52 protein-coding genes and 4 pseudogenes (2 of these 56 only partly in view) are annotated in these 56600 nt (G+C 58.4%); 33 read left to right on the top strand and 23 right to left on the bottom strand.

Going from position 1 to position 56600, the window contains the following annotated elements:
* Positions 1–2900, bottom strand: the 5' portion of a protein-coding gene (locus RGR602_RS29100; RefSeq protein WP_040115480.1) for an alpha-2-macroglobulin family protein. 2569 nt of this gene lie to the left of the window's left edge; the window shows 2900 of its 5469 coding nt (coding positions 1–2900); its start codon is at positions 2898–2900; the stop codon falls past the left edge of the window.
* Between the two features lie 307 nt (positions 2901–3207).
* On the opposite strand from RGR602_RS29100, the gene RGR602_RS29095 reads away from it, so the two are divergent.
* On the top strand, positions 3208–3606 hold the full coding sequence (locus tag RGR602_RS29095; RefSeq protein WP_040115479.1) for a response regulator: 399 nt from the start codon (positions 3208–3210) through the stop codon (positions 3604–3606).
* Position 3607: 1 nt separating this feature from the next.
* On the opposite strand, the gene RGR602_RS29090 is transcribed toward RGR602_RS29095, so the two are convergent.
* A complete protein-coding gene (locus tag RGR602_RS29090) occupies positions 3608–4339 on the bottom strand; it encodes a TetR/AcrR family transcriptional regulator (protein ID WP_040115478.1) in 732 nt (243 codons plus the stop codon).
* 176 nt (positions 4340–4515) lie between these two features.
* Here RGR602_RS29090 and RGR602_RS29085 point away from each other — a divergent pair, with 176 nt between their 5' ends.
* Positions 4516–5715, top strand: coding sequence for a multidrug effflux MFS transporter (locus RGR602_RS29085; protein WP_040115477.1), 1200 nt, complete (start codon positions 4516–4518; stop codon positions 5713–5715).
* 36 nt (positions 5716–5751) lie between these two features.
* Here RGR602_RS29085 and RGR602_RS29080 read toward each other — a convergent pair whose 3' ends face one another.
* From RGR602_RS29080 to RGR602_RS29070, 3 genes are all read right to left on the bottom strand, one after another.
* Positions 5752–6789 (bottom strand): substrate-binding domain-containing protein, encoded by a 1038-nt coding sequence (locus RGR602_RS29080; RefSeq protein ID WP_040115476.1) that lies wholly within the window; start codon positions 6787–6789, stop codon positions 5752–5754.
* 235 nt (positions 6790–7024) lie between these two features.
* On the bottom strand, positions 7025–7264 hold the full coding sequence (locus RGR602_RS36565; protein WP_082046722.1) for a DUF1127 domain-containing protein: 240 nt from the start codon (positions 7262–7264) through the stop codon (positions 7025–7027).
* Positions 7265–7722: 458 nt separating this feature from the next.
* Complete coding sequence (locus RGR602_RS29070; RefSeq protein WP_040116578.1) at positions 7723–8766, bottom strand: LacI family DNA-binding transcriptional regulator; 1044 nt, start codon at positions 8764–8766, stop codon at positions 7723–7725.
* A 409-nt stretch (positions 8767–9175) separates the two neighbouring features.
* On the opposite strand from RGR602_RS29070, the gene RGR602_RS29065 reads away from it, so the two are divergent.
* The 6 genes from RGR602_RS29065 (at position 9176) to RGR602_RS29040 (ending at position 15347) form a co-directional block, all read left to right on the top strand.
* A complete protein-coding gene (locus tag RGR602_RS29065; protein WP_040115474.1) occupies positions 9176–10210 on the top strand; it encodes a Gfo/Idh/MocA family protein in 1035 nt (344 codons plus the stop codon).
* 11 nt (positions 10211–10221) lie between these two features.
* The gene (locus tag RGR602_RS29060) at positions 10222–11124 is read left to right on the top strand and encodes a sugar phosphate isomerase/epimerase family protein (RefSeq protein ID WP_040116577.1); all 903 of its coding nucleotides are present in this window, start codon (positions 10222–10224) and stop codon (positions 11122–11124) included.
* A gap of 65 nt (positions 11125–11189) precedes the next feature.
* Entirely contained in the window at positions 11190–12422 is a 1233-nt protein-coding gene (locus RGR602_RS29055) for an ABC transporter substrate-binding protein (RefSeq protein WP_040115473.1), read from the top strand.
* 131 nt (positions 12423–12553) lie between these two features.
* Complete coding sequence (locus tag RGR602_RS29050; RefSeq protein WP_040115472.1) at positions 12554–13456, top strand: carbohydrate ABC transporter permease; 903 nt, start codon at positions 12554–12556, stop codon at positions 13454–13456.
* Entirely contained in the window at positions 13453–14280 is an 828-nt protein-coding gene (locus RGR602_RS29045; protein ID WP_040115471.1) for a carbohydrate ABC transporter permease, read from the top strand. Before RGR602_RS29050 ends, RGR602_RS29045 begins: the two co-directional genes overlap by 4 nt.
* Positions 14277–15347: an ABC transporter ATP-binding protein gene (locus tag RGR602_RS29040; RefSeq protein WP_040115470.1), complete on the top strand. Its 1071-nt coding sequence runs from the start codon at positions 14277–14279 to the stop codon at positions 15345–15347. Before RGR602_RS29045 ends, RGR602_RS29040 begins: the two co-directional genes overlap by 4 nt.
* A gap of 16 nt (positions 15348–15363) precedes the next feature.
* Here the strand turns inward: RGR602_RS29040 and RGR602_RS29035 are convergent, their stop codons facing one another.
* Positions 15364–16395: an aldo/keto reductase gene (locus RGR602_RS29035; RefSeq protein WP_040116576.1), complete on the bottom strand. Its 1032-nt coding sequence runs from the start codon at positions 16393–16395 to the stop codon at positions 15364–15366.
* 272 nt (positions 16396–16667) lie between these two features.
* Between RGR602_RS29035 and RGR602_RS29030 the strand changes: the two genes are divergently transcribed.
* Both RGR602_RS29030 and RGR602_RS38915 read left to right on the top strand, forming a co-directional pair.
* Positions 16668–17579 (top strand): LysR family transcriptional regulator, encoded by a 912-nt coding sequence (locus RGR602_RS29030; protein WP_052451793.1) that lies wholly within the window; start codon positions 16668–16670, stop codon positions 17577–17579.
* A gap of 76 nt (positions 17580–17655) precedes the next feature.
* Positions 17656–17856, top strand: a complete 201-nt coding sequence (locus RGR602_RS38915; protein WP_040116574.1) for a hypothetical protein — start codon at positions 17656–17658, stop codon at positions 17854–17856.
* Between the two features lie 370 nt (positions 17857–18226).
* Here the strand turns inward: RGR602_RS38915 and RGR602_RS29020 are convergent, their stop codons facing one another.
* Positions 18227–18544 carry a hypothetical protein gene (locus RGR602_RS29020; protein WP_040115469.1) on the bottom strand — a complete coding sequence of 106 codons (318 nt, stop codon included), beginning with the start codon at positions 18542–18544 and terminating at the stop codon, positions 18227–18229.
* Between the two features lie 437 nt (positions 18545–18981).
* Between RGR602_RS29020 and RGR602_RS29015 the strand changes: the two genes are divergently transcribed.
* Positions 18982–19461 (top strand): hypothetical protein, encoded by a 480-nt coding sequence (locus RGR602_RS29015; protein ID WP_040115468.1) that lies wholly within the window; start codon positions 18982–18984, stop codon positions 19459–19461.
* Positions 19462–19640: 179 nt separating this feature from the next.
* Here the strand turns inward: RGR602_RS29015 and RGR602_RS29010 are convergent, their stop codons facing one another.
* The gene (locus RGR602_RS29010; RefSeq protein WP_040115467.1) at positions 19641–19862 is read right to left on the bottom strand and encodes a hypothetical protein; all 222 of its coding nucleotides are present in this window, start codon (positions 19860–19862) and stop codon (positions 19641–19643) included.
* 283 nt (positions 19863–20145) lie between these two features.
* Between RGR602_RS29010 and RGR602_RS29005 the strand changes: the two genes are divergently transcribed.
* From RGR602_RS29005 to RGR602_RS28985, 5 genes are read left to right on the top strand one after another with little or no spacing between them, the layout of a single operon-like run.
* On the top strand, positions 20146–21291 hold the full coding sequence (locus RGR602_RS29005; protein ID WP_040115466.1) for an extracellular solute-binding protein: 1146 nt from the start codon (positions 20146–20148) through the stop codon (positions 21289–21291).
* Positions 21291–22184, top strand: coding sequence for an ABC transporter permease (locus RGR602_RS29000; protein WP_040115465.1), 894 nt, complete (start codon positions 21291–21293; stop codon positions 22182–22184). The genes RGR602_RS29005 and RGR602_RS29000 overlap by 1 nt, the downstream gene beginning before the upstream one ends.
* The gene (locus tag RGR602_RS28995; RefSeq protein WP_040115464.1) at positions 22181–23008 is read left to right on the top strand and encodes an ABC transporter permease; all 828 of its coding nucleotides are present in this window, start codon (positions 22181–22183) and stop codon (positions 23006–23008) included. Before RGR602_RS29000 ends, RGR602_RS28995 begins: the two co-directional genes overlap by 4 nt.
* A gap of 36 nt (positions 23009–23044) precedes the next feature.
* Positions 23045–24124 (top strand): ABC transporter ATP-binding protein, encoded by a 1080-nt coding sequence (locus tag RGR602_RS28990; protein ID WP_040115463.1) that lies wholly within the window; start codon positions 23045–23047, stop codon positions 24122–24124.
* Entirely contained in the window at positions 24117–24965 is an 849-nt protein-coding gene (locus RGR602_RS28985) for a glycerophosphodiester phosphodiesterase (protein WP_040115462.1), read from the top strand. Before RGR602_RS28990 ends, RGR602_RS28985 begins: the two co-directional genes overlap by 8 nt.
* Before the next feature lie 9 nt (positions 24966–24974).
* Here the strand turns inward: RGR602_RS28985 and RGR602_RS28980 are convergent, their stop codons facing one another.
* From RGR602_RS28980 to RGR602_RS28970, 3 genes are all read right to left on the bottom strand, one after another.
* Positions 24975–25799, bottom strand: coding sequence for an inositol monophosphatase family protein (locus RGR602_RS28980; protein WP_040115461.1), 825 nt, complete (start codon positions 25797–25799; stop codon positions 24975–24977).
* A 176-nt stretch (positions 25800–25975) separates the two neighbouring features.
* A complete protein-coding gene (locus RGR602_RS28975; protein ID WP_040115460.1) occupies positions 25976–27964 on the bottom strand; it encodes a PhoX family protein in 1989 nt (662 codons plus the stop codon).
* Between the two features lie 126 nt (positions 27965–28090).
* Positions 28091–28366, bottom strand: a complete 276-nt coding sequence (locus RGR602_RS28970) for a hypothetical protein (RefSeq protein ID WP_040115459.1) — start codon at positions 28364–28366, stop codon at positions 28091–28093.
* 482 nt (positions 28367–28848) lie between these two features.
* On the opposite strand from RGR602_RS28970, the gene RGR602_RS28965 reads away from it, so the two are divergent.
* The 5 genes from RGR602_RS28965 to RGR602_RS39940 all read left to right on the top strand — a co-directional run bounded on the left by RGR602_RS28965 (position 28849) and on the right by RGR602_RS39940 (position 35092).
* Complete coding sequence (locus RGR602_RS28965; RefSeq protein WP_040115458.1) at positions 28849–30591, top strand: type I secretion system permease/ATPase; 1743 nt, start codon at positions 28849–28851, stop codon at positions 30589–30591.
* Complete coding sequence (locus tag RGR602_RS28960) at positions 30588–31898, top strand: HlyD family type I secretion periplasmic adaptor subunit (RefSeq protein ID WP_040115457.1); 1311 nt, start codon at positions 30588–30590, stop codon at positions 31896–31898. The genes RGR602_RS28965 and RGR602_RS28960 overlap by 4 nt, the downstream gene beginning before the upstream one ends.
* A gap of 233 nt (positions 31899–32131) precedes the next feature.
* Positions 32132–33565: an endo-1,3-1,4-beta-glycanase EglC gene (gene eglC / locus RGR602_RS28955; RefSeq protein ID WP_040115456.1), complete on the top strand. Its 1434-nt coding sequence runs from the start codon at positions 32132–32134 to the stop codon at positions 33563–33565.
* A 166-nt stretch (positions 33566–33731) separates the two neighbouring features.
* On the top strand, positions 33732–34682 hold the full coding sequence (locus RGR602_RS28950) for a glycoside hydrolase family 25 protein (RefSeq protein ID WP_082046721.1): 951 nt from the start codon (positions 33732–33734) through the stop codon (positions 34680–34682).
* A gap of 164 nt (positions 34683–34846) precedes the next feature.
* A complete protein-coding gene (locus RGR602_RS39940; RefSeq protein WP_052451792.1) occupies positions 34847–35092 on the top strand; it encodes a DUF982 domain-containing protein in 246 nt (81 codons plus the stop codon).
* A 45-nt stretch (positions 35093–35137) separates the two neighbouring features.
* Here RGR602_RS39940 and RGR602_RS28940 read toward each other — a convergent pair whose 3' ends face one another.
* Complete coding sequence (locus RGR602_RS28940; protein WP_040115455.1) at positions 35138–35356, bottom strand: hypothetical protein; 219 nt, start codon at positions 35354–35356, stop codon at positions 35138–35140.
* Positions 35357–35541: 185 nt separating this feature from the next.
* Here RGR602_RS28940 and RGR602_RS37770 point away from each other — a divergent pair.
* Positions 35542–35695, top strand: a pseudogene (locus RGR602_RS37770) (NapC/NirT family cytochrome c); the annotation flags it as partial.
* A gap of 85 nt (positions 35696–35780) precedes the next feature.
* Here RGR602_RS37770 and RGR602_RS28935 read toward each other — a convergent pair.
* On the bottom strand, positions 35781–36134 hold the full coding sequence (locus tag RGR602_RS28935; RefSeq protein WP_052451791.1) for a YbaN family protein: 354 nt from the start codon (positions 36132–36134) through the stop codon (positions 35781–35783).
* Positions 36135–36377: 243 nt separating this feature from the next.
* On the opposite strand from RGR602_RS28935, the gene RGR602_RS28930 reads away from it, so the two are divergent.
* Positions 36378–36668 carry a DUF6522 family protein gene (locus RGR602_RS28930; protein ID WP_040115453.1) on the top strand — a complete coding sequence of 97 codons (291 nt, stop codon included), beginning with the start codon at positions 36378–36380 and terminating at the stop codon, positions 36666–36668.
* Between the two features lie 382 nt (positions 36669–37050).
* On the opposite strand, the gene RGR602_RS28925 is transcribed toward RGR602_RS28930, so the two are convergent.
* A complete protein-coding gene (locus RGR602_RS28925) occupies positions 37051–37380 on the bottom strand; it encodes an ATPase inhibitor subunit zeta (protein ID WP_040116571.1) in 330 nt (109 codons plus the stop codon).
* 757 nt (positions 37381–38137) lie between these two features.
* On the opposite strand from RGR602_RS28925, the gene RGR602_RS28920 reads away from it, so the two are divergent.
* A complete protein-coding gene (locus RGR602_RS28920) occupies positions 38138–39511 on the top strand; it encodes an ISNCY family transposase (RefSeq protein ID WP_039844889.1) in 1374 nt (457 codons plus the stop codon).
* Between the two features lie 6 nt (positions 39512–39517).
* Here RGR602_RS28920 and RGR602_RS28915 read toward each other — a convergent pair whose 3' ends face one another.
* Positions 39518–40255, bottom strand: a complete 738-nt coding sequence (locus tag RGR602_RS28915; protein WP_040115452.1) for a hypothetical protein — start codon at positions 40253–40255, stop codon at positions 39518–39520.
* A 416-nt stretch (positions 40256–40671) separates the two neighbouring features.
* Here RGR602_RS28915 and RGR602_RS28910 point away from each other — a divergent pair.
* A pseudogene (locus RGR602_RS28910) lies at positions 40672–41166 on the top strand (helix-turn-helix domain-containing protein); the annotation flags it as partial.
* Between the two features lie 298 nt (positions 41167–41464).
* Here the strand turns inward: RGR602_RS28910 and RGR602_RS28905 are convergent.
* Positions 41465–42496, bottom strand: coding sequence for an IS110 family RNA-guided transposase (locus RGR602_RS28905; protein WP_040116569.1), 1032 nt, complete (start codon positions 42494–42496; stop codon positions 41465–41467).
* A 109-nt stretch (positions 42497–42605) separates the two neighbouring features.
* Between RGR602_RS28905 and RGR602_RS28900 the strand changes: the two are divergent.
* The 4 genes and pseudogenes from RGR602_RS28900 to RGR602_RS38910 all read left to right on the top strand — a co-directional run.
* Positions 42606–43532: pseudogene (locus tag RGR602_RS28900) on the top strand (ISNCY family transposase); the annotation flags it as partial.
* 246 nt (positions 43533–43778) lie between these two features.
* The gene (locus RGR602_RS28895) at positions 43779–44036 is read left to right on the top strand and encodes a prevent-host-death protein (protein ID WP_040115451.1); all 258 of its coding nucleotides are present in this window, start codon (positions 43779–43781) and stop codon (positions 44034–44036) included.
* Positions 44029–44445 carry a hypothetical protein gene (locus RGR602_RS28890; protein WP_040115450.1) on the top strand — a complete coding sequence of 139 codons (417 nt, stop codon included), beginning with the start codon at positions 44029–44031 and terminating at the stop codon, positions 44443–44445. Before RGR602_RS28895 ends, RGR602_RS28890 begins: the two co-directional genes overlap by 8 nt.
* Before the next feature lie 45 nt (positions 44446–44490).
* A pseudogene (locus RGR602_RS38910) lies at positions 44491–44783 on the top strand (transposase); the annotation flags it as partial.
* Between the two features lie 22 nt (positions 44784–44805).
* Here RGR602_RS38910 and RGR602_RS39320 read toward each other — a convergent pair.
* Positions 44806–44940: a hypothetical protein gene (locus RGR602_RS39320; protein ID WP_267285129.1), complete on the bottom strand. Its 135-nt coding sequence runs from the start codon at positions 44938–44940 to the stop codon at positions 44806–44808.
* 192 nt (positions 44941–45132) lie between these two features.
* Here RGR602_RS39320 and RGR602_RS28885 point away from each other — a divergent pair, with 192 nt between their 5' ends.
* Positions 45133–46257 (top strand): IS256 family transposase, encoded by a 1125-nt coding sequence (locus tag RGR602_RS28885; protein WP_040115449.1) that lies wholly within the window; start codon positions 45133–45135, stop codon positions 46255–46257.
* Positions 46258–46476: 219 nt separating this feature from the next.
* Entirely contained in the window at positions 46477–46704 is a 228-nt protein-coding gene (locus RGR602_RS37765) for a hypothetical protein (protein WP_170250158.1), read from the top strand.
* Positions 46705–46973: 269 nt separating this feature from the next.
* Here RGR602_RS37765 and RGR602_RS28880 read toward each other — a convergent pair whose 3' ends face one another.
* The 5 genes from RGR602_RS28880 to RGR602_RS28860 form a co-directional block, all read right to left on the bottom strand.
* Entirely contained in the window at positions 46974–48254 is a 1281-nt protein-coding gene (locus RGR602_RS28880; RefSeq protein ID WP_040115448.1) for a DUF3422 family protein, read from the bottom strand.
* A 566-nt stretch (positions 48255–48820) separates the two neighbouring features.
* Complete coding sequence (gene minE, locus RGR602_RS28875; protein WP_040115447.1) at positions 48821–49081, bottom strand: cell division topological specificity factor MinE; 261 nt, start codon at positions 49079–49081, stop codon at positions 48821–48823.
* Positions 49078–49893 carry a septum site-determining protein MinD gene (gene minD, locus RGR602_RS28870; protein ID WP_040115446.1) on the bottom strand — a complete coding sequence of 272 codons (816 nt, stop codon included), beginning with the start codon at positions 49891–49893 and terminating at the stop codon, positions 49078–49080. The genes minE and minD overlap by 4 nt, the downstream gene beginning before the upstream one ends.
* Positions 49894–49925: 32 nt before the next feature.
* Positions 49926–50648, bottom strand: a complete 723-nt coding sequence (minC, locus tag RGR602_RS28865; protein WP_040115445.1) for a septum site-determining protein MinC — start codon at positions 50646–50648, stop codon at positions 49926–49928.
* Between the two features lie 93 nt (positions 50649–50741).
* On the bottom strand, positions 50742–52871 hold the full coding sequence (locus RGR602_RS28860; protein ID WP_040115444.1) for a bifunctional diguanylate cyclase/phosphodiesterase: 2130 nt from the start codon (positions 52869–52871) through the stop codon (positions 50742–50744).
* A 274-nt stretch (positions 52872–53145) separates the two neighbouring features.
* Between RGR602_RS28860 and RGR602_RS28855 the strand changes: the two genes are divergently transcribed.
* Positions 53146–55059 (top strand): diguanylate cyclase, encoded by a 1914-nt coding sequence (locus RGR602_RS28855; RefSeq protein ID WP_040115443.1) that lies wholly within the window; start codon positions 53146–53148, stop codon positions 55057–55059.
* Positions 55060–55424: 365 nt separating this feature from the next.
* On the opposite strand, the gene RGR602_RS28850 is transcribed toward RGR602_RS28855, so the two are convergent.
* A complete protein-coding gene (locus tag RGR602_RS28850; protein WP_052451790.1) occupies positions 55425–56186 on the bottom strand; it encodes a hypothetical protein in 762 nt (253 codons plus the stop codon).
* A gap of 277 nt (positions 56187–56463) precedes the next feature.
* Between RGR602_RS28850 and RGR602_RS28845 the strand changes: the two genes are divergently transcribed.
* Positions 56464–56600, top strand: the 5' portion of a protein-coding gene (locus tag RGR602_RS28845) for a sensor histidine kinase (protein WP_040115442.1). 1264 nt of this gene lie beyond the right edge of the window; 137 of the gene's 1401 nt are visible here — the first part of the coding sequence; the start codon lies at positions 56464–56466; its stop codon lies beyond the right edge, outside the window.

Here is a 56600-nt window from a genome sequence, read left to right as displayed (position 1 = left end):
GTCTCGCCAGCCTTGTAGCTCTCTTTGTCGAGCGCGATCTCGAGGCCGTCCGGCGTTTCGGTCGAGACCGCCTCCACCATCCAGCCGGCGTCGAATTCGACACTTGATGTCGGGCCATCCGCGTCCGGGCTTTCGACTTCAACTCGGTAACGGCCCCAGCCAACCTGGGACGCTATCTTGCCGCCGTCCACGCCGACATCCGTCGTGCCGCTGGCAACCTGGCGCGCATTGAAAGCGGTTTCGTATTTCCATGCCGTGCCTTCCCGATACCATTGGTATTCGCGCTCAAGGCGTGAAAGCTTCCAGCGCAGGCCCTTCATCTCCAGCTTCCGGCCGTCGGCCGAGACGCCGATCACGTTGAAGCTGGCGATCGAATTCTCGGCTATATCGCCTGAAAATTCAGGCTTGATGCCGATCATCGGTCCCTGATTTTTGATCGGGATCAGCAGCGTGCGCTCCAGCGCCCGGCCGCCGGTTTCTTGCATGCGGATATAGACCGTCGCGTTCAACAACTGCGTGGTTGCGGGAAGATCACCGACCGCAAGATCGGTCGTTGCTTGGCCGTTCTCGTCCAATTCCGGCAGGCCTTCGATCGCCTGGCGGCTTTCCTCGTTCGCCTCCTCGTCAGAAAGACCGAAGACGTAACCCGGGAAAGCTTGGCTTTCGCGCGTCGGCTTGATAACGACATCACCTTCAAGCGTCAGGCCGGCTGCCGGTGCGCCATAGAGATATTTGCCGGTGATATCGATCGTTGCCGGCGTATCGGGACCGATTTCCTTGGCTTCCGTCTTCAGCTCCAGGTCGGTGCGATCGGGGACGAAATCGTCGACGAGGAATGTTCTGGTACCGATCGGCGACCCCTTGGGGTCGGTATGGACGTTCATTGTCCAACTGCCGCGCATGGCATTTTCCTGGATCGGGAGATCGATCACATAACCGCCGACGTCGCTGCTTTGCCGCACGATGCGCCGGTCCTCGACGCCATCGGGACGCATGAAGATGAAGGTCAGCGGCAGCTTTTCGATCGCCCTGCCATCCGTATCGCGAGCAAGGGCGGTGGCATGGACGGTTTCGCCCACCCGATAGATCCCGCGCTCGGTCCAGGTCATGACATCGATGGCCCCGGGCGAGGCTCGTCCCGTCACGCCGCGATCGGACAAGTCGAAGCCTGCCCGCGTCATATCGAGGAAGACGTAGTCGGACGCCCCGTTGCGGGCAGCCAGGACGGCTGGCGTGAGTGCTGCCGTGCCGCGCAGCAGCCCGGCAGTGAAGGTGGCTCGGCCGTTTTCATCCGTCGTCGCGGTGCCCAGAACTTCGTTGTTCTTGGCAAGCAGTTGCAGCTCGACACCGGCGATCGGCTTGGCGGAAGAGAGCGAGCGCGTCAAGACGTTGAGCCCGTCGGTTCCGGCGTAGGTAGTAACGCCGATATCTGACACGACGAACCATTGTGTCGCCTTGGAATCCCACTCGTTTTCCGGCTTGTCGGCAGGCGAGGCGATCAGCACATAGATGCCCGCCTTGCGCGCGGGCAAGGCTTCATCAACGGGGAAGCTGGTAACGACGTCCTTGTTAAGATCGTTGGCGATCTCGATCGAACCCTGCCATACGAGCTCGCCGCTTTCATCTTGAATGCGTTGCGCGCTATAGCCATCGAGCTGCGTCAGGAACTGCGAACTGGTGAGAAGCGGAGCAATAGCGCGATCGCCAATGCGGTAGAGCTTGAGGTTGGCAGTTTCGATATTGACGCTGACGAGCGGAATGCCGCGGCGCGCCGTCGAAGGCAGCACGAAGCTATCGCCGGTAAAGCGCACCATTTGACTGCGGTCCTTGACGTAGACATCGAGGCTGACGGGCGCATCCAGGACCTCGTCGACGGCAGAGGGAAGGCCGGTGCGGAAACTGATCTTGTAGGTTTCGCCGTGACCCAGGCCCTCGACGCAGATCTGCCTGTCCTTGGCTTCGAGCGCCTTGGGGGCTTGTCCGTTCAGCGTCACAAACGGTGCATAGTCGACCGTCTTGACGAGGGGTTCCGAGAACGTCACGCAGGCACGCGGCGTTGCGCTGTCGGCATCGACATTGTGTTCGGTGATGCGGAAGCCTTGTTCCGACTTGAGCTTGAGATAGGCCGCCTGCACTTCCCTGGAGCTTGCCAGCGCAAGGCTTGCCTTATAGGCACTGAGGGCTGCGCGGAAATTCGAATTCTTGGCGAGTGAGCTCGCAAGCACGGCAAGAGCATCGGCCCGCTTTGAGGCTGTGCGTGTCAGTTGGTAGCCGTTCAAGCCATCGAGAAGTGCCTGGCCGAAGGCCTGGCTGCCAGTGCCGCCGAGCGAATTTGCGGCGCGCGCCGTCTCCAGCCACAGATCGGCATCATCGGGCGTCAGCGCCAGCGCGCGATGAAAAGCGTCGATCGCGCCTGCAAGGTTGTTGGCGGTAAGATCAAGGCGCGCCGTTGCCGTCAGGCTGTCGACGGTCTGGCCCGGCTGAGCGTCGGTGAGCGCCAGATTGGCCTTGAAATCGCGGGCTTGTTGGATGATGTCTTCCGAAAGAAAGGTGAGGCGAGGAGGCGCACCGATATCGGGCTCGCGCGGTCCCGCAGTCGTTTCGACGATCCGACCGGCAATTGCACCTGGAAAAGCGTTCATCGTCTTGAAGTCGGACTTCAGGAAACACCATTTCACCTTCGGGTTATAGGTGAAAGCCCTGCAGCTTTTGTCGCCAATGCATGAGGTTTTGCATTGTTCGAGGGAAACGTTCTGCTCCGTCCGCAGATCGAAGCCGAAGAAGTCGGCATCCTTGATCGTCTGGATATCGCGCTTGGTCTCCGCAGCTGTCGCGGGAAGGCTGGCCGCGATGACTAAAAGAGCAATGGCGGCGGATGCGAAAAACGAGCGTACAGACATAGGTTCCCCCCCGGGCGCTGGCGCTGGATTGGGGCACTCTCCTGCGGCCGAAAAGACTTGTCAATACAACTTCAAATTTAGAGCTGGTTTTTATCAAAGACTTACGCCGATCTTAATGTTTTATTAGTATTAACAATGACTTAATCCAAAAATAATGCGTATCGGCTCGGAACATATGCCGCCGTTGCCCGTTATCCGGCCAAGTTCCGCCGGCCACGGCCGACTGGTGCGAAGTCTTTCGCCTACCCGGGCCGGCAAGGGCGTCTGGCCACCAATCTTTTGCGTAAGCTGGCTACAGGATAACCTCATGAACCAGAGAGTATTGATCGTAGAGGACGAGTTCTTGATCGCCCTCGATCTTGAAGCAACCGTTCAAGCCATGGGCATGGAAGTGACGGGGCTTGCCGCGAATAAGGAACAGGCGTTGCGTTTTGCGCCGACGGCGGACGTCGCTTTTGTAGACGTCAACCTGTCGGATGGTGCGACTGGGCCGGAAATCGGCCGGCGGCTGGCGGAAGACCATGGTGTTGCCGTCGTGTTCATGACAGGCAACCCGGAGATGGTGGCAGGAGGCGTCAAGGGGACGCTCGGCGTCGTCAAAAAGCCGGTCAAGCCGTCCGTCGTCGAGCAGTCGCTGAAATATGCCGTCGCACGCCGCAATGGCGCGCTCGCTGCCGTTCCGTCGCAGATGCTCGTCTTTGCCTGACTCAGCCGCTGACGGCCGCAAGCTCTGATCGCTCGGCGGACGCCTCCATGCCGTAGGCGCGAAGGAACGTCCTGACCGCGTTGCGCGCGGCACTTTCGAGCTGCTCATCGCTCGGCGTTTGCCCGAACAGCATCATGATCTGCAGATCCGCATTCCCGAGAGCGAGGAATTGGCGTGCCGCCACATCGAAGTCTTCGATCTTTAGAGCACCACTGGCGCTCAACCGCGCAAACAGAGCGCCGAGCGCGGAAATGATCCGGCCCGGGCCTTGCTGGCGCCAGGTCTCGAAAAGATGCGGATAGCGCTCACCCTCGTTCTGGACGAGACGGCGCAGGAACTTTCCGTCCTGGTTGCAGATGCAGTTTTTGTTGATCCGGATCGCAAAGGCGACAAGGTCTTCTTCCAAATTGTCGGCATTGACCGGAAACGTTGCCAGCATCGCAAAAATCATCGAATTGGCGCGCTTCAGCACGTCGTCCACGACGGCGACGAACAAAGTCTCTTTCTCGCAATAGTGATTATAGATCGTCTGGCGCGAGACATTGGCCTCTACCGCAATCTCGTCGATGCTTGCCCCTGCAAAGCCCTGGCGGCAGAATACATCCGCGGCCGCTTCCAGTATGGAAGCGCGCTTCTTGAACTGGCCGCGCTGGGTCGGCCCATCCGCTCTCTTTTCGGGTGGCGCGGGATTTTTCATCGCTCTCATGATAATGCGTCTTGACGTTTTAGACAACGCTGTCTAATTTTACACTTGTGTCCAAAATACTTGACACGTCGGTTCGCAGTCACTGGCGCTTCCCCCGAGCGCGTCGCGGGTTGCAGCCGCCCCTCATTTGAACCCTTCGAGAGCAACGCGGCGGAGAGACATAGTCCGCTTCCTTCGCTGCGCATTTATGAAAGATCATCAAAATGACCGCTTCATTCTTTCGCATTGCGCTCATCCTTGGGCTTTTATCAGCCATTGGTCCCTTTGCCATCGACATGTACCTTCCGGCACTGCCTTCGATTGGCGTCGATCTGGGGTCGGATAACCACGTCACCCAGTTGAGCCTTCTGACGTTCTTCATTTCTTTTGCACTGGCCCAGCTGCTTTACGGTCCGCTGTCCGACATGTGGGGCCGCAAGCTGCCACTTTATTTGGGTATCGGCATCTTCACCGTTGCCAGCATCGGCTGCGCGCTGGCGCAAGACATAGAAACGCTGATTGCCTTCCGCTTCATCCAGGGCGTCGGCGGTGCGGCCGGCATGGTCATACCACGCGCTGTTGTTCGTGACATGCACACCGGCATTCAGGCAGCTCGTCTAATGTCGCTTCTCATGCTCGTCTTCTCAATTTCCCCCATTCTTGCTCCGCTGGCCGGCAGTGCGGTCATCGAGTTCTACGGCTGGCGCGGTGTCTTCTGGGCGGTGACTATCGCGGCCCTCATCGGGCTCGTGCTGCTTGCCACACAGCTTGACGAGACTCGCCCGACGAAGGATCGCAAGGGCAGCAGCCTTAGCAGCGCGATGTCTGCCTATGGCTACCTTTTGCGCGACAGGAACTTCCTGACGCTCACCTTCATCGGTGGCCTCGGGATCTCGAGCTTCCTCGTCTATCTCGCCAACTCGCCCTTCGTGCTCATCCAGCACTACGGCCTGACGCCGACGCAGTACAGCTTCGCATTCTCCGTCAACGCCGTGTCCTTCTTCGCCGTATCGCAGGCGACCGGCTGGCTGGGCGAGCGTTTCGGCCTCGTTCGCGTCATGCGCTCAGCCGTCACCTTCTATTGCCTCGTCATGGTCGTGATGGCCGTTGTAATGGCGGCGGGCATCAACCAGCTTCCGGTGATGGCCGTCTTCCTTTTCATCGGATATGGCTTTCTCGGACTTGTCATTCCAACGAGCGCGGTTCTTGCTCTGGAGGATCACGGCCAGATCGCAGGTACGGCCTCGTCATTGATGGGAACCTTGCACTTCGTCATTGCGGCTGTCGCAATGGTGGTCTCCGGCCTGTTTGCCGATGGCACGGCCGTTCCGATGGCGGCAGGCATTGCCGCCTGCGCGCTGCTTGCCTTCGTCCTGACGCAAGCAACGCTCGGCCGCCGCGCCGCCACAGCACCGGCTGAATGACAATTGCGGCCGCGTCCGCAAACGGCGCGGCCAGTTTCATGGATTGAGGAAAAAGGCGTCGCTTTCGCCTGGGACGAGTTCCAGCGGCCAGATCGTGTTGCGCGCGCCCTTCGGATAAAATTTCGCATAAGCGGGCATGGTCGCAAGCAGCGTTTCGGCCAGTTCGACACCGAGATCGCGCAGCGACATACGGAAGCAGGTGAGGGCAGGCTGCAGGAATTTGGCGCGCGGCTCCTCACGGAAGCCGATCACTGCCAGATCGCGCCCCGGAACGACGCCTGCCTCGACCAAGCGTCTGTAAAGGCCAATCGCCATCAACTCGTAGATCAGGATGATCGCTGTCGGTTTGTTGTCCAGGAGTAGCAATTCGTGTCCGGCCTGGTAACCACCTTGTTCGCTCGATTTGACGCGGATGACCAGCTTCGGATCATAAGGGATGCAGTGGCGCTCAAGCGACTGCTTGTAGGCATCGACGAAGACATAGCCGAGATTGATATCGCTCGAGGGTGCTGCGATCGCGATCCTGCGATGTCCCTTGGCCACCAGCCGGTCGACCGCTGATGCCGCCACGCCCTCGAAATCAAGATCTATCCAGGTGTAGTTGCCGCCCGATGAGCTTCGTCCGAGCGCGACGAAAGGAATCTTGGCTTTCACCAGAAGATCGATGCGCCTGTCGATCCGCTGCGTCGCTGAAATGATCATCGCATCGACGACGCGCCGCGCCACCATGCGCTTCAGATATTCATAGGGATCCTCGTCGCTGGGGCAGGGCAGCATCACGAGGTCGAGCTTGTGCCGCGCAAGCACACTCTGCAGACCGCCGGTGAGGCCGAGAAAAAAGTTGTCGCTATTTTCGACGGTTTCCTTGCTGGATTCGATCATCAACCCGATAACGTTGGTCGTGCCCTGCCTCAGGCTGCGGCCGGACTGATTTGCCACATAGCCGAGCTCTTCGGCAGCCGCCATCACGCGCTTGCGCGTTTCCTCGTTGACGTCCGGTTTGTCGTTTAGCGCGCGGGAAACCGTCCCGATCGAAATATCGAGATGCTTGGCAAGCTGTCGGATTCCCTTCATCGGCTGCGTTCTTCCTCCCCGATCAAAACGCGTGATCTCCTCTTATTGCCACAGGAATGCGTTTGCGCAAAGCGGCCGCGGTCCCGCTCGTGGGCGGCAAGTGCAGCACAGACGTCGGATCGGCACGAGGTGAAGATGCCGCATCGCTTTCGCGCTGGCAGCCGACGCCGATGCTCCTCATGACCATGGTCCAGGCAGACGACAGCCCCGGCAGCCAGGCCGCCGGGGCTGGAAGTCATCTTGTGTCGGGCCAGATACTCCAAAATCTCGCCGTCCCGTACGCATCCTCGGCCTCCGGAAGGCCGATATCACGGCGCATACGATCTGACAGCTGGGAGACCTGGTTCACCGTTTGGTGACGCCTCCACGCGGCCAGGGCCAGCGCGCGCGCCGTCCTCCAGACGCCAAATTTCTGGTACAGTTCATCGACCGTCGCCGATAGGGTTTCAGCAACTTCTACTTGTGCTTCACGCATGATTTATCCGTCCCGGCGCGCTCAAGCGGCCAGGTCCTCTCGAAAGTTAAAAAGACACATCGAGGCGGACGTGGAACACACGTCGTCGTTCGGCGTCCGGCTCAATTCAGGTCAAGTTGGGAAATGCCAAAATGGCAGTGATCCGGGGTTTATACAGCCTCGGAGGAATGTCGGCTCGGATTGGATGCACAACGCATCGAGGTCTTGCGAGCCATCCCGCCAGCGGGGCGTATAAACACGAGAATGGGATTCATTTCACGCCTCCTCTGATTAAATTTGCGAGATCGGCTTATATTTGCACAACGGCGGATGTTCAGCAATATTAAATCTTGAATTGTAGCTATCATCGAGAAGTTTGTTGCATAACGGCAACAGGCCATCATGCAACACCTCTAGTTGGTCAGCATCAAGAATGACCTCCGGCGAGCGGCAAAAGTGACGTGTATCGAGCGATGAGGTCAGGGGGTGAAGCTGTCGCGGAAGATAAGTTCCGGAATGACCCTCTCGTAGGCAGGGGGCAATTCCGGGCTGGCAAGCCGACGCTCGACAAGTTCGACGGCGCGCTGTGCCATGACGACCGGATCCTGGCGGAAAGTCGTAAGCCGGTAGCTGAGCCAGGCTGCCTCCGGCACATCATCAAAACCGATCACGGCGACGTCTTGCGGTATCCGCAAGCCGAGCGTCTTTCGGACATGATCCATCAATCCGAAGGCAATCAAATCGTTGGCGCAATAGACAGCATCGGGTCTTTCAGCCCGGGAGAAGAGTTGACGCGCGGCATCGATGCCGCTGTCATAGTCGGAATCCATGCCGCGTCCGACCGAGACCGAAGCGCCGAACTCCTCGGCTGCCGCCAAGAAGGCATGCTCGCGCTCTGCAATGCTGGACGTTGCCGAATGCGACGCTGCAACGGCAAGCCGCCGGCATCCCTTGTCGAAGAAGGCCATCGCTGCGTTGCGGGATGCTTCGGCGTTTCCGGCACTGACATGGTCCGCATCCGGTTCGGTGCGGCCGATGACCACCAGCGGCTGGCCGTTGCGATGCGCGATATCTACGAAGCTCGCGGGTGGGGATCCCGAAAGAATGATGGTTGCTTCGGCGCGATGGCCGATCAACATCTTCTGCGCTGCAAGCAGTTCATCCTCGGTCTGGCCGGTGTTGATCAGGATCGGGATGCTGCCCCGCTTTATCAGCGCCTTTGCGAGTGCTGCGGCCAGATGGGCGCGAAAGCCGATTTCTGGCCGCGTCGCAACGATGCCGACCAGGCGGCTTTGATTTGCAAGGACGCCGCGTGCGAGATCGTTGACATGATAGCCGAGCTCTTCGGCAGCCTTCTGCACCCGCTCGCGGGTGGCCGGCGCAACGCTTGCGCCTGGCGTGAAAGTCCGTGAAACGGCGGAGCGTGAAACGCCAGCAAGCTGTGCGACCTGATCTGCGCTGACAAATCGCATTCGCTCCTTGCGCCTGGTCTCCTTTCCGTCGATCGTCGGGCCGTCCTTCATTGGCATTCCTTTATCCACCGGCGAAGGTGCGTCGGCCGTTAGGAACCGCTTCATCATTAGCATAAAACCTCAAGCATGAGCACGGTCATCACTGCAACCTGAGTGGCCACTGGCGCTTGCCATGCAAACAGTAGTAGGTCGCCGGGTCTGTCCCTTGCGTTTCATCGCTGTGCAATCTGGTTTGGGGTTTGGTAAAATGTCTGTTTGACAGCCAGATGACATGCCCGGCATGACCGTGCTGCATTGCAATATGAATCCGGCTGAGATCGTGCGTTTAAAGCTGTTTTCCGCAGCATTTCGCCCCCGTTTCGCCCTCTATTGACAGCAAGAAACGTTTCCGCTTATTATCGTAAACGTTTACGGGACAGGCAAACGGAGAATTGCCGGACGCGCGCCGCGGGAGGAAATCGTGACATTGAATGCAGTTCTGTGCGGTTGCGGAGCCATGTCCAAAGGCTGGTTGCGCGCCTTAAAGCAAACCCCGGCTCTAGCCGAATCGATCGAGGTCACCGGCCTCGTCGATGTGAACCTGGCTGCGGCCGAAGCGCTCACCTCGGAGTTCGGCCTGAATAAGGCCGCCATCGGCACCGATCTTTCCAGCGTTATTGCAAAGGCGAGGGCGGATATCGTCTTTGACGTCGTCATCCCCGCTGCCCGTTTCAATGTCGTCTCTACGGCACTTAAGGCGGGATGCCATGTGCTGAGCGAAAAGCCGATGGCTACTTCGCTGGCGGAAGGAGCTGCCCTGATCGATCTTGCGGCAGAGACCGGCAAGATCCATGCGATCATCCAGAACCGACGCTTCATTTCCGGTGTTCGCCGCATGCGCCGTTTTGTCGAAAGCGGTGCCATCGGCGATGTGACCGCGATCCATTGCGACTTCTTCATAGCCCCGCATTTCGGCGGCTTCCGCGAGGACATGGACAATGTTCTGCTTCTCGACATGGCGATCCATACCTTCGATGCCGCACGTTTTGTCGCCGGCAAGAAGCCACTCGCCGTCTATTGCGTCGAGCGCAATCCAAAAGGGTCGTGGTATCGTCACGGCGCCTCTGCCAACGCCACCTTTGAATTCACCGACGATGTGGTTTTCACCTATCGCGGCTCCTGGTGCGCAGAAGGCGAGCGTACGAGCTGGGAAAGCCAGTGGCGTCTCGTCGGCTCCAAGGGAATGCTAACCTGGGACGGGGATCAAACATTCCGCGCCGCAGTTGCCGGCGAAGAGACGGGCCTGCTTCGCGGCGTTACGCCCGTCGACGTTCCCGGTGCGGAGCGGGACGAGGAGACGCACGGCCATGCCAGCGTGATTGCCGGTTTCGTGGACGCCATCCGGACCGGCAAGCGGCCGGAGACGGCCAGCAGCGACAACATCACAAGCCTTGCCATGGTCTTCGGCGCGATCGAGAGCGCCAGAACCGGCAAGCGCGTTGAAATTTCAGCATGAGGAATGAGATCGTGAGCAATCCTGCAAAATCCATCCGTGTCGGAACTATGGTCAGCGCGTCCAAGGGTGGCGCCGACAAGCGTATCGGCCAGATCGCCGATATGGGGTTCGAGAGCTTTGAGCCCTTTTTCTGGCAGACGACCAACGGACAGGATCTCGCCGAGCTCGGCAAGCGCTCACTCGACGCGATCGGCGATCGCGACATTACAATTTCGACGCTCGGCATGTTTGGCAATCCGCTGGAAGAAACCGATATCGACTTGCAGACGCTGCAGGGCTGGAAGGACTGCATCGACAATGCCCATCATTTTGGCGCCACCTGCGTTGCCGGCTTTACCGGCCGCATCCGCGGTACACCGCTGACCGAGAGCCTGCCGCGTTACAAGCAGATCTGGAGCGAGCTTGCCAAGCGGGCTGCCGACAAGGGCATCAAGATCGCCTTCGAAAACTGCGCGATGGACGGCAACTGGGCAACCGGTGACTGGAACATCGCGCACAATCCGGATGCCTGGGAGCTGATCTTCAATGAGACGCCGGACGACAATATCGGCCTTGAGTGGGAACCCTGCCACCAGATGGTTTACCTGATCGAGCCGCTGCCGCAGATTCGAAAGTGGGCAAAGAAAATCTTCCATGTCCATGGCAAGGATGCGACGATCCGCTGGGATGTCATCAAGGAGCATGGCATCTTCGGCAAGGAAAAGTTCGTCTTCATGCGCACGCCGGGTTTCGGCGACAGCAACTGGACGGACATCATTTCGGAGCTGCGTCTGGCCGGCTGGTCGGGCTCGATCGATATCGAAGGCTGGCACGATCCGGTTTACCGCGACGTGTTGGAGATGACGGGCCAGGTCTACGCACTGAATTATCTGAAGCATGCCCGGGGCGGCGATTTCGTCGCCGATCCGGTTTGATGATACCGCGCCCGGCAAGGAGGATTTTGCCGGGCAGTCGGGGGTAACCACAAAGGAGGAGAACCATGGCTATCCGCAAATTCGCAGTTCTGGGCGCTTTGGCACTTGCCGGCGTCTCGCTCTTCGGCCTTTCAGCCAAGGCCGAAGACGTTACCATCAGCGTCTGGTCGCTTGATCGCGACATTCAACCGGCGCCCAATCTCGTCAAGGAATTCAACGCGCAGAACAACGGCATCAAGATCGAGTACCGCCTGATCCAGTTCGATGACGTCGTTACCGAAGCGATGCGCGCCTATGCCTCCGGCCAGGCGCCTGACATCATTGCCGTCGATAATCCGGAACACGCGATGTTCGCTTCGCGTGGCGCCTTCCTCGATCTGACCGACATGATCTCGAGGTCGACCGTGATCAAGCCACAGAATTATTTTCCCGGGCCGCTGAAGTCGGTCGAATGGGAGGGGAAATATTATGGAGTGCCGAAAGCAACCAACACGATCGCCCTCTACTACAACAAGGATATGTTCAAGGCGAAGGGCCTCGACCCGAACAAGCCGCCGCAGACCTGGGATGAGCTCGTTGAAGACGCGCGCAAATTGACCGATCCGGCTAAGAACGTCTATGGCCTGGCCTTCTCTGCAAAAGCCAACGAGGAGGGTACCTTCCAGTTCCTTCCCTGGGCCCAAATGGGCGGTGGCGGCTACGAGAACATCAATGCCGACGGCGCTGTCAAGGCGCTTGAGACCTGGAAGACCATTATGGACGAGAAGCTTGCCTCGCCAGATACACTGACGCGCGGTCAGTGGGATTCGACCGGCACTTTCAATTCCGGCAATGCAGCAATGGCGATCTCCGGTCCGTGGGAACTCGACCGCATGGTGAAGGAAGCCAAGTTCGATTGGGGTGTAACGCTGCTTCCGGTTCCGAAGCCAGGCGCGGACCGATCGTCGGCCATGGGCGACTTCAACTGGGCGATCTTCGCAAGTTCCAAGCACCCGGCCGAGGCCTTCAAGGCGCTTGAATATTTCGCCTCTCAGGACGACAAGTTGTTCAAGAACTACGGCCAGCTTCCGGCCCGTTCCGACATCACCATCCCGGTGACCGGCGAAAAGCTGAAGGATGACGCTCTCAAGGTCTTCCTCGAGCAGATGAAATTTGCCAAGCCCCGCGGCCCGCACCCGCAGTGGCCGAAGATCTCCAAGGCGATCCAGGACGCAATACAGGCAGCATTGACTGGCCAGATGAGCGCCAAGGAAGCACTCGACCAGGCCGCCGACAAGATCAAGGCCGTTCTTGGATAATTGGCACCCAGTTAATCGCTTCGTCTTCTCCCCCGCTCCGGGGAGAAGGAGAAACTCAACCATTTCCTCCCGGCAGGGGCTGTCTTCCGCGAGAGCGCCAGGCAGCCCCGTTCGGAGTTATCGGAGGCCCGATGAAGAGGATCCTGATGAGCGTTAAGGACGGCCGCGGTTTCGATATCGTGCTTGTCGCCTTTCCACTCGGCTTTCTGTTCCTGATGGCGGGGCTACCGCTCATCTACAATGTTGTGATGAGCTTCCAAGAGGTTGACATGTTCAGCCTCGGGACCTTCTCGCGCCCCTTCGTCGGCTTCAAGAATTACACGGATATCTTTGCGCAGCCCGAGACGCTGGGGATCCTTTACAACACGCTGATCTTCGTCACCGGCTCGATCGCAGGTCAGTTCCTGATCGGTTTCGGGCTTGCGTTGTTCTTCTGGGTGAACTTTCCCGGTGCGTCGTGGCTGCGCGGTCTCTTTCTCGTGTCCTGGGTCATGCCGGGCCTCGTTGTCGGCGCCATCTGGAACTGGATTTTGTCAGGCGACTTCGGCGTGCTCAATTTCATCCTGCGGGAAAGCGGCATCATCTCGGGAAACATCTTCTGGCGTTCCGATCCGCACTATTCGCTCTTTGCCGTCATCATTGCCAATATCTGGCTTGGCACTTCCTTCAACATGATCCTTCTATCCGTCGGCCTATCGGCCATCCCCGGCGATCTCTATGAAGCTGCAGAACTCGATGGTGCGAATGCCTGGCAGCGCTTCTGGACCATCACTTTGCCGATGATGCGCTCGACGATCGGCGCCATCATCGCCCTTGGCCTGATCTTCACGCTGCAACAGTTCGACCTCTTCGCCGCGATCACCTCTGGCGGGCCGAACAATTCCTCAAATGTAACGCAATACTGGGCCTGGGACTTGTCTTTCCGCCAATATGATTTCGCCAAGGGTGCCACAATCTCAGTCATCATGATCGTCTTCGTCATGATCGCCTCTGTCGTCTATGTCCGCTCGACACGCCATGAGGTGCGCGGATGAGTGATACAAACCGCAACCGGCTGATGTTCGCAATCGCCGTCGCCATGGCGGCGATCTATCTCTTTCCGCTCTACTGGATGTACGTCACGGCGCTGAAAAGCGGCTCGGAGATGTTCGCCACGCCGCCGAGCTTCTGGCCGTCTTCTCCGCAATGGAGCACCTATGCCTATGTCTGGGAGAGCCGGAACATGGGCCGCTATCTCTGGAATTCGCTGGTGATCGCGCTCGGTTCCGTTGCACTCATCACCATTCTCGGCGTTGGCTGCGCTTACGTGCTGGCGCGATATCGCAGCATCTGGGTGGATATTGGCCTGTTCCTGATCCTCATGCTGCAGGTTCTTCCGGCCTCGCTGATGGTTACACCGATCTTCGTCGGTTTCTCGCAGCTCGGCATGCTCAACTATCCGCGCCTTGCCGTTATCATCGCCATTGCAGCAAAAAGCATGCCCTTCTTCGTCGTCCTCGTCCGCGCCACCTTCATGGCCGTGCCGCAGGAATTGGAAGAGGCCGCTCTTGTCGACGGCAATTCCCGCATCGGCGCCTTCTTCAACATCGTCTTGCCGCTGGCGCGCAACGGTATCCTCGTCAGCGCGATCCTCATCTTCATGCAGGCCTTCGGCGAATTCGTCTATGCGAAATCAATAATCCAAGCCGCCGAGCTTCAGCCGGCGAGTGTCGGTCTCAATTCCTTCATGGGACCGAACACGAACGAGTGGAACAACATCATGGCCTACGCCACGATGTATGTAACGCCGATCCTCGCCATTTTCGTTCTCTTGCAGCGCCGCATCGTATCCGGCCTCACCTCGGGAGCCCTCAAATGACCACTCAGATCGAGCTTGCCGGCGTCAACAAGCATTACGGCGCCTTCCACGCTCTCAAGAACATCAACCTGTCGATTGCCAAAGGGACGTTCGTGGCGCTCGTCGGCCCTTCCGGCTGCGGCAAGTCCACGCTTCTGCGGTCTCTCGCGGGCCTTGAAAGCATCTCTGAGGGCGACCTCAAGATCGCTGGGGAGCTGATGAACAACGTGCCGCCGCGCAAGCGCGACGTGGCAATGGTCTTCCAGTCCTACGCGCTTTATCCGCATATGACAGTCGAGCAGAATCTCACATATAGTCTGCGCATCCGCGGCGTCGCCAAAGCCGAGGCGAAGAAAGCCGCCGAGGAAGTCGCCGCCACCACCGGCCTGTCGCATCTCCTGAAACGCTATCCGCGCGAACTTTCAGGCGGCCAGCGCCAGCGCGTCGCCATGAGCCGCGCCATCATCCGTCATCCTAAGGCATTCCTCTTTGACGAACCGCTTTCCAATCTGGACGCAGCGCTGCGCGTCCATATGCGCAAGGAAATCCGTGCGTTGCACGACCGACTTCACGCGACTTCCGTTTACGTTACCCACGACCAGATCGAGGCTATGACTATGGCCGATCATGTCGTGGTCATGCGCGAGGGCGTCATCGAGCAGCAGGGAAGGCCGCTTGATCTATACGACACGCCAGCCAACAAATTCGTCGCCGGCTTCATCGGCTCGCCCGCAATGAACTTTATCCCGGCGATCGTCGGCGAAGATGGCACAAGCCTGACGCTCGACCTCGGCCCGTTGAAGCACAAGCTGACGATCTCCAGCAAACTGCTACCCGGCCGCAGAATAACCGCCGGCATTCGCCCCGAGCATATCGGCATCACCGGCCAGGGGCAGGGCACCTTCGACGTTCCGGTCGCAGTCGTGGAATCCACAGGCTCTTCGACCTTCATCACTGCGGCAACCGGACCAGAACTTACCATTGTCGAAACCGGTCGCGGAAATGCTCGGGCAGGCGATACTATCGGCGTGATTGTCGATCCGGAGAAACTTCACCTCTTTGATGAGACAAGCGGCGTCAGGATCTGACGCCGCCTTTCAAGATTCAGCGTCCGCCTTCCATCTTGCGGTGGCGCTGGTTAATGCCATGCTCACCATAGGGATATTGCCCGGGCGTCGGCGCGCTGACTTCGTTGAGCCTGGTGGTTTCCTCAAGCGAAAGCGCAAAGCTGGCGGCATTGAGATTGTCGGCGAGCTGCTCAGGATTTCGCGCGCCGAGAATGACGGAGGTTACTGCCGGGCGCGCCGCCGTCCAGGCAAGCGCCACTTGCGCCATGCTGACGCCGCGGGCTCTGGCAATCTCCTCGACCGCCCCGATAACTGCCCAGGTGCGCTCCTGCGCATTGCGGGCTTCGAAGGCTTCGCCGCCGCGCGTTGGATTTTCGCCCAGACGGGTTGCGCCGGTCGGCATCTGATCACGCTTGTATTTTCCAGTCAGCCAGCCGCCGCCAAGCGGTGACCAAGGAAGCAACCCCAGGCCGGCATCCTGGCAGGCCGCGACGATTTCAAGCTCGATATCGCGCATCAGCAAATTGTATTGCGGCTGAAGCGTGACCGGCCGTGTGTAGCCGCGCGCCTTGGCAATTTCGGAAGCCTTGGCAATTTGCCAGGCGACATAGTTGGAAAAACCGTAGTAGCCGATCTTGCCCGCTGAAACGGCGTCGTCGAGAAAGCGCAGAGTCTCCTCGATCGGCGTCAGCGCGTCCCAAGCATGCATCTGGTAAAGATCGATATGCTCGATGCCCAAGCGACGGAGCGAGTCGTTAAGCGCCTGGTTAAGATGTCTGCGTGAGAGACCGATATCGTTGGGACCCGGGCCCATCGGGAAGCGGCCTTTGGTTGCGATCACCGCCTGCTTTGCCTCGGTCGGCCGCGTCTTCAGCCAGCGGCCGATGATCTCTTCAGACTTGCCAGCGCTATATACGTCGGCGGTATCAATGAAATTGCCGCCCCAGGCGAAATAATCGTCGAGCAGCTTATAAGAGGCGGGCTCGTCCGCCTCCGCACCAAAGGTCATCGTGCCGAGACAATAGGCGCTCACGATTGTGCCGCTCTGACCGAGTTTACGATAGTCCATGTCAACCTCCTGATACATCAAAGCCGCGACACCAAGGGCGGCCACTGTCTGCGCATCATCGGCACCGATCGTGGCCGTGTGCAGCCTACGCTTCCTCTCCTGCGCAGCTGTCGGGAAGGACAGCGTCGAGAAGACCGTCATGAACGAATAGGTTGATCACGTGAGGTAGAAGCAATGCCGAAAACGCCGCCAGAGAATGCGTCAGGCGCTTCCATCTTTCAAACGGAAGATTTAGATGAGATTGATCAATATGTGTGAAAAATGAGGTTCCAGTGGAACTACGCCAGCTCCAGTATTTTGTTGCTGCGGCAAAAGCCGAGCATTTCACGAAAGCCGCGCAGCGGTTGAACATTGTTCAGTCCGCTCTTTCGAGTTCAGTCCGGGCGTTGGAACAAGAGCTCAATGCGCAGCTTTTCGTCCGCACTACTCGAAAGGTGCGACTGACGGCCGCCGGCAGGGCGCTGCTCGAAAAGGCGGAGATTGTCCTTGAGGCAGCGAAGGACGCACGGGAAGCGGTAGACGCTGTTGCGCAGGCGAAATCGGGCAAGTTGAACCTCGGAACAGTTCAGGGACTGCCGGCATTTGTCGATCTGCCGCTTCTACTTGCCCGTTTTCATAAGCGTCATCCGCATATCGACGTGCGGCTGATACAGGGAGGCGCGGTCCATCTTCTGGAGAAGGTCAGGAACGGCAAACTCGACCTTGCATTCCTGCCCATGTTTGATCCGCCGGCCGACATTGTAACCGTCACCATCGCCTGCGAAGAACTGGTTGTCGTCTGCAACAAATCGCATTCACTTGCCTCAAGCCAGGTTGTTTCACTTGATGAAATTGCAACGCATGCCTTTGTCGAATTCGAGCACGATTTAGGTACGCGCAAAATCATCGATGATCTATTTTTGACGGCGAACATTGATCGCAAGATCGCATTTGAGGTGAGCGATCTCGGCACGTTGATGGAACTCGTCGGACACGGGCTCGGCATCGCCCTCGTGCCGGAATCGGTCGCCTGCAGCCGGGCACAGACATTGAGTGTTTGCCGTCTGAAAGAAGCAGATGCATGCTGGGAGGTTGTATTGGCTTCATCGGCGACATCGGGCGACGCTCTGCCGAGGCGCTTCGAGGAGATCATCGGAAGTGATGCCACCGGCATCGAAGTTTGCCCCGCGCCGGGTGGTGCGTGAATTGCGGATACTGTCGAGGCTGGGCGGCCTATGATCGTCTCGTCATCATGGCCGGAAGTGAGAGAGGGGGATGAACATGAGACGGAAATTCGGTTATGCATTCGGGGCGAGCTTGATCCTGCTCGGATTGCTCTGGATCGGACAAGGTAGCGGGCTCTTCCCGTACCCTTCCTCGAGTTTCATGGTCAATCAAAGTGTATGGGTTTTATGGGGTGTCATAGTCCTGGGGATCGGTGGCATAGCTGTCTTCATCACCCGTAAATTGCGCGGGGACTGATAGGCTGGCTGGCCTAAATTGAGCCCGCCGTCGCAGCAGACAGTTCGTGTGCTCTGTTTTAGCCGATCTGCCGGTGAGGCAATTTGGCAAGGTCAACAAGGACGCAGTTGCCGCTGACAAAATGGCCAACAGAAGGGCCCCAAGCTTTTAGAAATCCGCCCAGTGTTGGACGCAGCAAGTGCCCATCCCGTCAGGAAGCTGAATCCCGTTATATCCATGACTTAAGATCGCTTACCTAAAGTGTCGGTTGAAATATAATCTGAGATGACAGCAACGTTCGTAGGCTTTGACCATGCTTCACACTGCTGCGATTTCGTTTCGCAGGTCGGAGAATCCGGGTACAACTCTCATTTCGAGCGCCTGGGCTTCCTTATTCGGCGACAATGTTGCCCTGATAGTCGAGGGCGATCAAAACAGCCTTGCCGTCCTTCATGCCCGAGGCCATCCAGACGCCTTTGTCGTTGAGTTTTAGGTCTTTAACCTCCGTGTAGCCTGCATTTTCGATGCGATCCTTTGCCTGGGCTTCGGTGAAGCTGTTGGCACCTGCGACGGGGGCAGTCGGGTTCTTCGTGCCTGGTGTTGCGATCGCAGGCGTGTTTCCGGACGGGGAGGGCGCAAATGTCGCCTGGGCCAGCACAGAGAAGGCGGATGTCCCGAGGGCGGTAGCGGCTAGGATGAACGCGCGCATTGTTGTGTTCCTTTTTGGGATCGCCGAGATCCGTGCAAGGAACACCCGGTCGAACTTTAAAGTTCCGGATATTTTTTAGGCGTAAGCGGCATCTTAAGATCCCAATGCATCCCTATGATTTAACGCGCCTTCTTCTGCAGCTGTAACGCAATGCAAACGCATACCTGCCTGTTGTTGAAGCGATTAGGGCCACTCCCCGCAGCCACGAAAAATCAAGCGTCGGCAAGATCATCAACGAAAACAGCACTGATGGAAATTTTTTTGCTGAAATACGCAGAACTGCAAGTGGCCAGCCACTATTCGCGGTGAAGTTCCGGCAAGGATACTCGCCGTAATGACTTTCGACTTTGACATGCTGGTCGGTGGCAGTTGGAACACAAATCCGGAACTTCCCGGCACCTGCGGGATTACTGCGATCAAGCAAGGAGGAACTCGACATGCCAAATCCAGACGAATCCCCAGCAGTTCAGTCCATGAAGCGGGAGCAGGCCCAGCAGCGCAAGCGATCGGGAAAGGGCGAACTCGAGAAAGGGCTTGAGGACACCTTTCCGGCCTCGGATCCCGTTTCGGCCACCCACACCACGGCACCATCTGGAAGAGTGGACGCCGAGGCGGCCGAGCGCGTCCAGCGGCAGCGCGACCCCCAAATGCCCGACGAAAAATCTTCCTTGGTCGATGAAGCGCTCGCTGCAAGTCGAAAGCGGAGCGAGGTCAACCGCGGCGAGATCAAGGCTCTGCGAGCAGAAGTAAGCCGCGTCTCGGAGTCCGCAACAGAGCTCGCCTCCGATACTGCGCGGATCGCGAAAGTTCAGGCGAGAAGCTTTGTTTATGAAATCGAGGAGCATGTGAGGGCAAGACCCCTGACGGCCGTCGGCATAGTTGCGGCGGTCGCCTACCTCTGGGGCGCTACCCGCTGACGCCGTCTTTGGATCTTCGCTTTCTCTTGAAGTTGTAGACCATATCGCGGCTTGGCAGATCGCTGTTACGGGACCGATCAAGCCCCGTCCGGTGCCCATGAGATCATTCTCGGGCTGGAAGAACCGCATGCTCGTAAGTCAGAAAGCACCGCCGGGCGACAAACATTGGGGCATGCATTTTATACGGCTTCCGTTTGCATGATCGTCCCGTGCAACTGTGCTGAAGCCTCGTTATCGTCTGACCGCACACCGGCGCTCGTGCCATTCATTGCCCGTGCATCGACGCGCGCTGCAGCTTCGCGAAGCAATGTTGCAAAAGCGTCAAGCGATACCCTGTCGGCGCGCATAAGCTGCCGGATCAGTGGATCGGTCAATACCTCTGACATGGTCATATCGCGCATAGTTGCCTCCTGATGATGAAAACAATCTAGCCGCGATTGATTACAATCTAATGTAAGCGCGACGGCGAAAAGATGACCACAGACCGGCCGTCAATCATCGGCCGCATTCAACAACGTCGGACTCGCCTATTCTTTTGTCGATGTTGTTGTTGCATAGATATGAATGCACGGCTGTGCAAAAAACCCTTCGTCCGGACCCTTTTGTCATCCCGATGTCACGCGTCAGCGTTAGCTAGCTCCAACAGGCACGCGGTGTGCGACCGCGAAACGAATGGAGTGGGTAATGAACAGACGCGAGTTTCTTATCACGTCGTCGGCCGCAGCAGCTGTTCTGGCTGCGCCGCGTTTTGCCACCGCAGCAGCGAGGACGATCGATCTCTACAGCGGCTCCGATGCCAATATCGTCGACTTCTGGAACAACATCGTCCGTCCGGCTTTCGAAGCGGCCCATCCAGACGTTGCCTTGAAGGTCACTGATGCCGGCGACAATACTGGCCTGCGCGCCATTGCCGATCGAGCCCTGGCCGCCCTCCAGACCAAGACCGATCCGCAGGCAGACATCTTCGAAACATTCGATCCACGCCTGCCGACGGGTGGGATCGACGCCGGTCTTTGGGTCAAGTTCTCCGCAGAGAACGTCGAAGGCTTCGACCGCGTCAATCCGCTGAGCGTCGACAGCGAATATTCGCTTCCCTACCGCGGCTCGCAGGTTCTTCTCGCCTATGACAAGGCCAAGCTCGACCCAAAGGATGCGCCCAAAACCTGGGAACAGCTGATTTCATGGATCAAGGCCAATCCCGGCCAGTTTATCTACAATCGTCCCGACAAAGGTGGTTCAGGCGGCAACTTCGTTCGCCGCGCCATCCATGAGGCCAACGGCCGCGATCCGAAGAAATTCACGATCGACAACTTCTCGGCCGATTACGCCAACCAGACCCTGACGCCTGCCTGGGCGATCCTCAACGACCTTGCGCCGTCGCTCTATGAAAAGGGCGCGTATACGGCCGGCAACACGCAGTCGATCCAGCTTCTGGCGCAGGGCGTCGTCACCATGACGCCGGTCTGGTCCGACCAGGTCCTGCAAGCGATCTCGCAGGGCGTTCTGCCGGAAACGACCGGCCTCGTTCAGCTCGGCGACCTTGCGCTTTGCGGCAATTTCTCGCGCATGACGGTGTTTTCGAACGGCGCACACAAGGACGCGGCCTTGAAGCTCGCCGCCTTCCTGCTGACAAAGGAGATGCAGGAAGCAATCATCACCGAGATCGGTGGTTTTCCGGGCATCTCCTGGGAGCATATCTCCGAGCAACTCCGCCAGAAATATACCGATGTCGTCCCGGCGACGATCCCGACCTTTCCGAGCGGCGATTGGGAGCCTGCCATCAATGACGGCTGGTACCGCAGCGTCGCGCCGGGCATCAGCCGTACCTGATGCGCAGGGAGTTTGCGCTACGATCGCTGGCGCGCTGGCGCGCACCAGCCGCCACGAACGCTTCGGCAGGGCTTCTTCTCGTCGCCGTGCCGGTGCTTCTGCTGGGCTGGCTGATCGTGTATCCGATCATCGCCGCAGTCATCGGCACGGTTTTCGTGCGCCAACCGGACGGCGCTACTGTCTTTTCGCTTGCCTCCTATCGCTTTTTCTTCAGCGATACCTATAGCCTGGCCAATCTCTGGCTTACGCTTTGGACGACACTGGTTTGCGGCCTGCTGCTTCTCGCGACAGGCCTACCGATCGCGCTGTATCTGCGCTTTTCGCGGGGACGGCTCGCAGCCTATGTCCAAGGCCTTGCAATCTTTCCGATGTTCGTCCCGTCGATCATCCTCTCCTACGCGCTTATCCGCACGATCGGTCCGAACGGCACCGTCGACATCCTCCTGAACGCGACCGGCCTGCCAAAGCTGCCGTCTCCATATCTGACGCCCTGGGGACCAGTGATCGGCCTCGTCTGGGACAATCTTCCCCTGACGGTGCTGATGCTGGCGGCCGGATTGGGCAATATCGCCAAAAGCTCGATCGAAGCTGCGCGCGATGTCGGTGCTTCTCCGTTGCGGGTCTTCGCTTCAATTATCCTGCCGCGAATGGGCAATTCGTTTCTGGTCACGGCCTCCTTCGCCATCCTCGGCATCTTTTCGTCCTTCACGCTGCCTTACGTGCTTGGTCCAGCTTCGCCCGAGATGATGGGGCCGTTCATGCAACGCACGTTCTCCGACCTCAACGACCCGCTGAATGCTCTGACGCAAGCGGTGATCACCTTCGGCTTCTGCCTGGTGTTCGGGATCTTCTATGTTCGCTCGATCGCGAAAAACCGGGAGGGCGGTCGATGATCCATGGTACAACTGCCAGTGCGGCAAGGATTGATTGGGTTGGCATCCTGTTTGCGGCGCTGCTGACCCTGTTCATCGCGCTTCCGCTGATTGTTGTCGGAACCTGGGCCTTTACCGAGGTTTGGCGCTATCCCTCTGTCATTCCGCAGCAGTTCGGGTTGCGCTTCTGGTCACAGACGCTATCGCGCTCCGACGTCTGGGAATCGCTTTTTCTCAGCCTTCGGCTGACGGCGACCGTGACGCTGCTGTCGGCCGTCATCTGCCTGCCGGCGGCTTACGCATTTGCGCGCATGACCTTTCCGGGCAGGAACATCCTCTTCCTGTCCTTTCTTGCTTCGCACGCCTTCCCGAAGTTCGGACTGCTTGTCGCGATCGCCGGCATCTTCCTGCAGCTCGGCCTGATCAGCACGTTCTGGGGTGTCGTCCTGATCCAGCTCGTCGGCACCCTCATGCTGATGATCTGGATCCCTGTCGCGGCGTTCCAGAACGTTGACCGGCGCATGGAGGAAGCGGCCCGGGATGCAGGTGCCGCACCACTGCGGGTGTTCTGGTCGATCACCCTTCCGCAGGCTGCACCGACAATTGCGGCTGCGCTTCTGCTCACCTTTGTTGGTACCTTCTACGAAACGGAGGGAGCGTGGCTGATCGGTGCTCCTGAAGTCCGAACCATGCCGGTATTGATGATCACCTTCATCAACAATCAGATCGTCGTGCAGTACGGCGCAGTCCTCTCGGTCCTGTTGTGGGTGCCGTCCTTCATCGCGCTGATGTTTGCCCGCCGTGTCGTTGGAACGGGTGCCTTTGCCCGCGGCTTTGGCGCGTGACGTGCGGATGGGGCATGACCCGAAGAAAGGCTTGAGATGGCACGCTTGACGATCAAAGGGATTTCAAAGGCCTTCGGCGCTTCGTTCGCGGTGCGCGATTTCTCGCTCGATGTCGATGATGGCGAGCTCGTCTGCCTGCTCGGACCATCGGGGTCCGGAAAGTCGACGCTTCTTCGCATGATCGGCGGTTTCGAGCGACCGAGCGCAGGTTCAATTCTCATCGACGCCAAGGATGTTACGACACTTGCGCCGGAGAAGCGCCCGACAGGGATGGTGTTTCAAAGCCATGCGCTCTGGACGCATATGGACGTCTTCAACAATATTGCATTCGGGTTGAGGATACGCAGGCTGCCGAAACCCGAGATCACCGAGCGGGTTGAAAGCGCGCTCGCACTTGTCGGCCTTTCCAACTACGGAAAGCGGATGACGACACAACTTTCGGGCGGGCAGCAGCAGCGCGTGGCGCTGGCGCGCTCGCTCGTGCTCGAGCCGAAGATCCTGCTGCTCGACGAGCCTTTTGCCAGTCTCGACCAGCATTTGCGCGAGCGCCTGCGGGAAGAGGTGCGCGACATCCAGCAGCGCCTGGGCATCACGACCCTGTTTGTCACTCATGGGCAGGACGAGGCACTGGCGCTTGCCGACCGGGTCGTCGTCATGCGGGATGGCGGCACGGAACAGACCGCATCGCCGGACCTCATTTACCGCGAACCGAAGACCGAATTCGTGGCAGGTTTTATCGGCTCCATGAATTTCGTTCGCGTGAAGGTCCGCAACGGGATCAGCGAACATCCGGACTTTTCGCTTACAGTTCCGGTCGAAGACGGCGATCTCGTGCTCGCCTTCCGACCGGAAGCGCTCTCGCTCAGCCGGACAAAGAAGTCAGGCGCCGGAATCGTGCATCGCAGCATCGATTTCGGCACTCACAGGATCGTCGATATCGACCTTGCAGACGGCACGCGGCTCAAGGCCATGACGGCACCGGATGTCGATTGGACAAGGGGCTCCCTTGTGGAACCGGCAGCCACCGCCTATTTCGCCTTTCGTGACAACAAGCTCGTCCATCGGTCGGCCGCCGCCGGCGAGCTGCAAACCGATCGGATGCTCGGACATGTCTGACCGCAGAGGGATTGCCGTCGATACAGGTGCGCACCGGACATGGCTGAAATGGCATCGTGGCCATCGCTTCGCCGGTGACATCTCATTCACGCGCCAGCGGATCGCCGAAGGCATGTTGCTCGGCGCCAGCGTCGAGATAGATCTCATTCGTTTTTGCGGCGAAGGTTTTGCGGTTCTTCACGATGAAACACTCGATCGGGCCACGACGGGCACGGGCCGTGTCGTGAATGCTTCGCAGGAGTATCTGCGTGGCTTGCAACTTCGCGATGATGCCGGCGTGCCGGCAGATCACCCGGTGATGCTGATCGACGATCTCGGGCAGCTTCTTCTTGCGGGCGAATGCGATGAAAATGCCGTCCTGCAGTTGGATCTCAAGGAGGCGTCGGCGAGTATTCGCGACGTGGATATTACCGCCTTTGCCGCAGCAATGTCGCCGGTCGCGCGATCGGTCATTCTGTCTGGAGGCGACGCTGCAGCCGTCGAACGGCTTTCCGGCGCGGTTCCCGACATGCCGATCGGCTATGACCCTTGCTACGACGGGGCGATTGAGCGCTTGATCGAAAGCCGCGACTTCGCAGGCTTCGTGGAAACAGCGCTGAAGGCATCGCCGCGCGCGCGAATGTTCTATCTCAATTACGAACTGGTACTCTTCGCCGACGCTGCAGGTTATGATCTCATTGACGCCTTCCATCGCGCTGGCCGCCGCGTCGATGCCTATACCGTCACGGCAGCCGTTCCCGAAGTCTTGCCGAAGGTTCGCCGGCTTCTTGACCTGAAAGCGGATCAAATCACGACCGACGATCCGGTCGGGCTGGAAGCGCTGCTGGTCAAGCACCTGTAAGTCCCCAGCTCAGTTAAACCCCTGGACAAGCCACGGATGGATCGCCCTATTTGCGGCGAGGATATCGCCGTTTGCCGTGACCGGCCCGCCGGAAAAGGCCGAAACCTGTCCGCCAGCCTCTTCGACCAGAAGGACCGACGCGCCATAATCATGCAACGACAGGCCGTCTTCGAAAAAGCCGTCCAGCCGTCCGCATGCCACATAGGCAATCGAAAGTGCTGCTGAGCCCAGCCGCCGCACACCAGCCGTATTGACCATCAGCCGCTTGAGCGCGGTGAAGTAAGTGTCCTCGCTGACGGCTTTCACTTGTCCTGGAACGGGCAGTCCAGCGCCGATTAGGACGCTTTCGATTTCGGCGTTCTCGATGCAGCGGATCGGTTCGCCGTTGAGATAAGCGCCGCCGCCGGCCTCCGCGCTGAACAGTTCATCCTGCATCGCATCATAGATGACACCAGCCACGATGCGGTCACCTTCGGCGATCGAAATCGTCATGCCGAAATGCGGAATGCCCCATGCGTAGTTTGTCGTGCCGTCGATCGGGTCGATATAGATGACAGGTGTGCTGGCCTCGGCATCACGATTGCCGACGGCTTCCTCTCCTTTGATCGCGTAAGTGGGAAAGGCTTTCGCCACCTCATCGACGATGATCCGCTCGACCGCCACGTCGATTTCCGTCTGGTAGTCACGCGGAGCCTTCGAGACGATCTCGCTCACCAGCCGCCGCTTTAGCGATCTGCGGGCGGTTTGCCCCGCTTTCAGTGCCGTATTTGCCAGGAGCAAAAGCCGTTGCGAGGCCGCCGGTGACAGGCGGGTGGAGACTGAGGACGAGGTCATGAAGAATTCTTATCGAAAGGATGCGCAAATCGTTTGGCCAAAGCTTTCGCAGAAGTGCATGAAGTTTTTGTGACGCGAGAGGGCATGGGATGCAGACAAAATTGTGTTCCGGCGGCCAACAATAGCCGGGACGACGGACTCGTCCCGGCTAACAAAGGCTGTGTCAACGCGCCGTCTCAGATGCCGATCTTGCCGCCGCCGATCTTAGTGATGGCAAGTACAGACGGACGCACTGGCATGTCATCCTTGAAGTCTGGCCACCTGGTGGAAAGATCTTCGTAATAGGATGGGCGGCCATGGCCCGCCCAGTCATCACCGCCGTCCCCGGGATGCTGCACGGCGACGAAAGCCGTTTCGTCATCCGGGGCAAAGAGCGGACCACAGAGCTCGGCACCGACCGGGACGCGGAAGAACAGGCGAGAGGTGGCGCGGGCGTCACCCTCGGTGTCGACAGCCCAAAGGCCGTCAGTGCGGCCGGTGGCCTTGTTGTTATTGCCGTCCGTTGCGACCCAAAGACGGCCGGCCGAATCGACGGCGCAGTTGTCCGGCATGCCGAACCAGCCGTTCTTGGAAGTTTCGGTCGAGAACGTCGCGCCGACTTCGGCAACCGCAGGATCGCCGCACTTTAAGAGAACTTCCCATTTGCCTGAAGTTGCGGAGTAATCGCCGCCATCCTCGGTGATCTCGATGATGTGACCGAAGGCGTTGTCGGGTCGGGGATTTGCGGCGTCCACCTGATCGGCCTTGCGCTTGCTGTTGTTGGTCAGCATGACATAAACCTTGCCGTTGACGGCGTTCGGTTCGATGTCTTCCGGCCGGTCCATTTTCGTTGCGCCGATAATGTCGGCGGCGCGACGCGTCTCGATGAGAACGTCGGCCTGGCTGGCAAAACCGTTTTCGGCTGTCAGCGGTCCCTGGCCGAAGATGAGCGGTAGCCACTGCAACGTACCGTCCTCGGCAAATTTGGCCACGTAAAGCGTGCCCTCATCGAGGAGATCAAGATTGGCGGCACGGTCGTTCGCATTGAACGTTCCCGACGACACGAACTTATAGACATAGTCGAAGCGTTCATCGTCGCCGAGATAGAAGACAACACGGCCGTCCTTGCTGACGATCGATGCCGCTCCCTCATGCTTGGTACGGCCAAGAGCGGTGCGCTTCTTCGGGATCGCGGTCGGATCCATGACGTCGACTTCGACGATCCAGCCAAAGCGATTCGGTTCGTTCGGTTCCTTGGAGAGGTCGAAGCGGTCGTAATAATTGGCCCAGTCGTATCCGCCTTCCGGCACGCCGTAGCGCTTGTAATTGGCGGCTTCCTTATGGCCTTCCGGCAGTTCGCCGGAGAAATAGCCGTGGAAATTCTCTTCAGCCATGATGTAGGTTCCCCAGGGGGTCACACCGCCAGCACAGTTGTTGAGCGTGCCGATGACGCGCGTGCCGGTGGCGTCGGCTGAGGTCTTGACCCGATCATGACCGGCGGCCGGGCCGGTAAGCTGCATTTCCGTGGTAGAGGTGATGCGGCGGTTGTAGCGGCCTTCCGGGACGACCTGCCACTTTCCGTCGACCTTGCGGATCTCGACGATCGTGCCGCCATGCGCGGCCATTTCGACGTCGACCTGTTCCTTGCTGAGCTTGCTCTGGGAGATCTTCCCGTCGACGATCTTGACGATACCGGGAAACATCAGGTGCGGGTTCGTATATTCGTGATTTACGACAAGCAGCCCGTGGGTCGAAGAACCTTCAAGCGGGATGAAGCCGACATAGTCGTTGTTGTACCCGAATTGCCGGCGCTGCGCTTCTGCCGTCTGCTTGGTCGGGTCGAAGGCCGGTGCGTCCGGGAAGAGCGCGTCACCCCAACGCAAAAGGACGTCGGCGTTGTACCCTTCGGCGACGTGATGATTGGCATCCACGCCGGCCTCGACTTCCGGGAAGGAGAAGGCCGAAGCGCCATTCGCGCGCGCCTTTTCCGCTGTCATCAACGCCACAGGGCTGACGGTCGCGGTAATGGCGGCAACTGCAAGCGAACCCTGGAGGAAACTACGGCGCGAAAAGCGCTTGCTGATGATTTCGCCCATGGTCGGATTGAGGCTTGAATTGTGGCCTTCGCCATCTGCGTCTTCAAGTTGCGTCGTGGGGAATATCTTTTGAGAAAGATGTTCGTTCATGGGACTGGCTCCAAAGTTGAGAACGGCCCCCTAGTTTTGGAGCCATTCTAAACTTAGGGCTGGGATATTACGGAAATGCGACAGTTGTCTTACCGCTCGCTCGTAACCGGTCGCGGTCGGTTGGATTTAGTGCCGCGTCATTTTATGCCAGTTCTGGACATCCTTCGCCGTGATCCAGATGCGGCCATCGAAGGCGATCTCGCCATGATCGAATTTCCGGCTTGCAATAAGTTCGAGTACGCTCAGATCCTGCGGCAGCCACCGTGGGTCAGGCGCAGCCTGAACGCCAGCAAGCGCATCTTTCGTCACACACACGGCTTGATGCGTGTCTTCGGCCTTCATGACGATAAGCGCATCGTTGCCGATCAGATTGAACGTATCCGGTAAAGCGATAAGCTGCATTTGCAAACTCCTTGGAGAAGATATCCAGCCCAAGCGCCGCGTGCCTGAAGCTTCAAAGCCTACGCGACATGCTGCCTTGCTATCGCGGAAAAGCAGCGCCCTATTAATAGGCCGGCATGGTTAACGAAAGGTTGCCGGCTCGAAGCCCGTAGGCTGCCAACAGGGCCAAATTTCGTCGGCAATCTCCCTTATCCACAGCAGGATTTGCAGGCCGGGGCTTGATTTTCTCGAACGCCGAGACTGAGATAGTGGGTGAAAATATCGTCCGCAAGGCATGCGCGGCCACGTCCCGTTCCTGCACATCGGCCATTCAGATGCGTCCGCTGTAAAGCGGTCCTTAATTTAGACCGAAAGAAAGTTTTTTAACGGGAACACGCCGATCGCATGGGATGATAACAATAGCATCGAACTGAGAATCAAATGTTGAATGGCCTGCACGAAGGCTCCCGCTTCGTGTCGGTGATACAACCGCGGAGCGCTGCATGACGAACGAAAAATCCGGCCCACCACGGGCTTTCCTTGTGGCGGTGCTTTTTTCCCTCAAGCGCGCTTTCCTGGGTGTCGGAGCCACGAGCTGCATTGTCAACATATTAGCGCTCACTGGCTCATTCTTCATGTTGCAAGTCTATGACCGGGTGATTCCGGGCCGAAGCCTGCCGACACTTGCCGGGCTTGCGATCATCGCAGCAACGCTCTTCATCTTCCAGGGATTGCTCGATTTTATCCGCTCGATGCTCTTGATGCGCGCCGGAGCCGCTGTCGACGAGCGTTTGGGCGGCGACGTCTACAACTCCCTGATCCTATTGCCCTCGCGGATGCGAATGCCGGGTGACGGTCTGCAGTCGATCCGCGATCTCGATACCGTACGCGGTTTTCTCTCAGGCCCCGGGCCAACGGCGCTGTTCGATATGCCGTGGATGCTTTTTTACATCGGTCTGTGCTTTCTCTTTCACTTCTGGATCGGTGTCACGGCGCTCGCCGGTGCGGTGATGTTGATAGGCCTTACAGCACTCGCCGAATTCAAGTCCCGCAAACCGGCAAAAATTGCCGCAGAGCTTTCCGCGCGGCGACTGAATCTTGCCGAAGCGACACGGCGGAACTCCGAAGCCGTGTTGGCCATGGGGTTCGGGTCGTTGCTGGCCACCAAATGGACCGAGGTTAACAACCGGTATCTTGCCAATCATATCTCGGCGACGACCGTCACGACCGGTCTGATGTCGATCTCAAAAGTCCTTCGGATGATGCTGCAATCCGGTGTGCTTGCGGTCGGCGCCATCCTGGTCGTCAGGCAAGAGGCGACGCCCGGCATCATGATCGCAAGTTCCATCCTCGTCAGCAGGGCGTTGGCACCTGTGGAGCTTGCAATCGGACAATGGAAGGGCTTTGTCGCCGCCCGGCAAAGCTGGAGCAGACTGACGAAGCATCTGGAATTGCTGCCGGCCGAGGAGCGGCACGTCGATCTGCCTGCACCGACCGCGAATCTGTCCGTGGAAGCGCTTCATATTGCCGTTCCTGGTACCCGGACGATGGTACTGCGCGGTATCTCGTTCAAGGCAGAGGCCGGAGACGCCGTCGGCGTCATCGGGCCGAGCGCATCTGGAAAATCGTCGCTTGCCCGCGGACTCGTCGGTCTTTGGAAACCTATCGGCGGCGCGGTGCGTCTCGACAAGGCGTCCCTTGATCAGTGGGACCCGTCATCGCTCGGCCGGTCGATCGGCTATCTGCCGCAGGAAGTGTCGCTTTTCGAAGGCTCCATTGCCGAAAATATCGCGCGTTTCGACAGAAGTGCCCCGTCCGAGAAAATCATTGCAGCGGCAAGAGCTGCGGGCGTCTATGAGATGATCGTGCAGTTTCCCGAGGGCTTCGATACCCAGATCGGCGAGAACGGATCGATGCTTTCGGCCGGGCAGCGTCAGCGCATTGGCCTGGCGCGCGCGCTCTATGGCGATCCTTTTCTTGTCGTCCTGGATGAGCCGAACTCGAACCTTGACAGCGATGGCGAGGCAGCGCTCGCTCAGGCGATCGCAGGCATCCGGGCACGCAAGGGCATTGCCATCGTTATTGCTCACCGGCCAAGTGCTTTGGCGGCCGCCAATCTTGTTCTGGTACTCGCCAATGGACAGCTTCAGGCCTTCGGGGCGAAAGACGAGGTTCTCAATAAGGCGACTGTTTCGACGGCTCCGCGCAGTAGCACGCTGACCGTGATCGCGGGAGGCGACAGTTGATCGACAAGCGAGCTCCTATATCCGAAGCTGCAATCAGCCGCCTTACGACAATCGCACTTGCGATGGTCCTGCTTTTGGTCGGCGTGGTTGGAGGTCTCGGAGCCACGACCTATCTCTCCGGCGCGGTGATTGCGAACGGCACGCTTGTCGTCGACAGCTATGTGAAGCCCGTTCAGCATCAAAAGGGGGGCACTGTCGGGAAAATCTTCGTCAAAAACGGCGGGATGGTGGAGGCTGGGCAAATCCTCGTGCATCTGGACGACACGCAATTGCGGGCAAACCTCGCAATCATCTCCCGGCGACTGAACGAGCTGTCGGCGGCCTCTGCCAGGCTGGGCGCCGAACGGGACGGCGTTGAGGAGATCGGGTTTCCCGATAGCCTGTTAGAACAGGCAGGCGAAGCTGGAGACGGCGGCATCATCGAAGGCGAGCGCCGATTGTTCGAAGATCGCCGGACATCGCGTGCCAGCAGAAAAGCCCAGTTGCGCGAACGCATCCAGCAATTGCGGCAGGAAGCGGAGGGACTTGTCGCCCAGCAGACCGGCAAGAAGGCAGAGATGGCGCTGATCGACAAGGAGCTTGTGAGCGTCAGGCGCCTGTTCGACCAAGGTATCGTGCCCGTCAACCGTCTCTATGCCCTTGAACGCGAGTCCGCGCGCCTGACGGGGGAACTCGGCAGCCTTGTGGCAAGCCTTGCGCAGACGAACGGTAAGGTCACCGAGACGGAATTGCAGATCATTCAGATCGATGACGATCACCGCAGCGAAGTATCGGACGAACTGCGCAAGACGCAGAGCGACATCGGAGAATTCTCCGAACGAATGGTCGCCGCAAGAGACGAATTGCGGCGCGTTGACATCCGGGCGCCTCAGACAGGTATCGTCCATCAGCTTACGGTCCACTCCGCCGGCGCCGTCGTTCCGCCCGGTGAGCCGATCATGCAGATCGTGCCCGCCCGCGATACGCTGACGCCCGAAGTCCGCGTCTTGCCCCAAGACATCGATCAGCTATCCATTGGCCAAGAGGTCAGGCTGCGATTTTCAGCCTTCAACCAAAGGAATACGCCCGAAATCAACGGTATCGTCCAGCAGATTGCCGCCGATCTGACCACGGATCGGGAGAGCGGCACGACCTACTATGCCGTACGGATCTCGGTTGAGCAGAGCGAATGGAGCCGATTGGGCGGTCTTGTGCCCGTCCCCGGCATGCCGGTGGAAGCATTCGTGCAAACAGGTGCGCGTACTGCTCTTGCCTATTTGACGAAGCCTCTGACCGACCAGGTGGCACGCGCGTTCCGGGAGGACTGAGTGATCTGGCGGACGCCCGAGCGGCGAGGGCAAGCGCATGTCTTTTCCGTGTCACCATGGATCAATATGGTCCGAACGTCAGACGGTGGCACAGTCGCAAACGCGCGGCGATATTTCCATTAGGTCTGTTGCAGGCTTTCCGTGGAGGTTGAAGCTAAAATCAATCGACAGGTGTCAAAACCGCCTAAATCGTCGTCTACTATCGCAAGGCAGAAAACAAAGGAGAATCATATATGGCAAGCTCGGTTACGAACGCCGTTGGTAAATCACTCTTTTATAGCGGTGCATCGAGCGCCTGGTTTTCGGCCAAAGGTTCAGGCCCTGTACTGAATGGGACGAGCGGCAACGATTCGATCTGGGGCGACGCCTCCGTAAACGTTACCATGCAGGGCGGAACAGGTGACGACATCTATTACCTCTATTCCAGCATCAATCGCGCGGTGGAGGCCGCGAACGCCGGGGTCGATACCATCAGCACCTGGATGAGCTATACGCTTCCTGAAAACTTCGAAAATCTGACCGTCACCGGCAGCGGCCGCTACGCCTTTGGCAATGGGGCGGACAATATCATCACCGGCGGATCCGGCAGTCAGACGATAGATGGTCGCGCGGGCAACGATGTCCTCATCGGCGCCGGCGGTTCCGACACGTTCATCTTCACGCGCGGCAACGGCAGCGACCTTGTCGTCGATTTTGGCACCGACGATATCGTCCGATTGAACAGCTATGGGCTGTCGAGCTTTGATCAGGTCGTAAGCCACCTCACACAGGAGGGAGCAAACCTGCGACTCGATCTCGGTGGCGGAGAAAGTATCGTTTTTGCGAACAAAACCGTCGCCGACCTCAGGGCGGATCAGTTCCAGCTGACGCTCGACCGGTCCGCACTTACGCTCACATTTGCCGATGAATTCAACAGCCTGTCGCTGCGCAACGGTGACCAGGGCATCTGGGATGCCAAATTCTGGTGGGCGCCGGAAAAGGGCAGCACGCTCCCCGGCAATGGCGAACTCCAGTGGTACATCAATCCGTCCTATTCTGCGACCTCGGCCGTCAATCCCTTTTCCGTTCAGAATGGGGTGCTGACCATAACAGCGGCGCCGGCCTCCGACGCAATCCAATCGCAGATCAACGGCTACGATTATACGTCGGGCCTCTTGAATACGCATTCCTCCTTCGCTCAGACCTATGGCTACTTCGAAATGCGCGCCGACATGCCGACCGAGCAGGGTGCCTGGCCGGCTTTCTGGCTGCTGCCTGAAGATGGTTCGTGGCCGCCGGAACTCGACGTCGTCGAGATGCGCGGGCAGGATCCAAACACTGTCAACGTGACAGTCCACAGCAACGAGACCGGCTCACGCACCTCGGACTGGACGCCGGTCAAGGTCCCAAGCACCGATGGCTTCCACACCTATGGGGTCTTGTGGAACGAAGATCAGATCGTCTGGTATTTCGACGATGTCGCCGTTGCCCATGCCGATACGCCAGCCGACATGCATGATCCAATGTACATGCTGGTAAACCTCGCCGTCGGCGGCACGGCCGGAGCGCCGGGTGCGGGGTTCGCCGATGGGGCACAGATGAAGATAGACTACATCCATGCCTATTCGCTCGATGATGCCCCGGCCACGGCCAGCGCCCAATCCGCTGCAACGGACTGGCACATATGATCGTCGCGAGTCTCAAGGGACAGACTTGGTTCCGAGCGCTTCGCCGGTGAGCGGATGGTGCACTTGAGCGCCATGGCCATGGCGCTCAATCTGCCGCTTGGACGCGGCGCGTAAGGCTGACTTATTCTTAATATATTATAAACTCAGGATATTTTACCTTGGATCGATGAAGGGTCTCCGAACATCGATTCTTTCTTGCCTTTGTCTGCTTGTTTTCATCGCTGAAGCAGGGGGGCTGCTTGCGGCGGATGTGTCGCCCTGGAAGAGTTCAAACAACGCGCTGGTTGTCGACGCCTATGAAATGAATGCGATCGATTGGCAGGCATTGCTCAAGGACCAGCGCGTCGCGGCCTTTATTTCCAAGGCGTCGGATGGTCTACCTGAGAGCTTCAGCTGCGAGGGCGCGCACCGTGGAGACACGTTTGCGCATTGCAAGACGATGTGGCGGAAATACGCGGTAAGCCGCGAGCTTTACACGAGCCGCCGGATGATTGCCCGACAGAACGGCTTGCTCTGGGGTGCCTACCATGTCGGCCGGCCCGGCAATCCCATCGACCAGGCCAATCACTTCCTCGACTATGCGACGCCGGATGCGGACGATCTGATGATCCTCGACATCGAAGGCATCGACCACGATCGGTTCATGTCGCTCGAGGATGCGCAGATTTTTGTCGGGCACATCAGGGCAAGAACTGGACGCTATCCGATCCTTTATACGAACCATGATACGGCACGCTATATTGCCGCATATCGGCGCGACTACAGTGTACTGGCCAGGCTGCCCCTTTGGTATGCGCGTTACAAGCCGGACATCCGCAAGGTCTTTCCGCTTGGGAACTGGCAGAACTATTTTCTCTGGCAGTTTTCTTCCGCCAGCAACTGTTCAAAACGGCGTTGTCCTTATCGCGTGCCGGGCACGCTGACCGATATCGACGTGAACGTCGCAGCAATGTCCAAGGAGGAATTGCGGCGTGCCTGGCCCCAAGGCGGTCTCCTGCGTGCTGCCGAGCCCGATCCTCCGCTAATCCTTGCAAAGATCGAATTCGGCTCCGTGCCGCTTGAAGCGCCACAAACTGACCCGATCGTAACGTCTTCGATCTCGCCGGACCGCCGCTGACGAGCCCTTGATCGACCCGTCGCCAGTGGCGTCCAATCGAACCGGTTCTTCAGGGCATGCCGGATGGTAAAGAGAAACACCCCGTTAACCAATGCAGCCGGAAGTGGGGCAGGCCCGGAACGGTTCTGGGATGAAACCGTTCCCGCTGCGGGAGGTGCTGCGTCATGAAAAGGGCTATCTGGGATACCCCAATCACTCTTGAGGATCCGGTAACGGGCATTATGCGAACGGTCAAGACCGTGCGGCAAGCCAGGTCGATGCTTGATCGTTCCTGGCCGGCTTATCATGGAAGCCAGTACCGACGAGCAGAGCAGATATGTGACGACGCTCTTAAGGGCGGGTGCGACGGGACCAAAGCCCGACAAGCATTCATTGCTGCAGCGGTCGAAGCGCACTTCCGTTTGAGCTGACAGAACGTTCCGCCGCCGTATGGGCAACCGGCAAACCAGCGCGGGCTAACGTCCGACAAAGACGTGTATGCTGCCGTGCGCAGGCAGTCCGCGATAGATCAGCGGCTGGTGCTTGCGGCAGTACCATCGTGTGGCGCCGGTGCTCTCCTCGAAGCCGTAACAGCCCCATTGCGTGCAACGGATGCCACTTGCATCTTCATGGTCGCAGTAATGGTTCTCATGGACGTTTGCACCCGGCGCTGTCGTGTGTCCTTCGAGACTCATCCTGGCAATCCCTCCAAGTGCGGTATTAAGCGCGTCCATGTTCGTTTGGGCAATCTCTGGAAATGCACGTCCAATCCTCTAGTTCCTTCCAGGGATCGAATACCCATGACTTCGCGACCGAACCGTGAACTCTAGGTGATCATGCCTCCGATAGGTTTTGTTTTCGGCGCATTTTGATTGCTTGGTTTGCAATTGCGCTGGAGCTGACCAACACTGAAAAGTTTGCACATCCTGTCACGAGATGAATGACAATGTCAGGAGCTCTCCCGCACCATTCATTTGTCCAAGCGTCAGGTGCCGCACCAATGGACAGACAAGATCGCCCGCAAGATGCCAGCCCTCCAAGGAGGTGTAAGGTAAGATCTGGACGAAATTCGTGCGGGGGCGCTAAGCCAAGGGCCGCGTGGTAGTCTTCAGACGATTTTCAGTATCGTGGTTCGGGCCTGGACGCGACATAGATCGCAGCAACCGCCATCAGAACTCCAGCGCCAACCATCGCAATTGCTGAAGGTGTGAAAAAAACGACCAGAATGAGAAAGCTGCAAATCATCGAGATACAGGCGACAAGCTTATGACGTCGCCGGATCGCCCCTTGGCGGCGCCAATTTCGCAGTGGCTCGCCGAAGCGCGGATGGGCAAGCAGCCAGCGCTCAAAGCGCGGGGAGGAGCGGGAGAATAGAGCAGCGGCAAGGATCAGGAACGGTGTCGTCGGAAGCAGCGGCACGAAGATACCGATAACGCCGATTGCAACGAAACCAAAGCCAAGGGCAGCAAACATCAACCGCACGGAATTCCTTTCATCAAGCGGCTCCAGCCGTTCAACCGCTCCAAAGCGCCGTTGGCCCTGCCGTTTCTCCTATCAGCATACCATAGGGATGCGCGGAGAATAGGATTGTAGTGCGCGCCGTTCAACCTTGTGCAAATCCGCTTTTCCACCAAACCGAATATCTCGGTAAAAGCGACCAGGCATACAACGCACGCCTAGAGACGCGATCAGGGCAAGACCGGAAAGAGATCCAGAATGCAGATAACGCGCGACGACAATGGTGACTTTATCCTCAATCCCGCAGAGCTTTCCTCGCGCTTCGGCCTCTCCGGAACCGAGTTCAGGCGAAAACTGCAGATGGGATTGGTTGCAAGTACCGTGGAAATTGGTGAAGGCGAGGATCTCGGCCTGCAGCGGCTGAGCCTCAGGATCGGCAATCGCATTTGGCGCGCGATCCTCGACAACTCCGATAAGGTCATTTCCGAAGAAATGACCTTCGCTCGGGCTGGCACGATGAAAAGGACCAGCCGCCGGAAGCTTGCATAAGAGCGGCTATTCGCCACCTATTTCCGTTCGTTCTTCTATGTTGCCGTGGGCTATCTCATCAGGGGGCAGGGACCTTGTCTCGTCTGCAATACCTTTGTTAAGGCCTTATCCCCTGGGAGACGTCGCCGTCAACGTCGGGATCCTGCCGCGATCTCCGGCCTCAATGACAATCCGGCGTTGCTCGCTCCAAGGGCATCAAGGAACCGGCGAGCGACAGAGGCGGTCAGCTTCTTCGACACCGGCACGGGCTTCCTCGGCAGCGACACTACGCTATGGCAAAATCTTAAGCGGGCGCCTGCACGGCAGGTGGACCGGGGGCTGCGAAAGCTTGGCCGCGCTCCGCTCTCAGGGGATGGACCTCCATATGGTCACTGTCGTCCCGCTAGCTTTGCGTTGCATCCTCCCTCTCCATGGCTTCGGCAGCCAAATACATCAGGTCGTGCATCTTCTCGCGGAGAAGTGCTTCATCGGCAGCGCGGCCAGCGGCACTGAAGTCCGCGCGAATCTTCTGCAGCAGATTTGCATCTCCCGGAGACGTGATGGCTGTTGCCACAACCTCGTTCACATAAGCGTCGACGTCGTTGCGGCCGATAGCAGCGGCAACCCATTCCGCCAGCAGGCGGTTTCGGCGGGCACGAACCTTCAGCGACCGCTCAAAGTCGAGAATGTATTTGTCTTCAAGCGCCCGTCTTCTATCGTCCAAGGATGTCATGCGAAAACTCCTTTCCTTGCCGCGGCGCAAAAGGGGCGTGAGCATCGAGCGCCATTCGGGCCGAAACAGGACTTTGCTTGTGCGTCATGACGTAACCTCGGTTTTGAGGCGACGATGTGCGCGAGGCAAGGCGCGTTGATAGCGATCAAACCCGACCATCTGAAAACGCTGTGAGAGGGTTAGCCGTTCCCAAATTGGTGCAGGACTTCAAATCTATTCCTCACTTCGCCCGCCACTAGGACCGCGTTATGGCGGCCAGATAGATGGCATCCGCTGTCATCTGAAATGACTTATATCAAGAATGACCGTCGCCATTGCGATGCAAGCGCACATTCGGGATGCCCCTGGCCGATCGCGATCCCAATGTCCAACTTCCTCGAAAAACGAAGCTTGGAGCATCGGTGATGTCAGATTTCTCGGCGGAACGATGTGGACGGACTTCCGATTACGCGATCACGATACTGCGCATGCGATGGTATATGCCGAGTGCAGGATGAACGACTTCAGATCAAGTTCTCGAAGCTTCCGTTTGGGAAGTTCAAACCGCCATGCGTATCGAAAGCTTGGAGAAACACGTGATTCTAATGCGTCCGAGCTTCGGGGCGGCGAGGGATGGAGAACGGCGGTGTGCGTCGATCTCAGGAGTTCCATAAGATAGATTATGCGATGTTTGTGTGTAGCCGCAAAGTTAAAGTGTCCTGTTTCTGCAAAGTAAGAATGTCACACTCCCCGCGTTTGATGACGTGGGAGATTGCCGATGGGACTGATTGCGATGAGCGAGCGTGACCTGCAGCGGATCGAGGTTTTGTCGAAAGTCATCGACGGTCGAATGACGTTGATGTCGGCGGCGCATGTTCTGGCGCTGAGCGAGCGCCAGGTGCGCCGGCTGCTGGAGCGGATCAGAACGGGTGGCGCGGCGTCGATCCGGCACAAGGCGATCGGCCGGCCGTCGAACAACCGGATCAACGATGGGCTTCGCGATTATGCTTTGACGCTCATTCGCGAGCGCTATTGGGATTTCGGGCCGACGCTGGCGGCCGAGAAGCTTGCAGAGCTCGATGGGCTGACGGTGTCGCGCGAGACGCTGCGGCAATGGATGACGGCGGCCGGTATCTGGCGATCGCGCCAGCAGCGTCGCAGCTTCCATCAGCCACGATTGCGGCGCGAGGCTTATGGTGAGCTGGTGCAGATCGACGGCTCCGAGCATCGCTGGTTCGAAGATCGTGGGCCACCATGTACGCTTTTGGTGTTCATCGACGATGCGACGGGCAAGCTGATGCAGTTGCGCTTTGTGGGCTCGGAAAGCGCCTTCAGTTATTTCGCGGCGCTGGAACTCTATCTGCAGGATCACGGGGCGCCGGTGGCGTTTTATTCCGACAAGCATTCGGTGTTCCGGGTGGCGAAGAAGGACGCCAAGGGCGGTCAGGGCATGACCCAGTTCGGCCGGGCGCTTTGCGAGCTAAACATCGAGATTCTTTGCGCAAATTCAAGCCAGGCCAAGGGCCGCGTCGAGCGCATGAACCAGACATTGCAGGACCGATTGATCAAGGATATGCGATTGGCAGGGATCTGCGACATGCAGGCGGGCAATGCCTTTCTGCCCAATTTCATGGAAGGCTACAACGCGCGGTTTGCAGTTGCCCCTGCCCGATCTGACAATCTGCATCGGCCGGTGAACCTGGCGTTGGACCGGCTCAAGGACATTCTGTGCAAGCGTGAGCAGCGGTATGTCGGGGCGCAGCTGACGTTCTCGTTCGAGCGCCAGCGGATCATGCTGGAAGAGACCGATATCACGCGTGGGCTGGTCGGTCGCTATGTCGAGACCTATGCCTTTGCCGATGGCCGGTTGGACGTGCGCTGGAAAGGCCATTCGCTGCCGTATCGGGTGTTCGACAAGGACCAGCGGGTGACGCATGCGGCGATCACCGAGAACAAGCGGCTTTCCGACGTGCTGGCCTACATCAAGGAACAGCAGGATCAGCGATTGCCGCCGAAGGTGAAGACCAACAGCGAGAAGAACGGTTACACACCGCGGGGCCGCAGGCCGGGCAAGCAGACGGATTTCATGAACGATCCGGCGGTGATTGCGCGGCGTGAGAAAGCACTGTTGAGACAGCCAGCTGCGGAATAAAGATCGTCAATGCACGCCGATGTCACTTTGCGCATCCGACTCCAACTGCAGGCAAGCGGGCCAAAGTGGCGTCTTGTGGAAGGTTCCATCCTGAAGGAGCGTGAGCCCCTCTCGTGCTTCATAGAGCAAGCCGAGCCAGCATAAGCGCCGAAAGACGCCATATTGGAGATCGGATCTCAACTTCCAGGCTTCCAGGGTCATTTCGGTGTCCGACAGAGGCGCCAGGTCTGGATAGAGGATCTTCACAACGTCCATTGGCGTGCACCCTTCTCTGGCCTTGATATTGAGAAGATTGAGGAACATGCGCCACCAGCGTAACCGCGCCCGCACCTCCTGTTCTCGCTCGGTGGCGTGGACATACGAATAGAGATAATCCGTGGCGACCAGATCGAAGAAGGCTTGCGGGTTCACCAGGAACTCCCGGCCGCGTCTGGTTGGCAGCAGCACATCTTTGTTTTTGCGAAGAAGCTTCAGATGACGGGTCATGTCGCGCACGACCCAAAGCGGTGGCATGTCGCTTTCATTGAGTACCTTGTTCATGCTGTAGAGATCTTCGGCTGTGAATCCTGGCCAGAGGAAGTGCACCGCCGCCCAATGCACGAACTTGCGGTTCATGGCGCCGGTTGCTGTCAATCCTATGCCACCCTCACCGTCAGCATAGGCAACCGAAAGAAGCATGCCGCGCAGAAGTGGTGACAGCGCGGCGACATCGACGTCACCCTGCAGTTTGATTTCCGGAAGCATCGTGCGGCTTTGATCCCTACCCTGCGCCATGCAGATGACAGAGAGTATCGAGCGGCAAAAGAACAATTGCCAGTGAGAAAGCTAAAGCCGAAGGGGTTTGCCTCACCCGCCCCCTCCCTTCCCTTGCAACCCGGCCCAGCCGGTCCGGTCGGGGGCTTGCCACAGTGCAAGTGGACATGTCGCGTGTCGCATTTCTAACTGGCTGGCGACGCGCCCAAAGTGACATTTCTACTTTGCGCCAGAACGGACATTTCAACCTAGCCGCCACATTGTGTGTAGCGGCATTTTAGAGATGCGACACATAGGCCAGTTAGAGATGCGACAGTCTCGCCTCTCGACGCACTGGTCAAAGCCAACGTTGGGAGCAAGGATGACGATCTTCAGCCTGGTCGAGACCATGAGCGGTCGGAGTCGTCATGTCCTTTATGATCACCATGTCGCAGAAAGAGTTGCATCGCCTCGAAGTCATCCAGAAGATCCGTGACGAACGCCTGAGCGTTGTCCAGGCTGCCGAACTGCTCGACCTCAGTCGAAGTCAGGTCCATCGGCTGCTGCAGGCTTATGACCGGAATGGTCCAGCCGGCCTTGTTTCCAAGAAGCGATCACAACCGAGCAACCGGCGCCACAGCGAGGAGCTTCGCAATGCGGCGCTGGATCTGATCCGGGAGCGCTATCTGGATTTCGGTCCGACGCTGGCGCGCGAGAAGCTGATCGAGCTGCACCGGATCTCGGTGGCCAAGGAGACGCTGCGGCAATGGATGACCGAGGCCGGCATCTGGATCTCGCGTCGCGAGCGCAAGAAGCGGGTTTTCCAGCCACGCGGCCGGCGCGACTGCTTTGGCGAACTGGTGCAGATCGATGGTTCGCATCACTGGTGGTTGTCTAATCGCATTCCGTCCGTCAAGCTGATTTGAGCAGCGACCTCTCCGGCTTGCGAGATATGCAACACGGCGGAATTGATTGGGTGAATCTGCCCTCACCGCCGGTGCAGTGCCGTCAAAGCTGTCCAGTGCTGGGAGCAGGGTTGTCTCCGCGGTCGACAAATGTCGCCGCACAATGGTCTTCGCAGGTGGGATCTTCCTAATGTTCGAGGCGCAGTCTCAACGAACTGCAGCCACCAGAAGCGGAATGATCCTGCCCACGTCCGCAGCAGGGACGCTCAGCACCCAAAGTTAGATGGCGCGCTGAGGGACGAAGGCTGAGCGTCTCCTATATGGTCGCGCCAGCCGATGCGTTGAACACTTCTCCCGTTTTGAGCATGCTGTGCATTATGACCGCGAGTTTCCGGGCGACTGCCACAGCGGCCCGCTTGAAGCCAAGTCGCTCCCGCAGCTTAAGTCCCCAACGCTTGAGACTGCTCTCGGTCCTGGCACTAGTTCTCGTCAGAAGCGCTGTCGCGGCTTCATAAAGCAGCCCACGTAAACGATTGTCACCCCTTCGCGAGATATGGCCGTCATAATCGACCTCCCCTGACTGATAACGCCGCGTTGTCAGCCCAAGCCAGGCGCCCACCGAGCGCGACGTTCGAAAGTTTTCTGGATTTTCAATTGCCGTAACGTAGGACACCGCCGTGACCGCGCCGATTCCCGGAATTGTCATCAATAGCTTCGTGGCTTCGCTCCGACGTGCCACTATGAGCAACTGGCGACCAAGATCGGCTGCGCGCTTGCGGATATCGTGCCAGGCCTCCAGAAGAGGCAAGATAATCTTCGCAAGCTCGTTGTTGCCATCTAAAAGTTTCCGCACATCGCCATCAAAGACCCGACCCTTTCCTTTCGGGATGATCAGACCGAAGGTCTTCATCAGGCCCCGGATTTGATTGCCAAGTTGTGTTGAGATGTAAAGGAGTTGTTCGCGGGCAGCCACCAATGTGCGGGCCATCATAGCGTCAAACGACTTGACGCGAACCGCTTTGTAAAAGCCTGCTTCAGCGAGTTGCGCCAAGCCATCCGCATCATTGGCGTCGGTCTTGTTGAGCGTCTCGTTCAATACCTTTTGCGCGTGCCGCGCTTCAATGCAGATCGCCGGCACCCCCTCGGCCGTCAGGGCATGATAGAACCACGTCGACAACGGCCCTGTTTCAAAGACGACGCCCCTGGCCTGCGGGGCGTGTTTGCGGATCACCTCAGCCAGGAGCTTTGGATCCGAAGGACACTTTCCCCGCCAGATCCGCTTTCCATCCTGTCGAATCGAAATCGCGGTATCTTTCAACGACACATCAAGCCCAATATATTGGTTCACGGTTGCCTCCATCCGATGTTTGGGCCCGGTTCCAATCGAGAGCCCGTATTTCCATCCTATCGGGGGCAACCACCCTCGCCAGCCAAAAAGCCGCAGACGGTTGCGCCGCGATTACTCCATGTTCGAGGATCGCGGCGATCCGTGTTCGCTGCTGGTGTTCGTCGACGATGCGACGGGCAAGCTGATGCAGTTGCGCTTCGTGCGCTCGGAAAGCGCCTTCAGCTACTTCGAGGCGCTGGAGCTTTATTTGAAGGATCACGGTGCTCCCGTTGCCTTCTATTCCGACAAGCATTCGGTGTTCCGGGTGGCCAAGACGGACGCCAAGAGTGGCCAGGGCATGACCCAGTTCGGGCGTGCACTCTCGGAACTAAACATCGAGATTCTTTGCGCAAATTCGAGCCAGGCGAAGGGCCGGGTTGAACGAATGAACCGGACATTGCAGGATCGGCTGATCAAGGAACTGCGGTTAGCGGGCATCGGCAGCATGGACGATGGCAATGCTTTTCTGCCGCGGTTCATGGCGCGGTATAACCAGCGGTTTGCCATCGCCCCTACCCGTCCTGACAATCTGCATCGGCCGATCAACATGCCATCGGATCGGCTGCAGGAGATCCTGTGCAAGCGTGAGCAGCGTTATGTCGGGGCGCAGTTGGCGTTTTCGTTCGAGCGCCAGCGGATCATGCTGGAAGAGAGTGATGTGACGCGTGGCCTGGTTGGTCGCTATATCGAGACCTATGCCTATGCCGATGGCCGGCTCGACGTGCGCTGGAAAGGCCATTCCCTGTCCTATCGGGTGTTCGACAAGGACCAGCGGGTGACGCATGCGGCGATCACCGAGAACAAGCGGCTTTCCGATGTGCTGGCCTATATCAAGGAGCGGCAGGATCAGCGACCAACGCCGAAGGTGAAGACCAACAGCGAGAAGAACGGCTACAAACCACGTGGCCGCAAGCCCGGTCGGCGGACGGATTTCATGAACGATCCCGCCGTCATTGCCCGACGGCGACAAGCGCTCTCAGACCTCGATGCGGCGGAATGGCTGGCTGCTCCAACTGTCAAAGCTAAAGCCAATAGGTGCCCTCCACCCGCCCCCTCCCTTCCCTTGCAACCCGGCCCAGCCGGTCGGATCGGGGGCTGACCGCCAGAGCCAGTGTCGCATCTCTAACTGGCTGACCAAGTCGCAGCCCTAATCAGCTTTGACAATTGTATTTGTGTCCGAGCCTTACCGTTGTAAAATAGTCAAATAATTCGTATAATTCGCATAATTTGAAGGAGCGTCACGATGGAAAAATTCTCAACCGTAGACCTGCTGCGCGATATTAAGACCGTGACTATGGCGGCAGATCGCCAGCCGGTCGCCATTACTCAACATCGCAAGGCCCGCTATGTCCTCATGACTTACGACGATTTCGAGGCCATGAAACAAAAAGGCGATCCGCGCAGAGCTTATGGCCCCAATGAAGCCCCCCCTGAACTGGCAGCAATGATCGGCCCCGAACTGGACCGGCTGATACAGGAAGGAAGCGAGAACAATGGCTGATTCTCCGGCCAATGGTTCGATCATCCGCTACCCTTATCTCTGGACATGGCAGCGCGACAAGGGAGAAACCGAGGGACGGAAGGCACGCCCGGTTTGCATGGTTCTGGCAATCCCGAAAGGCAATCAGACAAACCTGATCCTACTGGCTATCTCAGGCACCCCGCCCCACTCCGATCAAACCGCATTGGAGATTCCGCAGCTCGAATGCCGCCGCGCTGGAATCCGTGAGTGGAAAGATGCATGGATTACCGTCTCTGAATTCAATCACGACATAGCCGAACAGTCCTTCTACTATGATCCGAATGCAGAGGTGTTAGGATCGTTCAGCAAGGGATTTCTTGCGAAGATCGCCGCAGCCTTCAAGCCTTTCCTGGCTCAGCCGAGCGCGAGAGTCAGCCGAACCGATTGAGGGGAGGCCCGCACGCGGGCCTCGAGCTCTCCTTCCCGCCTCCAACTCGCCCGCCGTTCAATCACATCCGACCGTGGCACCGAGTTCACTGATAGCCCTACCTTCAAGCCAGCATCGGAACCCCAACACGGCTCTGCGATCCACAGTCGCCTTGGCAAAAGGGCACCGTCGAAAACATCAACAGGCGGGCCAGGAAATGGGTTTCGAGAGAGATGTATCCGCAGTCGATCACCGACCGCGACTTGAAGGAGATTTGCAACCAGTTCAACGCAGCGCCGCGCAAATGCGATGGCTGCGGCTATCGAACACCCGCCGAAATTCTGGCCTCTCGCCGCTTGCAAATCGCGGTTCGCCATGAACTCACATGGCGCCGGTCGCCGTCAATCCTATACCACCCTCACCGTCAGCATAAGCAACCGAAAGAAGCGTGCCGCGAAGCAGTGATGACAGCGCGGCGACATCGGCGTCCCCCTGCAGTTTGATTTCCGGAAGCATCGTGCGGCTTTGATCCCTACCCCGCCCCATGCAGGTGCAAGCGAGTATCAACCGCCGACGGAACAATTGCTACTGCGAAAGCTAAAGCCGAACGGGGTAGTGTGCTGAAGGTTCTGCAAATTCACTGAGAGAGGCGGTCATGGCAGGCTGGTGATGTTCAACGTCACCTGATTCCCTGGAAGGAACGCCACCATGACCAAGACTGAAGGTAAGACAGCCAGCGCCGCCGTCAAAGACATTTTGCTTTCGAACCCCGATGGGCTGCGCGAGGTGATCCGCAAGCGGCTCGGCTACCGCTCGGGCCACTATGGCCGCACGCTGATCACGCGGGTGGGCAAGCTCGAGCTGCGGGTGCCGCAGGATCGCTCGGGGCACTTCTCCACCGAACTGTTCGAACGCTATCAGCGCTCCGAGCGGGCGCTGGTGGCAACCTTGGCGGAGATGTATGTGCAAGGAGTGTCGACGCGGAAGGTCAAGGCGATCACCGAGGAGCTGTGCGGCCATGCCTTCTCGGCGTCGTCGATCTCGGCGATCAACAAGCGGCTGGACGAGAGCCTGAAGGCCTTTGCCGAGCGCCCGCTTCAAGAGCCGTTTGCCTACCTGATCCTCGATGCCCGTTATGAGAAGGTGCGCGAGGCCGGTGTGGTGATGAGCCAGGCGGTGTTGATCGCTGTCGGCATCGACTGGGACGGGCGGCGGCAGATCCTGTCGGTCGAGATGGCCGGCCGTGAAAGCCGTTCCGCCTGGAAGGACTTCCTCGTCAGGCTGAAAGGGCGCGGTTTGAAGGGCGTCGAACTGGTGGTCTCCGACGACCATGCCGGTCTCGTCGCGGCAATTGGCGAGGTGATCCCGGAAGCTGCCTGGCAGCGCTGTTACGTGCATTTCCTCAGGAACGCCCTCGATCATCTGCCGCGCAAGCATGGCGACGATTGCCTGCAGGAGCTTCGATGGCTTTATGATCGCCGCGATCTCGACGAGGCGAAGGCCGATCTCGCCGCCTGGCTGGGAAAATGGTCGGTCCGCTATCCGCGCCTGACCTCCTGGGTCGAGGAAACCATCGAGCAGACGCTGACCTTCTTTCGTCTGCCGCGCCAGCATCACAAGCACCTCAAGAGCACCAACATGCTGGAACGCCTCAACGAGGAAATCCGCCGCAGAACCTACGTCGTGCGCATCTTTCCCAATACCGAGAGCTGCCTACGCCTCGTCCGCGCGCTCGCCGTCGAAACCCACGAAAACTGGATGGAGGCCAATCGCTACATCAACATGGACGATCTGCGAGAGCACAAGAAACTCGCACTCCGTCAAGCCGCATGACCAGCACTCATGACCGCCCAATTTTGCAGAACTTGACGCACACAACCCCGAACGGGAGCGTCACCACCCGCCCCCGCTCCTCCCTTACAACCCGGCCCAGCCGGTCGGAACGGGGGCTCACCGTCGGTGCCAGCGGCGATGCCGAGTGTCGCGTTTCTAACTGGCTGGAGACGCGCCCAAAGTGACATTTCTACTTTCCGCTAAAGCGGACAGTTCAACTTGGCTGCCACATCAGCCATTAGCCAGCTACTACATGGCGCGAGAGGCAACGTGCCGCTGATCGTCTCCAAGGATGGCTTCTATATCGCGGGCGCCATGCAAAACCCGCTCGATACGGACGCTATGGTCATGAACAGTGTAGAAAATGATTTAGGATCGAAAGACGACCGATCGCAGGGCCAATATCTCGGCTATCTCTTTCGAGCGGGCGAAAACCAGACCCAGTGACCAGGGCAGCTTCGCGAGGAGCGTCCGAAGACCGGGTATGCTACCTCTCACTCACTCCGGTCTGTCCTTGCAAGCCGGAACAGCCGGACAGATCGGGGCTGGTCGTCGTGCCGTGTGGCGGCGCAAAGTGATATTTTAACTTGCGTCGAAACGAACGGTTCAACCCGCCGCGCCACATTTGGTGTAGCCGCAAGTTAAATTGTCCTGATCCTGCAAAGTAAGATATCACTCTTCCCTGTTTTATGACGTGGGAGATTGCGGATGGTTCCTCATTGCGTATCGTCTTCTTCCGAGTGCCGATGCCTGATATTCCGAACGATAAGCGAAATTCCCAAAATGACGAAAGGGACCGAGATTGCCGTCACAATTTCCGACCCAAACTCGATGCCAAACAAGTGTACCCCTTTGGCGACATATCCAATCAGTCCGACGACATAGTACGATATGGCCGCAACGGAGAGGCCCTCAACGGTCTGCTGCAGGCGTAATTGCATTTTTGCCCTGCGGTCCATGGAGTTTAGCAACGTCATGTTGATTTGCTCCAGCTCCACATCGATCCAGCTCCTTAGCAAGGACGTGGCACGAGCCAGTTTGCGCGAGAGATTTGCCTGGCGCTCCTCTACAGATTGGCAGGTCCGCATCGCCGGTGCCAGGCGCCGCTCCAAGAAAGTGCCAAGGCTCTCGCTCCCGGAGGTCGCTGTTTCGGCAAGCGCCCGAATCCGCTCCTGGACAATTTCGTAGTAGGCGCGGCTGGCGCCGAACCGGTAAAGACTCATCGCAGCATTCGCTTCGAGTTCGGCCGCCAGACGGGTAATTTCCGCAAGCAATTGATCGGCTTCGTCGCGAGCGTGCTGCTTCATCCGCTGAGTGAGCGCCGTCAGGCTAGCTTCTATCCGGCGGATCTCGGGTGACAGCGATTGTGCCAAAGGCAACGCCATCATTGCAAGTGTTCTATAGGTCTCAATGTCCAGAAGCTTCTGAACGAGCGCACCGCGCGAACTATCGGATAGGCCGCGGTCGATAACGAGGATCTTTGTTAGGCCATCCCCATCCGGACGGAAATCCGTAAGAATGGTGGCCTCTCCGCTTCTGAGGTCACTGCGGCAGAGGCTCGTCCGATCGAAAACGGCGAGGTCCTTCTGGGTCTCTTCAGTGTCAGGTCTGATCTCCAGTCGTATTCCCGAGATGAAGGGTCCGGGTTGCGAAAATCCGTCACCGAATGGATGCACAGGAATCTCAGCCCCGAACTTTTCTGGAGCGGGGCTATCCCAGAAATAGGTCGAGAATTCCGTGTGGCGTTCCCATCTCAGCGTTCCTTGTCCCCAGCTGATCGCATGGTGATTGGTCTCGTGAGACGGAGGCGGCGATCCGCTCGATTGGGAGAGCCGCTTTACGATATCATGATCCTGATCGGGCTCGCTGTCCGTCAAGAAAGCAAGCTGAAAGATGACGCGAGGTACCGTAATAAGGGCATATGGCCGAGCGTGGATTTCGCCCACCGCTCTTTCACGAAGAGCGGCCGGTCTGAAAGCAAAAACACCCCTGCTCATTTGACCCCCGGCAACAGTTGAGTATCTACCCGTTGCCATGCCTCAAATGTCATGTAAATCAATTTGTTAAGCGAGGTTGAGTTTAATCGATTATAGAGCAGCAGTCCGGCTGCAACTCAATTGCGCGTGAGCGGGAGAAGCGACCCGCGAAAGTGGCAAAGCTCAGGAAGGCGACGGCCCAGAAGGAGCCGGCGAGCGCGGGTGCAGCCTCGTACAGCTGAGTGCAGTCCGCGTGATTCGGGCGATCAAGATTGGACCTGGTTGCCCGGTACGGCCAACGCCGGTGCATGATTGTCCCAGTCGCGTCGGTCGTCCAGGCATGAACTCCTGCGCAAATCGACGTCAGAAGAGCGGTGTTTCCGTCAGCGTCGCTGACGGGGCGCCCCGGGCCAAGCCAGGTATATGGCTGCTATCAGGCGCCGCAACGGCGGAAGTGGCAGCGGGAGGGGCGGCGTCTTCAGGCAACCGACAGTTACAGTCGCCGCTTAGTCCCCGCCCTCCCCTCGCCTACCCGGCTCACAATATCCGACACACTACTTTCATGCGTGCGGCTTCCTTTGGCCGTTTCAAGCAGCTTGCGCCTCTGCCTTCAATGGGATCTCGACGTCGATTTCCAAAATCGACACGTGCTCATTGCGATCCATCTTTACTTGGACCTTATCGTTGTCGACTTGCACATGCTTGGCAATCACCGCAAGGATTTCCTCTCGCAGCAGCGCTACAAGGTCCGAACCCGCCGACGAGCGTTCGTGGGCCAGAAGCACCTGCAGGCGCTCACGGGCCGCGGGGGCCGTTTTCTTCTTGCCGAAAAGACTGAAGATGTTCATGCGGCCCTCCGTCCGAATATCTTGCCGAAGAGACCGCGCTTTTCCCCGGGAATTGTGATCGGTACTTCCTCACCGGCAAGCCGGCGGGCGGCATCGAAATATGCCATCGCGGGTGCACTGCGGCTATCGGCGAGCGTCACAGGTGCGCCAATATTGGAGGCGCGTAGAACATCCATGCTTTCGGGAACAATGCCGAGGAGCGGGATGGAAAGGATCTCCAGGACGTCATCGACTTTGAGCATATCGCCCCGTTCGGCGCGGTTGGCATCGTAGCGGGTCAGGAGCAGATGCTTCTCCATCCGCTCGCCGCGTTCTGCCTTGGCGGTCTTGGCGTCCAATAAGCCGATGATGCGGTCCGAGTCACGGACCGAAGAAACTTCCGGGTTGGTGACGACGACGGCGATATCGGCATGGCGCATTGCAAGGGTTGCCCCACGTTCGATGCCTGCGGGGCTATCGCAGATAATCCAGTCGAAGTGGCGCTTCAAATCGGCCATGACACGTTCGACACCCTCCGGCGTCAAGTTGTCCTTGTCGCGCGTTTGCGATGCCGGGAGCAAAAACAGCGTCTCGAGCCGCTTGTCGCGTATCAGCGCCTGAGGGAGCTTGGCATCGCCTTGTATGACGTTGATCAGGTCGTAGACGACCCTTCGCTCCGCACCCATCACGAGATCGAGATTGCGCAGCCCGACGTCAAAATCGACGACGACCACTTTTTCGTTCCTCTGCGCCAGAGCCGCTCCAAGCGCGGCGGTAGAAGTTGTCTTGCCAACTCCGCCTTTGCCTGAAGTGACGACGATGACTTTCCCCATCTTGCTCTCCTGTGTCCTAGCCGGCTTTCGGCTCAGATAAGTTTCTCTGCCATGATCGTGTCGCCTTCCAGCCAGAGCTGGACAGCCTGCCCTCGAAGGTTCGAGGCCATGTCTTCGGCGGTCTTGTAGACGCCATCAATCGCAACTAGCTCTGCCTCGAGCTTTCGGCAAAAGATCCGCGCTGACGCATTTCCGACCGACCCCGCCATGGCCCTGCCCCGCAAGGTGCCATAAACATGGACCGAACCTCCGGCGATGATCTCGGAACCGGAGGCAACAGAACCGACGATGGTGACATCGCCTTCCGGGAAAATCACTGACTGGCCTGAACGCACGGGCTGCCGGATCACGATGGACTGAAGCGCCGGACGCGCTTCGCTTGCCGGCTGCTTGCTTTGCAGATCAATAATTGGTTCCGCTTTTGGAAGCTCAAAGTCGGACACCGGCCGTCCGCCCTTCAGTGCAGGCGGCATGCCTGGCCCGAGGATTGACGGCCGCCCGCCCTCGATTCCCATGACGCTCACATTGCGTTGCGTTAGTTCCGCAATAAGGTCTTTTAACTGCGATCGGTCGATTTGCAGGTCCGTGACATCAAGCACGATGGGCCGGCCCAAAAAGAATCCGGCTGAGCGGGCTGCGAGATCATCCAGCCTCGCCAGCCAATCATCAAGCGGGAGATCTGGAGAAAGCATGACCGCGAGGAAAGAGCGGCCCTTGATGCGGATAGAGCGAGCGTCTGTTAGCACTTTGGTCATCTATGTTAAGAAATCGTTGACCATATCTACCGCCGCCATGGTTAATAAAGAGTTAACAGTATTAAGAAAGGTTTGCGCAGCCGCTGGGCAATGTCATGCCGCTGGATCTTCTAGACGAAGTGTCTCTGAAATCTCCTGTGCCGACATAGGCTTTCCGACGAGATATCCCTGAAGCTGATCGCATCCTGTGTCGCGTAATATCGCTGCCTGGCGCGCATTCTCGATGCCCTCGGCGGTAACGGGAATATTTAGAGCCGTTGCCAAGGAGATCGTCGCGCGAAGAACCTCAATGCCGTTGGCAGCGTCTTCGACACCCGAAACAAGTGATCGATCGATCTTCATCCGATCGAAGCCAAACTGCCGCAGTGCGCCAATACTGGCATAGCCGCAACCGAAGTCGTCAAGCGCGAACTTGATTCCGACGCGCTTAAGCTGGTCGATGGACCGGCGGGCCTGATCGGGATTCGTCATGAGGACGCCTTCGGTTATCTCCAAAGTCAGGCGGTTGGCGTCGAAGTCAGATTCCTTCAAAACCGAAATCACTTGTGCTCCGAAGTCCGGATTACACAGCTGGATTGGCGAGACATTGACAGATAGCGTAAGGCCGGGCCAGGCTCTCGCATGGCAGATCGACACACGCAGCATATGAACGCCGAGAGCGTCTATGAGGCCAGATTTTTCAGCAAGCGGGATGAAGACCTCAGGACTGATCCTTCCAGCGGCGCTTTGCCAACGCGCCAAGGCCTCAAGGCCTGTGATCGCACCCGTGGTGGCAGAAACGAGCGGTTGGAAAACGGGTTCGATTGCTCCACTCTTTATGGCGCTTCTCAATTCGCCTTCCAGTTCGCCGATACGCACGCGTTCGCGGTCGAGCTCGGGATCATATCCAATAGCTTGACCTCTGCCATTTTCCTTGGCGCGGTAGAGAGCCATGTCGGCCCGCCGAAGCAGTTCCAGGGGCGCAATGTCCTCGCTTCTGGGCGCGGCTCCGATGCTTGCCCCGACTTCAATCGTTCGCCCGTCGATTTTGAACGGCCCGGCAAAGAGGTTGAGAATTGCCTGTTCGAAGTCGCCGAGCGCAGCCGATCCGACTTGCACCAGCGCGAATTCGTCGCCACCCAGCCTCGCGGCGGCAATGACTTCCTGGTGACAGGTCGCCAACGCCTTCGCAACGATGCGGATCAGATCATCGCCGACCGCATGCCCCCAAGCGTCGTTGACCGCCTTGAAGCCATCAAGGTCAACGAGATAAAGAGACACCTCCGGCACAGCCGAACTGCTGAGATGCTCCAGCACATTCAAAAGGCCATGTCTGTTGAGCAGACCGCTCAGATTGTCATGATTTGCTTCGAAACGCGCCACGTCCGCCAATCGACGCAAGCGCCGCGCCTCAGAGGCGCCGGCGAAAAGGACGCCTGCCAGAAACAGGCAAAGGATGACCGCGGCGGCCAGTATGTACGGATAGACCGCCATAAAGACGGCGCTTCCGGGCGCTTTGCTGGGCCAGACGAGAAAGGCAATGGTAGCGCCGTCCATGCCTTTGATCGGGACGCTCAGCAGGCCTGGTTCAGCCACTGCCTGGAGCCGCAGCCCCTCAAGCTCGTGTTCAGCGGAGAACGCGCCTAGAATGTCCGGCGTGACTTCCTTGTAGAAGCTCAATACGCTCAGCCTCGGAAGCTGGGCATTTGTCGAGAAGGGCTGAATTGCCTGTGATGCGACAAGGGCGACACCGCTTTCGGTCTTGAAGAAGTTGACCAGAGGAGCCTCGCTAGCGATCGCAGCAGCTTTGCTCTGCCGCGCGAAGGCCTCACCAAAATATTCGCTCGGCTGGAAAGACTTGCCCTTCGCATAGGAAGAGGTCACCCTTCCTTCGGGGTCGATGACGATTGCACCGTCATACAGCGGATAGTCCTCGCTGGTCTTTCCCCAGTTGTCGTAAGCCCAGGCGGCGGCGTCTGATGAGGCAATGGCGGCGTAAGCATCATCCCACACGGCATTATCCGTTACGGTCCCGCTGAGGCGGGCCGCAAATGCGGCGATCGCGGCGGCTGCGGCACGCGTTGCCCGCGCATCGTCGATTTCATTGCCCGACCGGGTCATGGTCGCAACAACGTGGGCCATCAGGCCCGTCAACAAAAGAGCGACGGCAAGGAAGCAGATGGTTGCAGCAATGATGGAAGACGTTTGAGCACGAACATATTTCGCTGCAAAGCTGGACGACATGAAGGGTCCGAGAATCTGTGAGTTTAAGGATCATGTCTTGGGACGGCAGGAGACATCATGTCCGCAATGCGCTGCATTTCAGGTTTAGCATTCGACGATGTAAGCGTGCTTAAAAAGCGTGGTTAACGACAAAAGTAGCCATCCAACGCAGCCCGCGGCGCCGAAATGATAGCTCAGCCACCGGGATCCAAAGCGAACACCGCGTTAAGTTGCCCGAAAGAAAAAAAGCGTAGAAGTTCAAATCGATCCATGTCCTTGAGCTGCTGAAACGATCATGAGCACAACCTGGCAGATACTGACGGGAAACCTCGCCGTCGTTGCACTTGTCATGTCGGTGTGGGCCCACTTCTATTATCGATTCCGCAATCTTTCCGCGCTTCAGTCGAAGGTCGCGTTCGGTCTGACAATGGGCCTCGGCGCCATTGCATCGATGTTGCTTTCGATCCCTGTCAACTCCGGCGCATTCATCGATTTGAGATCGTCGCTGATTGCGATCTCCGGGCTGTTTGGCGGGCCGGTGGCAGCCATCGCCACGATGGCTGTTGCAGGCGGCTTCCGGATATATTCAGGCGGAGCGGGAACAATCAACGGCATTACCGGTATCCTGCTGATCGGCGCCGTTGGTGTTGCCGCTCACATAATCGTTCAAAACCGCAAAATCGGGATTATCGATGTCGTGCTCCTGGCTGCTGCGGTTTGCGTAACACTCGTGGGATCGACACTGGTCCTGCTCAGCTCCGCCGATGGCCAAACGCTTACGTCAATCGTTGCGCCCGCTCTCTTCCTCAATTCCTGCGCCATCATCATCTCCGGGCTTGTCCTGTTGCAGTTCGAACGCATTGCATTGGAACGTGATCTGTTGACGGCCGCCCTCACCCAGACATCCGACTACCATTACGTCAAGAACAGTCAGAGCCAGTTTGTCATCGTCAACCGCAATGTCGCCGAACATCATCACTTCAGCTCGCCGGCCGAGATGATCGGCCTCACCGATTTTCAGCTTGCAACACAACGGCGCGCGGAGATCTTGTTTGCTGAAGAGCAAGAGCTTTTGCGAAACGGCAAGCCCGTGATCGACAAGATCGAACAGCTTCGCGAGGGCGAGCAGGAAAGATGCTACTCGACGTCCAAGTTTCCTTTGCGCGACGGAAAGGGCGAAATCATCGGTCTTGCCGGCGCCACGCGCGACATCACGGAACAGCGGCGCGTGGAGCGCGAACTCACCGAAAGTCGGAACTTGCTGTCGCACGCGATGGCCGGCATGTCGGATGGATTTGCGATGTTCGGTCCTGACGGCACGCTACTATTCTGTAACGAGCAGTACAGGTGCCTTTTCCCCTTATCTGCTCCAGCGCGGATTCCCGGAGCCAACATTAAAGACATTCTGCGGAAGGTTGCGGAGACAGAGGAGCGCCGCGATCTGCCCAAGGACGTGACAGATGACTGGATCGACAACGCCGCCGCGCACCTGCATCAGGACAAGGACGAGGAGATTGACCTTTGTGATGGCCGCTGGCTCAGCTTGCGGACGCGACTGACGACGGACGGAAAAGCACTCGTTGTCGTATCGGACATCACAGCCATGAAGCAGGCCGAGCACTCGCTGCGGGAACTTGCCGAGCAAATGAAGAGTTTGGCGGAAACGGATGCTTTAACGGGGATCGTCAACCGGAGGGCTTTCGACCAGGCCATCGTCATCGAGCTTGCCCGAAGCGCCAGAAACCGGACCCCGCTCAGCCTGCTTTTGATCGATGTCGATCGTTTCAAGGCCTATAACGACACTTACGGTCATGTTGCGGGCGACGAATGTCTCAAAGCCGTGAGCGATTGTTTACGCGAGGTTGTCAAGCGCCGCACCGATGTCGTCGCCCGCTTTGGTGGTGAGGAGTTCGTCGTTCTGCTGCCCGAAACCGACGAAGGCGCAGCCCAGGCGCTTGCCCTCAAATTCCTGACGGGTCTTCGGGCGCTGGAAATACCGCATGCGGGGAGCGAATTCCGGTATGTCACCGCAAGTGTCGGCGTTTTGACAAAGCAAAGCTCTTCTTCCGAACTGGTATCGGCGGAACTGATCAAACGCGCAGACGACGCTCTTTATGATGCCAAACGCAACGGTCGCAACCAGATCAGCACCTGGAGTGCCCAAAAATGCGATGGGCGTCGGCAAAAGGGGTCATCGCGCTCAAGATGATTGTCCTACCCCGGGGCTCCGCTCTTCATGCGTCGCAGGATCTTCTCAACCCCCGCCTGCTTTCAAGGCAGCGCACAAATTGCGGAAACAAGAACGGAGTTTTGCTGAAGTCTGGGCAGTCGACTGAATTTGGCCCAAAACGTGCGGTCGCCATTTCCGGCATGTGGCATTATCCGGCCCTGCTTCCGATATGGCACGACGCACGTATCCATAGCATTCGACACAAATGATAATGTTTCACCAAGATCTCTCAGCAAGAGTTCCTAGACGGGACTCTTGCAGCCAACGTGCTGGTTATCGAGGGACTTCGCCGTTCCCGGCAATGAATTGCGCCGGCACCTCAGGTGCCGGCGCGTATCTCAACATCAGTTCGCCGGCTCGGTGGGCGTCTCGGTGACAATCGTGACTGTTGTCGTCGTTTCCGTGGTTGTTGGCTCCTCGAGCGTATCCACGGGCTCCGGATCGGGCAGCGTTTCGCGAATCTCGTCGATCTTGCCGACTGCCGGTCCTACGCCGAGGATTTCCTTGGCTTCAGCAAGGGCATCGTCGCTCACAACGCCCCCTTTTGTGAAGCCCGTAAGGGCCTCGCGCAGCGCCTCATCGCTCAGCGCCGGATCGATCGGAACCACATCGGGCCCGCTTACCTTTTCGAATTCAGCATATGCCATGACGTAGGCCGCAACGGGAGCCAGTCGCGGGTCGTTGGAATGCATATAGGCATGATAGTTGCGGTTCAACGAACTCAGTCCAACCGCGTCCGATTTGGTGTTCTTCAGACTTTTCTTTGCAGCGTTGCCGCTCTTGACGGGCTTTTCCGCCTTTGTTGCCTTACCGGTCTTTTTTTCATGAAAGAAGAGTGATTCGAGCGTCGGCGTGCTGGCACCCGACTTTGAATTCGTCTTCGAATGCGCATTGCCAGACTTGCCATGGTTCGAGCCCGCGCTGCCGTGGTTGCCTCCATTCCCACCCCCGTTCCCATTGCCGTTTCCACCACCACCAGAATTGCCGTTGCCATTTCCGTCCTTGGCGAGGGCCACGTTCGAGATTCCGAGCGTAGCGCCTGTTAGTGGTGCGACTGTGATGGTAAGCGCAAGAATGCCCCGGCTGATTACTTTTCTGATTGGCATGCGATGTCTCCTCGTTAAAGCGGCGGCGACGAAAATCACGGCCAGCCGCGGATGGGCGGCTTCACTGAACGCAACGATAGCTTGCGCGGCGGCGCGATTCCATGATCGTCAGACCAATGCCGCAGCGGTTAGGACTTAGGTCCGATGGATGGATTCTAAACGTCTGATAGTGGACGCTTGACAAGCTCGCCATTGACCGCCGGAGCAGAGAAGGTAGGCTATCTGCAAAATCGAAACGGGTCGCCCACGCAATGCGACCAATCCCCGAGAATAACTCGTGCGTCGGCCCAACCTGATTTCAAAATGGAATTCGCAGTCACTGGCCAAGCAGTTCCTAGTGATTGGCGGCATTGTCTCGATTGGAGCGATGCTTCTGGTCGGGGCGTTCGTGACTCGATTGATCGAAGACGCCGT

The sequence above is a fragment of the Rhizobium gallicum bv. gallicum R602sp genome (assembly GCF_000816845.1).
Classification (GTDB): Bacteria; Pseudomonadota; Alphaproteobacteria; order Rhizobiales; family Rhizobiaceae; genus Rhizobium; species Rhizobium gallicum.
Note: the sequence above shows the minus strand (reverse complement) of the source record. Positions and strands in the feature narration are given on the sequence as shown.

Coding starts and splice junctions, on each gene's coding strand:
- RGR602_RS29095 (WP_040115479.1), top strand. CDS start 3,208: ATGAACCAGAGAGTATTGATCGTAGAGGACGAGTTCTTGATCGCCCTC.
- RGR602_RS29085 (WP_040115477.1), top strand. CDS start 4,516: ATGACCGCTTCATTCTTTCGCATTGCGCTCATCCTTGGGCTTTTATCA.
- RGR602_RS29080 (WP_040115476.1), bottom strand. CDS start 6,789: ATGAAGGGAATCCGACAGCTTGCCAAGCATCTCGATATTTCGATCGGG.
- RGR602_RS36565 (WP_082046722.1), bottom strand. CDS start 7,264: ATGCGTGAAGCACAAGTAGAAGTTGCTGAAACCCTATCGGCGACGGTC.
- RGR602_RS29070 (WP_040116578.1), bottom strand. CDS start 8,766: ATGAAGGACGGCCCGACGATCGACGGAAAGGAGACCAGGCGCAAGGAG.
- RGR602_RS29055 (WP_040115473.1), top strand. CDS start 11,190: ATGGCTATCCGCAAATTCGCAGTTCTGGGCGCTTTGGCACTTGCCGGC.
- RGR602_RS29050 (WP_040115472.1), top strand. CDS start 12,554: ATGAAGAGGATCCTGATGAGCGTTAAGGACGGCCGCGGTTTCGATATC.
- RGR602_RS29045 (WP_040115471.1), top strand. CDS start 13,453: ATGAGTGATACAAACCGCAACCGGCTGATGTTCGCAATCGCCGTCGCC.
- RGR602_RS29040 (WP_040115470.1), top strand. CDS start 14,277: ATGACCACTCAGATCGAGCTTGCCGGCGTCAACAAGCATTACGGCGCC.
- RGR602_RS29035 (WP_040116576.1), bottom strand. CDS start 16,395: ATGGACTATCGTAAACTCGGTCAGAGCGGCACAATCGTGAGCGCCTAT.
- RGR602_RS38915 (WP_040116574.1), top strand. CDS start 17,656: ATGAGACGGAAATTCGGTTATGCATTCGGGGCGAGCTTGATCCTGCTC.
- RGR602_RS29020 (WP_040115469.1), bottom strand. CDS start 18,544: ATGCGCGCGTTCATCCTAGCCGCTACCGCCCTCGGGACATCCGCCTTC.
- RGR602_RS29015 (WP_040115468.1), top strand. CDS start 18,982: ATGCCAAATCCAGACGAATCCCCAGCAGTTCAGTCCATGAAGCGGGAG.
- RGR602_RS29010 (WP_040115467.1), bottom strand. CDS start 19,862: ATGCGCGATATGACCATGTCAGAGGTATTGACCGATCCACTGATCCGG.
- RGR602_RS29005 (WP_040115466.1), top strand. CDS start 20,146: ATGAACAGACGCGAGTTTCTTATCACGTCGTCGGCCGCAGCAGCTGTT.
- RGR602_RS29000 (WP_040115465.1), top strand. CDS start 21,291: ATGCGCAGGGAGTTTGCGCTACGATCGCTGGCGCGCTGGCGCGCACCA.
- RGR602_RS28995 (WP_040115464.1), top strand. CDS start 22,181: ATGATCCATGGTACAACTGCCAGTGCGGCAAGGATTGATTGGGTTGGC.
- RGR602_RS28990 (WP_040115463.1), top strand. CDS start 23,045: ATGGCACGCTTGACGATCAAAGGGATTTCAAAGGCCTTCGGCGCTTCG.
- RGR602_RS28985 (WP_040115462.1), top strand. CDS start 24,117: ATGTCTGACCGCAGAGGGATTGCCGTCGATACAGGTGCGCACCGGACA.
- RGR602_RS28980 (WP_040115461.1), bottom strand. CDS start 25,799: ATGACCTCGTCCTCAGTCTCCACCCGCCTGTCACCGGCGGCCTCGCAA.
- RGR602_RS28975 (WP_040115460.1), bottom strand. CDS start 27,964: ATGAACGAACATCTTTCTCAAAAGATATTCCCCACGACGCAACTTGAA.
- RGR602_RS28970 (WP_040115459.1), bottom strand. CDS start 28,366: ATGCAGCTTATCGCTTTACCGGATACGTTCAATCTGATCGGCAACGAT.
- RGR602_RS28965 (WP_040115458.1), top strand. CDS start 28,849: ATGACGAACGAAAAATCCGGCCCACCACGGGCTTTCCTTGTGGCGGTG.
- eglC (WP_040115456.1), top strand. CDS start 32,132: ATGGCAAGCTCGGTTACGAACGCCGTTGGTAAATCACTCTTTTATAGC.
- RGR602_RS28950 (WP_082046721.1), top strand. CDS start 33,732: ATGAAGGGTCTCCGAACATCGATTCTTTCTTGCCTTTGTCTGCTTGTT.
- RGR602_RS39940 (WP_052451792.1), top strand. CDS start 34,847: ATGAAAAGGGCTATCTGGGATACCCCAATCACTCTTGAGGATCCGGTA.
- RGR602_RS28940 (WP_040115455.1), bottom strand. CDS start 35,356: ATGAGTCTCGAAGGACACACGACAGCGCCGGGTGCAAACGTCCATGAG.
- RGR602_RS28935 (WP_052451791.1), bottom strand. CDS start 36,134: ATGTTTGCTGCCCTTGGCTTTGGTTTCGTTGCAATCGGCGTTATCGGT.
- RGR602_RS28930 (WP_040115453.1), top strand. CDS start 36,378: ATGCAGATAACGCGCGACGACAATGGTGACTTTATCCTCAATCCCGCA.
- RGR602_RS28925 (WP_040116571.1), bottom strand. CDS start 37,380: ATGACATCCTTGGACGATAGAAGACGGGCGCTTGAAGACAAATACATT.
- RGR602_RS28920 (WP_039844889.1), top strand. CDS start 38,138: ATGGGACTGATTGCGATGAGCGAGCGTGACCTGCAGCGGATCGAGGTT.
- RGR602_RS28915 (WP_040115452.1), bottom strand. CDS start 40,255: ATGCTTCCGGAAATCAAACTGCAGGGTGACGTCGATGTCGCCGCGCTG.
- RGR602_RS28895 (WP_040115451.1), top strand. CDS start 43,779: ATGGAAAAATTCTCAACCGTAGACCTGCTGCGCGATATTAAGACCGTG.
- RGR602_RS28890 (WP_040115450.1), top strand. CDS start 44,029: ATGGCTGATTCTCCGGCCAATGGTTCGATCATCCGCTACCCTTATCTC.
- RGR602_RS39320 (WP_267285129.1), bottom strand. CDS start 44,940: ATGCTTCCGGAAATCAAACTGCAGGGGGACGCCGATGTCGCCGCGCTG.
- RGR602_RS28885 (WP_040115449.1), top strand. CDS start 45,133: ATGACCAAGACTGAAGGTAAGACAGCCAGCGCCGCCGTCAAAGACATT.
- RGR602_RS28880 (WP_040115448.1), bottom strand. CDS start 48,254: ATGAGCAGGGGTGTTTTTGCTTTCAGACCGGCCGCTCTTCGTGAAAGA.
- minE (WP_040115447.1), bottom strand. CDS start 49,081: ATGAACATCTTCAGTCTTTTCGGCAAGAAGAAAACGGCCCCCGCGGCC.
- minD (WP_040115446.1), bottom strand. CDS start 49,893: ATGGGGAAAGTCATCGTCGTCACTTCAGGCAAAGGCGGAGTTGGCAAG.
- minC (WP_040115445.1), bottom strand. CDS start 50,648: ATGACCAAAGTGCTAACAGACGCTCGCTCTATCCGCATCAAGGGCCGC.
- RGR602_RS28860 (WP_040115444.1), bottom strand. CDS start 52,871: ATGTCGTCCAGCTTTGCAGCGAAATATGTTCGTGCTCAAACGTCTTCC.
- RGR602_RS28855 (WP_040115443.1), top strand. CDS start 53,146: ATGAGCACAACCTGGCAGATACTGACGGGAAACCTCGCCGTCGTTGCA.
- RGR602_RS28850 (WP_052451790.1), bottom strand. CDS start 56,186: ATGCCAATCAGAAAAGTAATCAGCCGGGGCATTCTTGCGCTTACCATC.